The sequence below is a fragment of the Pseudomonas sp. HY13-MNA-CIBAN-0226 genome (genome assembly GCF_040310305.1).
In the GTDB taxonomy this organism is placed as follows: domain Bacteria; phylum Pseudomonadota; class Gammaproteobacteria; order Pseudomonadales; family Pseudomonadaceae; genus Aquipseudomonas; species Aquipseudomonas gregormendelii.
The window spans coordinates 1-57,671 of sequence record NZ_JBEOPS010000016.1; the positions used below are offsets into that span (position 1 = coordinate 1).

Here is a 57,671-nt window from a genome sequence, read left to right on the forward strand (position 1 = left end):
GCGCCGGTTTATGACCAGCTCACAGCACCAACCGATTTTCCTCGTGTGGCTGCTTGCATGAGTTCCGAATCCCGCGGGTCCTGTAACTGTTACACCCAGCAGGGAACGCCGATTGATGTCCCTAAAAGTGCGTGCCTGGTGTTCGTCAGTCATGGCGCCTTTGATCCATGGTTTACCAGTCGTAACCAACGTGCGCAGGAGCAACAGTCGCAATCGAGCGAGCAGCCAACAGCTCAGCCCGTGACCCGAGCAGAAACCAATCTAGGGGCAGGATTCACCGTGGTGGCTGATAACTCACACACGGAGCGGAAAACCGGCATTGCCAAGTAGCCATCAGATATAACTAAACTAAATACCTGTTTAGTCGTGTTAGATCATTCGGTGCTTAAAAGAAGCGTATCACCAGGGCAAAGCGTTAACCAATGGTTACGCATAATGTATATTATGTTAAATTCCATATGCCTTTAGGAAGCCAGTCCTCTGTTCATTTCCACTTATCCCCGGTCGCTTTTCCACAAAACCCCGCTTGCTGAAAAATCAGTAATGTTGGCGCTCCATCCTCACACTTTCCCTTAGGTCGCCCTGTCACGAATCTCCGTTTCCATATCTGACGCTTTGGAGACTGGCTAGCACTCAGTACGTCTGCTAAACGTAATTGATGAGAACGTGTGGAAACGTGAGATCCGATGCGTTACGCAGTTCATTGCAATACTAATGGCGTCTGTTACACACGCGGGAACGGGATTAAGCCGTGCCAAAACTCGAATGCCCAGCAACACACTGAGCAAATGATGCGCCCCCTGCTTCACATCAATCGGTAGACCTGTCTTTTGATTGGCGAAGATCACCCTTCACCAAAATGATGAGTATGGGCGAGTAGCGAATCGGGTATTCCATCGCGAATCAATCCGCCCTCTTCTACCCAGACTTGGGTTGACTGATAAGCACGTTGCAGCAGTTGGTCTGTCTGGTTGAAGTCGAACACTGAAGCGTCCAGTGGGCACAACGGCGGGACGACATGGATGGCTGCGCGGTCGCGGTACAACTCGATGTCACGCACAAGTTGACGCATGCTCATCAAATTGAGCGTGTGCAAGGCTAGCGCAACGAGTCCACTGGGCGGACATGGGCAGGCACAACCGAATCCGGTAGGAAGAACCAGAACCCGTGTTGCCCCCAATGCCACCGCACTGGCAATCGGCGTATTGCTGCTGACTCCGCCATCGACCAGGAACTTTTCTCCGACTCGCACGCTGGGAAACACAAGCGGAATCGCAGCGCTGGCGAGCAAAGCCTGTTCAGCACTCCCACTGGACAGAAGCTCTTCGGCACCGCTGAGCAAATTGGTGGTGACGATATAAAGCGGTAACACGGTGTCTTCGATCAATTTGACCGGCAGTGATCTGCTCACTAAACGATGCAATGCGGATGCGCTCAGCAAGTGCCCACGTCGATTAAGAATGCCCTTGAGGGTATCGAACGCCGAGAACGGAAACACATCTGACTTACGCAGACTGCGCCAGAACTCCGCGAGTTCGCTCACGCCTTTGGCATTCGGTCTGGCTGCGAAGTAGGCACCGTTGATGGCGCCGACCGACGCTCCCACCACCAGGTCGAATACGACGTCAGCCTCAACCAGAGCCTGCAGCATCCCGACCTGAACCGCCCCGAGGCTTCCACCACCAGCAAGCACAAGAGCAGTTTTTAGAGTTGGCATAAACATACCCTCGTCGATAACGCCCTTCTGACGTTACAAGCCTAGCTGGGCTGGCGACATTGGCTACGAGAATGATTTCGACTCTACCCCCGCTAGGACGGCAAACACGTGGCGGCGCGCAGCAGTGAGTTCGGCTACGTGAACTATGAAGTCGAGGAAGTCAGATAGCCGCCACCTGGTTTGATTGTTCGCTAACGTCGAAAGTCACCGCCGCCGCGTTGGGTCTGAACGTGGCGCCGAGTCTGGTCCGCACCTCTCTGTCGATTTTGCCTATCCTGGTTCAACTCACCCATGGATGCTTGGCCATTTGCGCGGTTATAGCCGCTGGCAGGACTCTGTTGAGCACCTGCGCTCGGTCTGTTGGCACTCGATGCAGCCGGTCGCTGTTGTTGAGCGCTCCGAGCCCTCTGCTGCGTGGTTGCCTCATTGACTTCGGTGCGCTGTTGTTGCGTTTTTTTTGCAGGTTGCGCGTTGGTGGCAGAACTGGCCGCCTCGCCTGCGGTAGCGCGTTTTGGTTGCGCGCTTTGTGTTGGCGGTGACGCGTTTTTTGGCGTGGGCTTGTTCACCGAAGACCAGGAGCCATCATCATATTTTTGCCAATTCCCGTTGGTGTTTTTATAGACGTTGCCGTCACGTCCGGCGTACATATCGCCGCTCGCGGTTTTGCCCGCCGCCGCACGGCCATTGATACTGGTGCCGGCAATGGCCTTGCCGCCTGCCGAATTCTGGTACGTCCCCACCGAGCCTCTGGCCGTCGTCTGATGCTGAGTCGCCGCCCACTGGTTACCCTTCGTCACGACGGAGCTACCCCACTGGCCATAAGCATTCGAGCCTTGACGCGTCGCGCCATAGGCCCCGGTGTAAGGATTGTAGGCCTGGCCGACAGCGGCGCTGCCGTATCGCCCCGACACAGCAGCGCCTCGAGCGTAGGTGCCAGTGTTGGGATTGTACGACACACCCCATTGCGCGCCGCCATTGGGCCCGTAAGCGTCTCTTCTGATGCCGCTGGCACCCGTGTAAGGGTTGTATGTGCGATAGGCATAGGGCATCGGACGTGGGTAATACGAAGGATAACGACCGCCCCCGATACCGATGTAGGGCGGATAGTAATACCCGTTCCCTTGCGCGATGATCGCGCCAACGACTGCGCCTGCGATGAACACACCGAGATACCCCGGCGTGTAACTTGCCTGCACCATGCCGGTAGGCATGACTTGCTGCGTGACATACGTGACGTTGTAGACGGGCGAACTCGGTGGGATCGTATAGATGGCGGGCGGCACAGAAGTCGTGGTTTGCCACGGGCCCGCCGGTGTCGACGAGTCGAACCACACGCCCTGAGTGCAGGCATAGTAACGATTGTCGACCTTGATCACTTTGTCCGGCGTGTTCGTTGCGTATGAGAGTGCAGTGCCTTCAATGGGCTCGAACTCAGGTTCGCCGCTGTATGACACCTTGACGGCGCTCGCCGCCGCAGCAGGGTTGACTTCAACGGTTGTCGGGATCTGTGCGAGCAGTACTGCATCCTCGGCCTCTGGTGTGCCGGGCACGGAACTCAGGACCCAGGCAGCCTCGCTGTCACGCGGTATCAGGGCAAAGTCAGGCGGCAGCTGGTTCGTTGCGAACGTCCACGGCCCGCCAGGACCGGGAGCGGAAAACCATCGGCCGGCGGTGAGGTAGTAGAACGTCCGGGTCGGAGAAAAAACGAACACATTGCTCTCAGTGTTCTTGGCGACCACCAATTGGGTGCCGGGTATCGCGGTGTAGACCGGCGGCCCGTCAAAGACAATTAACTCGGCAGGGGGACTGCTGTAGTACACGCCAAGCGCCTCGGCCTTTTGCCCTTTGGGTAGCGGAATAAAGGGCTTCAGATCTGCCCACGTCGGATCCGCCGGCACTTTTGACATCGAGGCGGGAAGCGCTTTCGTTTCGACCCAGCCGCTTTTCAGGTCGGTCGAGGTCATCCATGACTGTCCGGTGAACAGGTAGTACTGGTGGCTGGCCGAGTCTGTGAACAGTGGCCAGTTGGCATTTACCACGAACGAAAGGTCTGAATGCTGGACCGGTGCGAGCGTCGGCTCCCCGTCGACATACAGCAAGATCGCCGGCGCATAGCTCACTAAGATGGCTGGCGGATCGTTCTTGACCTCTGTCACGGGCGGCGATTTTTTGTTTTGTACACTCGCCACCAAGCGATCGACTGACAGGGTCATTGAAGCCTGTGGATTGAGAAACGTGCGCACCAGTTGATCCAGCTTTTGGCTGGTTTGCGGGTCCATACCGGGAAACGCGGTGCTGGCGAATTGCGGATTGGTTAAAAGTGCCGTGCGGTTGTCGAGGTCCACATCGGTATGCGCCTGGAACGCGGCCACGCCGAGCTGTGGTTTGCTACCTCGAGGGGTAATGCTAAATGCCATTCGACCGCTCAGCTCCTTGAAATCTTTCCAGTCGTCGATCTGTGGCTGGTAGTAGATGAGGGTCGCGTCCTCCCGGACAATTTCACGTGGCCAGCCAGGGTCCAGTTGGGCGGCTCGGAGCGGCAGTGCCGCAAACAATACAAACATCAGCATCAATGCACGGACGGGCAATTTTGATGTGGTCATGGTTTGTTCAGAACCTGCTTCAAGAGGAGTTTGCTACGCAGTCAGACCTATGAAGTGTAGGCGATGGCGGTGTCGCCGGGATAACACCACACTGGACGATGGCAGTAAGCGATACAGAGTCGTTGATCTTGTAGAGGGAGGTTCAGCTAGCAAGCATGGTGTGTTTAAAGTCAGGATGGAGGCAACCGCAGTTTGTTCGCTCCTGAATACCGAGCATCGACGCCAGAATGGGGTAAGTCGCGCTTCCGCCAGCTTCTGATCCACTCGTTTCGAAATCCGGCCCTGATAACTATGCGGGATTGAATGCCTATAGAGCAGGCACGGATTCCCGGTCCGATAGGACGCTCTGAAGCCGCTCCAGGTTAACCCGCAGGCACTCCCTCTCCGCTTCTTCCCGGGTCTGATAGGTTGTCTTCAGACGCAGCTTTCCCTCATTGTCGTAGAGGTTGAAGCCTATTGGTGCGGTCTGGCAGTAAAAGCGCACTCCTTTACGCGTTGATCCCGTTTCCGTTGGGATTGCAGGGACAACAACAAATCTCGAAATCATCTTCACGCCCTCTCCAAGCACCTCCTCACTATTAGCGGCTATAGGCCACTATCGCAAGCGACCGCAGTCAGTTTCCGATGAGAAGCACGACCGGGCATGAGTCGATTGGATGCATCGTAAAAAGCTTGGCCGTCGCTTTTAAGCATAAAAGCCCGGGTTCTCGCTAACCAATCCCAGTTCACCAATCGGAACCTCCAAGTCCTGCCCGAAAAGGGTCTATCTAAGAGATTTTCCTATGAAAAACGCAATCTCACTAGCCTCGCGCATGGGCCTTGGATTCGCTAATTGTCAGCCAACAACCATCTATGCATGAAGCAAGCTGAGCGCGGATAGGCAAGTATGAAAGCCCGTAGCGACAAGTCGCACACCGTCGCCAACGACTCGGTTTGTCACAGCGCGACTGCTGGCACCATACTCAATGATCCTGACGCAGGCACGATTAACCGCCTAAACTAGGAAGCTAGGAGCGTCTCTACATCGACTTGACCGATACTACTTCAACATACTTGTACTTCTTCCTGGCAGCCTTCACGGCCTCTTGCTCGGCAAGCAACGAGCTCAACGTATCGGCCTCGTGAATCAACTCGTGCATCTTCCCCTCAAATTCATTACCAACCCGGAGCGTGACCCTAAGCCTAGGCGTAAACGCTTTCGTTACTGCTTTCTTAACTATCTGAGCTTCAACCGGCTTGGTAAGTACAACCTCGGGCACAGGCTCCTGCACCGGAGGAGCAGAAACCTGCACTTCGGGCTCATCCGAACCGAACAGGGCACGACGCATTTCTTCTTCAGTTAATTCAGAGTTCATAGGACATCTCAAAGGAGTGGTACTTAGCTCGACAAATTTTACTAGGATTGTTACTGACTGGTGTCATCGGGGACCTGCATAGACCTCACATCCCCACTTCGATTTCGATCCGAGAGCCCCTTAACGCTCGCGAAAGCCGTTCCTTCGGCAGTCGCGTGATAAGCCCGTCAGCTCAATCACTTGCATGACGTGCTTAAAGCGTGACCGTCTCACGAACGGGCCTTCGATCCCCTGCGACATATCCAGGCGACCCCTGGTCTTTACGGAGTTCTGACGGCATGCGACTCTTTCTTGATTGCGAATTTACCCAGCTCTCGGCGGCAGCGAAGCTTATATCGCTGGCATTGGTGGCATAAGATGGACGCGAATTCTACGCGGAATTGCTCAACACATGGCGAGAAGAAGGCGCAATCAGCAGGCGATTGATGACTTTACGGCTAGGCTGATTATCGAATTGTAATTTTTAAATTTTAATTTCGTTATTTCGCGTAATTAGAAAATATAAGGAAACCCCTATGAGCAGCAAAACTATCTTCGTCCAACCCGGTGGCGGCTATGAAAAGGTTGTGGTTGGCAGCAGCGAAGTCCGAGCCGCAGCACGTGGCGAAATCACCGTACGCCTCCACGCCAACTCGCTCAACTACCACGACTTCGCGGTGGTCAGCGGTATGTGGGGCCCTAGCGAAAAACGCATCCCCATGGCCGATGGTGCCGGTGAAGTCATTGCTATCGGCCCAGATGTCACTGAATTCAAGGTGGGTGACTCGGTCGTCAGCACCTTCTTCCCGGAGTGGATCAACGGTGTGCCACTGGTTGAAGGCTTTGTTAGCGTGCCAGGTGATGGCATTGACGGCTACGCCCGTGAGCAAGTGACGGCCAAAGCCACATCGTTCACTCTCGCGCCTACTGGCTACAGCCATGCTGAAGCGTCGACGCTTACCACCGCCGGCCTTACTGCATGGCGCGCCCTGATGGCCGATGACTCACTCAAGCCGGGCGACACCGTGCTAGTCCAAGGTACTGGTGGCGTTTCAATTTTCGCCCTGCAGTTCGCTAAAATGGCCGGTGCTACCGTCATTGCTACCTCTTCAAGCGACGAAAAACTTGAACGTCTGAAAGCGCTAGGTGCTGATCATGTGATCAATTACCGCAAAGACCTTAACTGGGGCGAAACTGCACGCGCTCTAACGGGTGGCCGCGGTGTTGACCACATCATCGAAGTCGGCGGCCCTGCGACGCTTGAGCAATCGATGATTGCAATTCGGGTTGCTGGTCACATCTCCATCATCGGGATATTGAGTGGCGTAAGCGGTGCAATGAATTTTGTACCGGCACTGATCAAGCAAGTGCGTCTGCAGGGTGTATTGGTGGGTAGCCGCAGCCAGCAGCAAGACATGGTCCGAGCCATCAATGCTAATGGCATGCGCCCGATTATTGATCGTCATTTCCCTTTGAGCGAGATTGTCGAAGCGTTCAAGTATCAGGAAACCAACCAGCATTTCGGCAAAATTTGCCTGGATATCTAAGCACGCATGAATGGGCATGATCCGTATGCCTATTTCATAGATGAGCTGACACGGCGGGCGAAGCAGCGGAGATGGTGGATGGCCAAGCGATTAGTCGGCGCGAATGATCTGCCTGGCACACATTGGCACACAAGAGAGGCCAATGCGGATCCGGTTTAGTTTGAACCTCTGTTGCTTATGCGGACTCCCAACCCTACATCCAGGAGAAACGTATGACCCAGACAGCATTGGTCGTGGGCGCCAGCGGCATCGTTGGCAGCGCCATTAGTCAGTTACTGATCGACAATAAGTGGCAGGTCGCTGCGTTGTCGCGACATCCGTCGCAGGCCCCCGGAATGATCCCTATCGTGGCAGACCTTCAGGATCCGGCGTCGCTGGAACATGCGCTGGCGGATTTGAAACCCACTCATGTATTCATTACCACATGGTCAAGGCAAGCCACGGAGGCCGAGAATATTCGCGTCAATGCCGCCATGGTACGCAACGTACTCGCCGCCATTCGCCCGGCCAGGAGTGTTGAGCATGTAGCACTGGTTACTGGTCTCAAACACTACCTCGGCCCGTTCGAAGCGTATGGCAAAGGAAGCCTTCCTCAAACACCTTTTCGCGAAGAGCAGGGTCGTCTGGACATCGAAAATTTCTACTACGCCCAAGAAGACGAACTCTTCGCCGCCGCTGAAAAGGACGGCTTCACTTGGAGCGTTCATCGCCCCCATACCGTCACCGGGGTTGCCGTAGGGAACGCGATGAATATGGCAACCACCCTCGCCGTCTACGCCTCGATTTGCAAACAAACCAATCGCCCTTTTGTGTTTCCCGGATCAAGAGTGCAGTGGGACAGCCTCACCGATATGACGGATGCCCGGCAGTTGGCGAAACAACAACTGTGGGCGGCCACCACGCCGGCTGCAGCCAACCAGGCATTCAATGTCACTAACGGCGATGTATTTCGTTGGAAATGGATGTGGAGCAGGATCGCCAAATACTTCGACTTGCCTGCTGCCGATTATCCCGCTTCACTCTCACCCCTTGAGAAGCAGATGGCTGACGACCAAGCCGTATGGACGCAAATAGTTGCGGAACACGGTTTGAAAGAACCCGATATTGGGCGTCTGGTCTCCCCATGGCACACCGACGCAGACCTGGGTCGGCCCATCGAAGTTGTCACGGATATGTCAAAGAGCCGGGCCATGGGTTTCACCGCCTACCAGGCGAGCGATCAGGCATTTTTCGATGTGTTCGACAAACTGCGTGATATGAACTTGATCCCTAAGGCCGTTCCAGAACGGATAATCGAGTAGGCGCCATAGAAAGGATCGCTTGAGGCCGAGAATCCTCAACCAACACACAATGCCTATAGGCCGTTTTCAGATGGAGTGTGAATTGAAAGGGAATATGGCTCCCCATCGCTCAGGAAGCGGACGGCTAGTGCCACCAGGCGAAGCAGTCGTTCTATTCGATGGTACCTGCAAACTCTGCAATGGGTGGGCGAGATTCATCATCCGACATGACCGGGCACATCGGATCAAGCTAGCGACGGTGCAGTCTCCTGAGGGGCAGGCCTTGCTCGAGTGGGCCGGCCTACCACAGCATGAGTTCAACACAATCGTATTAATCGCTGATCACCAATTCCACGTTCGCTCCGATGCGATGTTCAGAATTTTTGATCGCTTACCTGCACCATGGCGCTGGTTGAAAGTCGCCCGAATCATCCCTGGCCCGTTCCGCGACTGGATGTACAACAAGATCGCCCTCAACCGTTACCGGCTATTTGGCAAATATGATTCCTGCCAATCGCCTTCTCCCGATCATCGCGGTCGATTTCTGAAGCATGAATGAGTGCACACACATCACTACCATCGTCTTTGGCAGATAGAGGCCCTTTTGTACTCAAACCAAAATCACCTGGTCAGCCATGACTCAACGTTCGCGCAGCCGTGTTCTGCTTTCCATTCTTTCAAGGTCTTGTGATTGCCGCCTTTGGTTTCGACGACTTCGCCTGTGTGAGGGCTTTTATAGAACTTCACTTGGCGAGGCTTACGAGTGCCTGAGTTTCGCCCGGGGGAGCGCGACGACCAGCTTGCGGGTCGAGCAAATTGATTACGTCTTTCAGGCCATCATCGCCTTTCAGCGCTTCGAGTCCATCACGTGTGCTCCTTCAAGAGGATCACGGTCCAGAATCACAGTTACTGAGAGGCCGCCATCGCGAGCAGGCTGAACTGGCCTAATGATTTTGGACACTTCAATCGGGCGCTATCATGGCGGCCAAATCTGAGGTGTTTGGATATGCGTAAATCTTATTCCAGTGAGTTCAAACTCAAGGCCGCCAGCATGGTGCTGGACGAGGGTCAGTCAGTTCCCGATGTTGTGCCAGCCTGGATATTGGCCCTACCGCCTTGCGCCGTTGGGTCGACCAGGTTCGTATAGAACGCTTGGGTTCTACCCCGGAGGGGCCAAGGCGATTACCGCCTCAGCGCAAGATTCCCGTTGGTTAAGGCTCCGCAGAAACCCCGCCCTTTATAGACCAGTCGCTCTGTTTACCCATTAAGTTATGCGGCAGCGTCGGGCCAAAAGTGAACGCTTTGGGGCGTTCCACTGCTGTTAGATTACGCATGCACCAAGCATGCAGGAATGCCTCCAGAGCCTCCTGGTCAACATGATCCTCGGCGGGCACGATGAACGCTTTCAGGCGGTCACCTTCGAGTGCGGACATAAGCCGAACAGCTGCAGCCGCAATCTCGGGAAGACACTGCAAACGCTCGGTGATGCGAGACGGAAACACATTGATCCCAGCCACCTGTACAACCTCATCGCGACGACCTTCAGGCAGAAAATGTGCATGGCCCAGCCACTTCACGTGATCACTCAATTCATACTCAATGCCAGTTTCACACTCGGCAAGGGTGTTGGCATGACTGCCGTGTTGCCATCGCGGAAGTAGCTGGAAGGGTAACCCGGGATCGCTTCGAACCCCGATTCCGGCTGTTTCACTTGAGCCGTAGACCTCGACCATGCGATCCACGCCTTGACTGCTGAGCTCGCTGATTATCGTAGGGTCGCAGGGGCTAGTAGAGGTGATCGCTGTAATCCCGGACGGAAAGCGGCTGCCCTGACGACTTAATTGTCGCCAGATAAACGGAAAGCCAATCATCAGGTCGCCTGCCCGTAGTTTGCGCTGGTGGGCCATTGCCAGTGCTTTAGGCGCGCGCATCACCGGCACGTGCAGTTGTAAGGGCAACAATATGCTGAAAATAAAGCCATATATATGATGGCATGGACTCAGTGCGATGATTCGTTGCGGCGCAAGAGTCGAGTCAGAGCCAAAGTATTTAGCAAAAAAAGTTGTCTCGGCGACTAGGCCATCCCATTGCTGTAAGCATTGCTTAGGTGTACCCGTGCTTCCAGACGTAGCGAACGTAATGTTCTTGGATCCCCGCTGGCGGGCAGTGACAACCAGGTCTGCCCACTCCCCAAGTGTCTGGAAGCGCAGCAGATAGTCTTCAAGACCGCTTTCATAGATGTTGAAGAACATCGCGACACTGGTCGCAAAACTCAGGAGCTCCAGCGAGTCGGCGCCTATGGCGATCCCATCGTGGTCAAGCAAGGATGTTTGCTGTAAGTCCCCTATCAGGGTCGACTCGCTCCAGCGCTCGCTACCTGTCTGGTGTGAAGAGAGGTGGCGCAGGGTTTTCAGTTCATCAGCCAGTACAGAGATTATAACGGCCAGGATACTGGCTTTATCCAGTTCAAGTCGGTTCAAGGTCATCCTTTCTGGCTGATTAATGTAAACGAGGGATCAGAGACGCTTTACGAAAACCCAATAGGCTTCGCCAATGAGGGCCTTCTTCATGTGCACTTTTACTTTCGTGGGCTTCATTTGATAGTCGAAGACATATTCGAACATGGTGTTGAGGCTGCCATTCTTGACACCATCGGCGAAGCGCCCTTGGAACTCGGGTCTATTGGTGCAAGGTGCAATATCACGGAAAAAATTCTTTCCAATTACTTCGCTCGGTTTGCGGCCCGTGATGTCACCTTCCGCAGCGTTGTACTGCAGGATTTTACCGGACGCGTCCAGCTGGATAGCTCCAAATGCAACCTTATCGAGCTGTCCAGCCGACATTTTGGCGAGAGTATTTTCGATGTCATTAGATCCAAAGCTTATCAATTGCATGGGTAACCCCTGCTGCTTGAGCGCAGCGAAAATTTTCGCTATCGTTAAAATCTGTACAGACCGTATCTTATGTACAGGTTTTGTACAACTCTGATTTTAATCGCGCCGCTAGTGAGAACCCTTCTGGAATAAAGTCCTCCGTCCAAGACTGGACTCGAGTGGCGCGGATTCTGATTGCCGCAGCCCGTTTTTCTGCACTCCGTTTTGTGTCAATTTTCAATCAACACTAACAAGCCGGGCCGTCATTAGTCCCCAGCCCGTTGGCATCCGAATCATATAGAGTTTCGAAATGGCCATAAAAACGTTGGGGACGCATCGTTATCATAAGCAACTACGACAGGCTCACCACAATTTACTATCCCTCAGCTCGCTGACCAGGACTGCAGCAATGTAGATAATTCTTCCGCACGTACTGGAGGGCTGAATAGATACCCTTGCACGAATGGGCAATCCATTTCTTTCAATCGTTGGAGCTGAGCGAGCGTCTCAATGCCCTCCGCTGTGATAGCCAAATTCAACGTCCTGCCAAGGGAAAGTATACTTCTGATGATGGCATCACTTCGGTCGAAGGACATCATTCTAGAAACGAAGGAACGGTCGATTTTGATGGCATCGAGCGGGTAGCGATCAATATATCCTAGGGAACTGTAGCCCGTACCGAAGTCATCAAGCGCCACGCGAATACCTAGCTGCCGAACCCCCTCCAGCACGCTTGCGGTCATCTCAGGTTCGTGAAGAAAAACAGATTCCGTAATTTCAATCTGAAGCTCGTGTGCGCAAACTCCCGTGGTCGACAGCACATTGCTGACTTGAGCTACATAACCAGGACGAATGAGCTCAGTACCTGATACGTTCACATTCAAATGCAATCGTAGAGAAGGAAATTCGTGCTTCCAGCGCATTAGTTCTGTGCAAGCTTGTTGCATGACCCAATGGCCCAACTCATGAATGACACCGATATCTTCCGCTACCGGGATGAAGACGTCTGGAGGCACATGCCCCAGCTCTGGATGTAGCCATCTGACCAAAGCTTCGACGCCACTTATTTCACCGGTCTTGACGTTATAAATCGGCTGGTAAACAACTGAAAACTCTTCGCGCGCAATGGCTTGCTTCAGCGCGTTCTGCATCAGGAGTGCATCAATAGCAGCCTTTCGCATTGAGGCATCAAATATCGTCCAGCGGCCACGCCCCTTCTTCTTAGCGGCGTACATCGCTACATCAGCGTCTCTAAGCAAATCTTCAGGTGTTTCGTGTGAGGCGTCAGTTGTGACAATGCCCAGGCTGCAGGACGTGAAAATATCTTGGCCATCAATCGCAACTGGCTGGCTGAGCTGGCTAACGATGCGTTGAGCGAGCTCAATGGCTAGAGGAGCCGTTTCATCCCCAGCCAGTAGAATTGCAAATTCGTCGCCGCCAATGCGGGCAAAGATATCGTCTGCCCGGATACAGCTTTCAAGGCGCCGCGCGACGACTTTCAGGAGATGATCACCTGCGCTGTGGCCAAGGCTATCGTTGACAAATTTAAATCGGTCAAGGTCTAGAAAAAGTACCGTGGCCGCAGGTACATAGTGAGGCTTGCTCGCAGTGAACATACTCAGCAACCTGGACATAAGATAAGCCCGGTTGTGCAACAAGGTCAGATCGTCGTGAAAGGCTGCATATGAAAGCTCCTCTTCAATGCGCTCCCTCTCTAACAGCCGCGTCTCCAACGCGACCTTCGCGTCTCTATCAGCCTGAGCCTGAAGTGCCAGCAACTCGGCTTCCTTGCGTTCGCTGATATCCCTCTGAACGGAAACCCAATGGGTGAACCACCCACGCTCGTCGGCGACAGGAACGATGCTCAGTTGCACCCAGAATTTGCTGCCGTCTTTGCGCGCGTTGATAAGCTCAACCTCAATGGGCTCCCACTTCGACAATGCGGCACGAATTGAATCGAGAGTCGCTCTGCTCGTATCTTCCGAATGGAGAATACGAGGGGTTAGCCCGATCACGTCTGAAGAGCTAAAACCCGTAGCGGTGATGAACGCGGGATTACAGTAAACAATCCTCGGGCCGGGCTGATCTATGGGCTCGGCCTCAGTGATCAGGATTGCGTCTTTCGCATTGACCACCACAGACTCAAGTAGCCTCAAGCGCTCGATCAACGGATCAATAGCCGGGACAGGTTCGGTTCCCTTTGACTCAATAAGCTTACTAAAAAGAGCGCCATGCGTTTGTAAGGCGTATGTTTGCGCGGCACTCAAGCGCTGTTGCGGCTCAGCACTGCTGACCAGCAAAACGCCCAACAAACTGTTGTCCGCCCCACGGACGGCTAGGCCAATCAGAAAGCCTTCTCGGAAATACATAAGCCGGTGAAACAAGATAGGCATGACCTGTCCTGCGGCTTCACTGATTGCGATCAAAGCTTTTTGGGAAACGACCTCACGTAGAAAGCTTTCAGTAGGGGCCTCGACGACCAGGTCTTCTTGCACGCCGTAACTGGCGATAATCGACCACTTCCCTGGCACTCCACCCACAAGCAGTCCCCTGGTGCAGTCTGCCGAGTAGGCAGCAGCCTGCACCAGCAGATTCATAGCGTCTGAGCTTTGGGTGTTGAAGTCATCTTGCATTTGATTGCCTACTTTCAAGCCATTACTGAGGCTGGTGGATACCAAGATATCACTATGCCATCATCTCCGTACGTCACTTTGACGGATGGCTCGCTGCCTAGGCTCGCGATGAAACTCGTAAGGTTGATTCGTCACGCTGAGAACGCCGCAAATGCGGGCCTTCCCACTAAAGCGCCAGACTCAATACCATTGATCGAAAAAGGCCAGCTCTAAGCACGCGCACTCGCTGACCACTTTACGACCCCACCCGCCTCTATCGTCTCATCACCCTTCGAACGAGAAGTCGCAACCGCATTCCATAACCCCACGATGACCGAGACCGTGCGACAAGCGGTGGTGTGAAATGACTTGGTGATCATAAATATCTCAAGGTTCTGGGTATTCAGTGATCGCAATACCTTTGCGCCCTAGCTGTTTTACCCCGTACATAGCTTGATCCGCTGCCTTGAGCAATGCGTCGAGGCTCTGTCCATGCAACGGGCAAATTGAGACGCCGATAGAGCAAGAAAGGGAAAGCTCCCCAACGCTTGTCACGACTGTACCCGCAATGGAGTCGAGCACCCTCGCTGCTCTGGTTTCAGCACTTCCGGGGTTGGATAAATCCTTAATCAGAATCACGAACTCATCTCCTCCGTAGCGGGCGACCGTATCAGTCGAGCGAGTGGCCTGAAGCATGCGACTTGCGACCGTTTGAAGAACCTGGTCTCCGATCTCATGACCGTGCTGATCATTTATCTGTTTGAAATGATCCAGATCGATCAACAGCACCGCAAACGGTTCCGCCCGCTCTTTCCAATCGGAGAAGGCTTGCTGAAAACGATCAGCAAATAGGTAGCGGTTTGGCAGTTCGGTGAGTACGTCATGGGTCGCAAGATAGGCGGATCTTTCGTGCTCAACCTCAGCTCTTTCTATCGCCCTGAAGTGCCGAATCAGTACCCCTGGAATAAGAAAGAGAGCCGCGGCGAGAACCGAAAGGATGATCAGCGCTTGCGCAGTCAAAACGTCTGCAAAACGTAACTGACGCTCAAACAGCAGTGTCATCGGTTGCGAGGTACTTCTGATTTCGACTCGATCAGTCAGGCGCGGCAAAATCAGACGATCAAGAAAGCCAGCATTGTTGGCGTTCGTAGAGAACACGTTACTTTCAGACCCTGCCCCGGCTTTCATGACTGCGCTGATATGAACCAAGGGATCTATGTTCGAATCATTGACCGCATCCAACAGCGAGCCGGTCTGGATCAAAAGCAAAGACACCATGGTGCTTCCGAAAAAATTGGGCCGATTGCTCTCCCTTAGATTTTCGGGCCGACTCACGGACTGCATGAGAATGTAAGCGCTGCCTCCTTCGTACATAGAGAAGACAGGTGATACAACCGGCTTCGGATTATTGTGAGTGCGGGCCAACGCGTAGGAAAGATGCCCAACGGTTTCCAATCTAACGCCATAGATGGAACTGGATTCGGGAAGCGGCGGGTACATAAACAACACAGGCCAAGTCTCACTGAGGTAGGCCTGATGCTGGGCAGGTTGCTGGGTGAGACTCGGGAAGTCTTTGAGCTCAAAGTCCGGACGCCAAGTGCGGCGCATCAGAGCCTCAAATGCAGCCTGCTCCAAGATGGGAACCGCCCTCGCCGCCTCAAGCATGTAAATATGAGGGTATGCGGACAATACGGCTGACGCATAACGGGCTGCGGCTTCCGTGTCGCTCTGATCGACCGCTTGGAGAAAGGCAGAGAACCCCGACAATACCGCTTCATTGGTATCAAGCTTATTTCGCACGATGCTCGAGATGTTCTGCACGTAATCCGAGAAGCGCGTCTCCCTGCGTTGAGTTTCTGACTTAAGCAGTAACAGGGCCGAAAAACCGACCAAGCCGGCAGCCATGAGAATGAAACCCAATAAAGATCTGCGCCTTTTAGTCAACATCATCCTTATATTCCAATGCGCATCATATGTGTGGGACTTCGGTCAACCTCAGGGCTGAGCGGCGTTGCTGCCCCAATCTCATATTAAGTGACCATCGCTAATTCTAGGGCATATCGCCGGTGAGGATCAGCGTGCGCTGGCGCAGACGGACAATCCGCAGCAGGCTTGTCCAGCCGACCAAGGCGGCGAGCTGGCAATTGCTTGAGCATCTCGGCGACCAAGTCAGCATAGCGCGGCAGACGCATCGGCCAGCGGGGCATTTGCGATTTCCCGACCCCGGGCACGTCCAACGTTATGGTCGTGAAGTCCACCAACTCATAGCGCAGGGAGTCGAAGGTACGGATCAAACCACCCTGGCCATTGAGCAATAAAAGCGGCGAGCCTTTACCGTAGATTGACACGTTTACCTGCAAGTCTTTAATGGTTAGTTTGTGCGTTGCCATGGTTTTCCCTTGCTGCACGTAGCTGAGATGGCAGTCGTGAACAAGGACGCCGATCATGTAAGTGAACAGTTTCTGGGGGCTCAGAACAGCACTGCGGCGGCTTCCCCATAAATATCTCGATCGTCTTCGGCCCGATTCCTTCAAATTCGGATAATCGGTTTTCGAATGACTGATGCTCAGGGCTCGCTTCCACAATGTTGCTCGCCCTGCCAGCGTATTCAATGGTGAGCTTGTTTGCCAATGCTAGCAACCGCGACGCGGTGGTCTCGTCGTAACGGACATAGCTCGGCGCCTAACGATTGCACCAAAAGTTCGAGAGTTACGAATTGCATATGACCGAGGCTACTCAAGTCATGGAAGCGTTGTCGGCCAACGAATCAAACCTGAAGCTTCATGAGGGCTGGTCATTGATATCCGTGGTTGTCACGACACATCCTAATGGTCAGCTTCATCCCTGCTACATACTGGGGAAATCGGTGACCGTAGTTAACCATCAAAGCCCCGATGAAATTACGCGGTGCTTAGCGATCTAGCGCATCGAAAGGTGTTGGGAGGAGATTTTGGCTTATCTGGACTGGGTTCAATGGCCCGCGATGCTTGTGACCGTTCTCGCCGCATGGCTAATCGGATCGCAGCGGTCAGGACGGCGGATGATCGGGTTTGTGTGCTTCAGCTTGAGCAACGTGTTGTGGGTGATTTGGGGAGCCTATGCAGAGGCGTTTGCATTGATCGCCTTACAGGTTTGTCTATTCCTGATGAATCTCCGGGGCTTCAGGAAAAACTTCAAAGGGCAGGAAAGGGAGCAGTCTCATGACTGACGGTGGCCATCGAAATTCTTTTTAGAACCTCGGGCATTCATCCCCAAGAGAATGCACTCAAGGAGGATCAGCGCGATCGTAAGGGGGAAACGGTGTCCTGTCTTTCATGGGGCTCGTTCAAGCGGTAACCAGACGCGCACTTCGAAACCCTCTTGTCGACCGGTTGCAGGAGAGATCAATTGCATACGCGCGTTGACCCCCTGCGCAATCGTTTTGGCAATCGCGAGGCCCAGTCCTGAACCGCTGATTTCACGGTGACCTCGCACAAAGCGCTCAGTCAGGTGCTGCAACACCGACTCCGGTACCGCCGGGCCGCCATTGACTACCCGCAGCTGTGCCTGTTCGGTGAGGCTGACTTCCACCGGTTGATCGGTTGCGCCGTACTTCAACGCATTCTCGATCAGGTTGCGCAACAAGATGCCAAAGGCGTCAGGGTCGATGTTCGAGTACACGCTGGCCTGGCCCGGCAGATGCAGCTCAATGCTTTGGCCGCCGCGCTGGCTCCACTCGTCGACCCCATGGGCCAGCAATGGAATCAAGTCCTGAGGCGTTTCGGACAACAGCCCGCCGCCCTCGGCCTTGGCCAGTTGCATGAGCTTTTCCGATAGGCGTGCCAGCTCGCGCAAGGCATTTTCGATCTTCGCCGCACGCACTCGCAACGGCCCTTCGGGCGCCTCGTGGCGTAACCGCTGGATCTGCGCCAGGGTCGCGGCCAGTGGCGTGCGCAGTTCATGGGCGCTGTTGGCGGTAAAGCTGCGCTCGGTTTCAAGGGCCTTGCGCATGCGCTCCAGCAGGTGGTTGACCGCCTCGGCCAACGGGTCGATTTCTGCCGGCAGACGGGCCACCTTGATTGGCGACAAGTCACCCACGCCCCGCGCCTCAACCGCACGACGATACGCCAACACACTGCGCAGGCTGATCCGCACAAATAACCAGGTGCCCAACAGACTCACAGGAATCAGCGCCAACAGCGGCAGCAACAAGGCAAACAAGGCCTCCCGCGCGGCTTCACGGCGGTGATCCAGGGGCTCGGCTATCTCGATAAACAGCGTCTCGCGCAACGCACTGGCGCCGTACAAGCGGTATTTTTCAGAAGTGGTAAACCCCTCAGTCGGCTGTTGATTGAAGATCTTCGGGTTGGCGTCGTGGGACTGCATCAGGATCTTGCCGCTGGCATCGCGCACCAGGTACGTCAGGTATTCCTTGTGCATTTTCAACGTCGCAACGTGCTGCGCTTCACGGGGTTCCTCCCGGTTGCTGATTTCCATCACGGCCAGCGGCAAGATGCGTTGCGCGGTCTCTTCCAGAGCGCTGTCGAACGCCTCGTCCAACTCATGTTGCACCACCAGCCAGGCGCCGACTGTCGCGCCCAGCCACAGCAGGGTCATGCCCAGGGTCAGCCCCAGGCCGAGGCGTTTTTGCAGGCTCGAAGAAGACTTCATACGGCCATCAACCGGTAGCCCATGCCTCGCACGGTTTCAATCAGCTCGCGTCCCAGTTTTTTGCGCAGCCGGCTGATGTAGACCTCGATGGTATTGCTCTCGATTTCGGCACCGAAGGCATACAGCCGCTCTTCGAGCTGCGACTTGGACAACAACGCGCTGGGGCGCTGCACGAACGCTTCGAACAGCGCCCATTCGCGGGCCGTCAAGTCCACGGTGGTGCCGGCACGCTGCACGGTGCGGGCGCTCATGTCGACCTGTAAATCGCCGAGTCTGATCTGCGGATTGGGGTTGCCGCTGTAACGTCGGGCCACCGCCGCCACACGGGCCGAGAGCTCAAACAGGTCAAACGGCTTGACCAGGTAGTCGTCGGCGCCTGCGTTGAGGCCGGCGATGCGATCGGAAATCTGATCCTGGGCTGTCAGGATAATCACCGGGGTCACGTCCCCTGCCGAGCGCTGCTGACGCAAGAAATCCAGCCCGCGACCGTCGGGCAGCATCAGGTCAAGCAGGATCAGGTCGTAAGGCGTGGTGCGCACGCTGTTGCGCGCATGGGCCAGGCGCTGCACCCAATCGACGGCGTGGCCGTCATCGGCGATCTGCTCGCGCACCGCTTCCCCCAACCCTGGCGCGTCCTCGACCAATAAAACCCGCATCTGGCACCTCCTGTGGTGATTGTTGTGCCGCACCTTAATCGCCCTACCTGACGTGAATCTGAAGATTCAGCTGGTTGTCAGGAATGCACCTTAGGGTATGCCACAGACGCCGACCTCGGCAGGAGACAGATCATGAAATCAGGTTTTATTGCCCATGCCGCGCTGTTGAGCCTGATGCTCAGCGGTTACGCCTTGGCCGACGACGACTGCAGCGACCCGGTGAGCGACTGGCAACCGCGCGAAAACCTGCGTGAGCAGGTCGAGCGGCAATACGGCTGGAGCGTGCAACGCATCAAGGTCGACGACGGTTGTTACGAGCTCAAGGGGTTGGACCGCAAGGGCAACGTTATCGAAGCCAACTACTCACCGGCCTCGTTGCGCCTGCGCACCCTCGAGATCCATTTCCGCGACGACGGCGATGCCAGGGATTACCTCGGCAACCCGCTCACCGAATGACGCCTCTCCTGTCGAGTTTTTCCTGCGCTTCAGGTTGCTGTCAGCAAGCAGGTCCAGGCTCTCGACCTAACGATCAAAAGGACACCCTCATGAAAAAGATCATCGCAGCCACCTGCCTCGCCGGCGCCATTGCCCTGCCGGGGTTGGCCCAGGCCCGGGAAGTGACCCTGACCACCCAGCTCAAGGACTACAGCGGCAATGATGCTTACCTGGCGATCTACGTAACCGACGCCAACGGCCAGTACCAGAAAACCCTGTGGGTGGCCGGCAAGAAGGCCAAGTACTACAAGCACCTGGGCGACTGGGCCCGTGGCAGCGGGATGAACCGGAGCGAGTTTGACGGCGTCAGCGGCGCCAGTGTCGGCAGCGGGAGCACGCTCAAGGTCAGCGTCGAGCTGGCAGACACCCTGATCGATGCCGGGTATCAGATCCGCATCGACAGCGCCGTCGAGGACAAACGTGACGCTCGCGCCGATGTCGGCGTGCCGTTGACGTCCAAGGGCGCCGGCAAGCCGGTAACCGGCAGCACCTATGTCGAGTCCTTTACTTACGATTTGTAGCACTTGCCCTTTCTGGAGGCTGAACATGCTTCGCCAGTCCCATTCCCTGCCCGGCCTGATCGCCGCCCTGTTGGTCATGCTGTTGGCCATCAGCGGCGCGATCCTGTCGGTCGACCCGGCGCTGGAACGCTTGCACAACACCGCCACCGCGGCCGGGCAACTTAACGTCGGCCAACTGGCCGGGCGTGTCGCCAGTCACTTTCCGGGCGTGGAGCAGATCCAGCGCACAGCGTCCGGGACGGTCATCGTCTACTACACCCAGAACGGTCAGGCCGGGGCTGAAACGGTTGACCCACTGACCGGAGAAGGCCTCGCGCCTTATGCACCCTCCGCGTTCACGCGTTGGGTGAAAGAGCTGCACCGCTCGATGTTCCTTGGCACGCCAGGCCATGGAGTGTCGGGAGTCGGCGCGTTGTTCATGCTGATGCTGTCAGTGTCCGGCGCGCTGTTGCTGGCCCGGCGCCTGGGTGGCTGGCGCAACCTGCTGCGGCCACTGCACGGCACCTTCAGCCAGCGCTGGCATGCTGAAGTCGGGCGACTGGCCTTGCTCGGGCTGCTGCTGTCGGCATTGAGCGGGCTTTACATGTCCGCCACCACTTTTGGTTTTATCGCCGACGGCAGTCAGAGTGAACCCGCCTTCCCCGTCCACGTCAGCGCCGGCCCGGCCTTGCCGGTGGCGAACCTGCAAGCCTTGCAGGCCACCGACCTGAATGACCTGCGCGAGCTGGTCTACCCCAGCCCCGGTAACCCGAAGGACGTGTTTTCCCTGCGCACGGCCCAGGGCGACGGCTACGTGGATCAGGCCAGCGGCGCTTTGTTGTCCTATCAGGCACACGACTCGATGCACAACCTCTATGAATTGATCTATCAGCTGCACACCGGTGAAGGCCTGTGGTGGTTGGGCCTGCCGCTTGGGCTCTGTGCCCTCTGTGTGCCGTTGATGAGCGTCACCGGCCTCCTGTTATGGTGGCGCCGCCGCAAGGCGATCCCGAACATCGGCCACAACAGCCCTGCCCACTCTGCCGACAGCGTGATTCTGGTGGGCAGTGAAAACAACAGCACCTGGGGCTTTGCCAAGACCTTGCATGACGCCTTGCACCTGGCCGGACACCGAGTGCATAGCGCGGCGATGAATCAATACGCCAACGACTACCGCAGCGCCCAACGCGTGATCATCCTCACCGCGACCCACGGTGACGGCGACGCGCCAGCCTCGGCTTCGCAGTTCCTGGCGCGGTTGGCCAAAACCGGCCTCAAGCCCGGCCAGCCCTTTGCCGTGCTGGGCTTTGGTGACCGCCAGTTTGCGCAGTTCTGTCAGTTCGCCCATCAGGTGCAGGACGCGATGTTGCAGGCCGGTGGCTTGCCGTTACTGGGGCTGGAAACCGTCAACCGCCAATCCTCTCAGGAATTTGCACGTTGGGGCCACGCGCTGGGCGACGTGCTCAAACATGACCTGACACTGGTCCATGCCCCGCAGCGGCCACAGACCCATCCATTGGAGTTGACAGAGCGCATTGTCTACGGCGAACAGGTGAACGCACCGACACACGTGTTGCGCTTCAAGGCACCCGGCGCGCTGCCGGACTTCTTGGCCGGTGACCTGGTCGGGATTGTGCCTCCGGGCAGTCCGATCCCCCGTTTCTACTCGCTGGCCAGTGGTTCGCAGGACGGCGTGCTGGAAATCTGCGTTCGCAAACACAACGCAGGCGTGTGCTCGGAATTCCTTCATGGCCTGGACATTGGTGCGCAGATAGAAGCGTTTATCCAGCCCAACCCGCAATTTCGCCCGGCGTCGGGCACGCACCCGGTGATCCTGATCGGGGCCGGTACCGGCATCGGTCCATTGGCCGGTTTTATCCGCAACAACAAGGCGCGACACCCAATGCACTTGTATTGGGGCGGGCGCAACCCGGACTCGGATTTTCTCTATGAACCGCAGCTCAATCAGTACCTGGCCGACCGACGCCTGACGGCATTGCGCGCCGCCTTTTCTCAGGTTCAGGACCGCTGTTATGTGCAAGATCGGTTGATCGGCGATGCCCTGACCTTGCGCCGGCTGATTGAAAAAGGTGCCCAGGTGCTGGTGTGTGGCAGTCGCGAAATGGCCAAAGGCGTGATGCAAGCCCTCGATGAAGTGTTGGCACCTCTCAATCTGACTGTGCTGACCCTCAAGGCACAAGGACGCTACCGTGAAGACGTTTACTGAGTTGCAACGCTATAGCCTGAACGGCGAAACGATGGGCACGCGCTACATCGCCCTGTTTTATGCCGGGGCCGGGATCGATACCGACGCAATTGGCCATCGCCTGGCGCGCGCCGTGGCCCGGGTGGACCAGCAAATGTCCACCTGGAAACCCGACTCGGACCTCAACCGCCTCAACACCGCCCCCGAGCAGGAATGGGTATCAGTGCCCCAGGAACTGGCAACGGTGTTGTCTGCGGCACTGCGTGTCAGTCAGCAATCCGGCGGCGCCTTCGACATCGGGGTCGGTGATCTGGTTGATGCCTGGGGGTTCGGCCCCGGGGAGCAGACGGTCACAGAGCAGGCGCTCGCGACGATGCCGCCGCGCACCCGGCTGTCAGCCAGCGCAGCGTTGGTGATTGACCCATTACGTCATCAGGTGCGTAAACGCGCACAGCTGCACCTTGACTTGAATGGCATCGCCAAAGGGTTTGGCGTCGATGAACTGGCCCGTTGCCTGGAAGGTTTGGGCATAACCCGCTACCTGGTCGGCATCGACGGCGAAATGCGCGCCCGGGGCGTCAAACCCGATGGCCAGTGCTGGACCGTAGCGGTGGAAAAACCTAACCGGGGCGTGCGTGAAGTCATGGGCGTGATGGAGCTTGGCGATGCCGCGATCGCGACCTCCGGGGACTACCGACGGTGGGTCGACGTGGCCGGTCAAGCCTATGCCCATACCATGAACCCGGCCACTGGCGCGCCGCTGTGCAACCCGCTCGCCGCCGTCACCGTGGTGGCCGCTTCGTGCATGCTCGCCGATGCCTGGGCCACGGCGCTGATGGTGCTGGGTGAAACCGAAGGCCCACGCTTGGCTCAGGAACGCGGGATGGACGCGTTGTTCGTGCTTCGCGACGGCCAACAATTCAAGGAAATATCCATTGTCGGCGGCCAGTTGCAGGCGCAGATTGAAACCCGTCCGATGTGAACCGCCTAATGACAGTGAGTCGCGCTCAACCATGAAATTCATGCACAGACACACCGAGTCCCACCGCAGTGATCGTATCGGCTGGCTGCGCGCCGCCGTCCTTGGGGCCAACGACGGAATTGTCTCCACCGCCAGCCTGCTGATCGGCGTCGCCGCCGCCAACGCCAGCCACGCCACGTTGCTGGTCACGGGCATGGCGGGGCTGATGGCCGGCGCCATGTCCATGGCGGCAGGCGAGTACATCTCCGTGCACTCCCAGGCCGATACCGAGCGCGCCGACTTGTCCCGCGAACGTGCCGAGCTCGCCAGTGACCCGAAAGCCGAACACATCGAGCTCGCCAACATCTACATGCACCGTGGCGTATCACCCGAACTGGCGCATCAGGTGGCCGATCAATTGATGGCCCATGACGCACTGGGCTCTCACGCCCGGGACGAACTGGGTATCAGCGCCACCCTTACCGCCAAACCCTTACAGGCCGCCCTGGCCTCCGCCGCCAGCTTTGTGGTGGGTGCCGCCCTGCCCCTGGCGGTGACGTTTGTCGCGCCGGAGCACAGCGTGGTGCCCTGGATATCGGGCATGTCATTGGTGTTTCTCGGGACACTGGGCGCCATTGCCGCCAGGGCCGGCGGCGCCAAGGTCATCACCGGTGCCTGGCGGGTGACCTTCTGGGGGGCGCTGGCCATGGGGATTACGGCGCTGGTGGGGCACTTGTTTGGCGCCGTGGTCTAGCTCACGTCCGTTCCCGCAAAAAACAAAGGGCGCCCCTTAATGAAAAGGGGCGCCCTTTTTACGCTGCCAACCTATACCACGCCGACGAAATCGCTCGCAGTGAGGGCCACATGCCCGACCAGATCAATCTGGAAGTCGGCGCCATTGCCGCTGTTCACATTGCCCTCCACATAGGTGTGATCGACCCCGCCGACATTGACGAAGTGGTACTTCAATTGCGCCTGGTTGTTGAACTCGTTGCCGGTGCCGTTCCACTCGCCGAGGAAGGTGAAGTCCTGATTACCGGCGGAACCTGCGCCGGAGGTCCGGGCATCCATCAGCGACAGATCGATAAGGTCTTGCCCTTGGGTAAAGTCGGTAATTGCATCTCGGGTAAGGGTTGACGTGCCTGAATCCCCAATGGCCGAGAAGACAAACAGGTCATTGCCCGCTCCACCGGTCAGGGTGTCCCGGTTCGCTCCACCGAACAAAGTATCGTTGCCACCGCCACCGCCGAGCGTGTCATTGCCTCCCAGGCCTGTCAGCACGTTAGCGCCACCGTCACCGGTCAGGATATTGGCACCGCTGCTGCCGATCACATTCTCGATACCCGTCAAGGTGTCATTGCCGGTTTGCGAACTGCTGGCAAGGCCGGTGAGCAGATTGACCGATGCGTTGGCCGAGGTCCCCGACAGGTCGTAGGTATCGGTGTCGCCACCGCCGTCGTAGCTGTCGTTGCCGTCATTGACCGACGCCCGGAAGGTGTCGTTGCCAAGCCCACCGAACAGACTGTCCGCACCTTGCCCGCCAATCAACGTATCGTCGCCGCTGCCACCGTTGATCCAGTCATTACCGCCCTGGCCTTGCAACAGGTTGCTGACGCCATCGCCCTGGATGTGATCGTCACCCGAACTGCCGGTGACGTTCTCGATGCCGGTCAGACTGTCGCTGCCAGTCTGAGTGCTGGTTGACGTACCCGCGATCAAATCGACCGTGGCTGGCGCCGATGTGGCCGACAAATCGTAGGTGTCGACATCCGCACCACCGTCATAGTGGTCGTTGCCATCGTTCAAGGAGGCCAGCAGCGTATCGTTGCCGGCGTCCCCGAACACCGTGTCGTTACCCGTCAAGCCAGTGAGCTGGTTGTTGCCGCTGTTGCCATTGATAACGTTGTCCAGTGCGTTACCGATGCCGTTGATGTTGTTCGACCCCAGCAAGGTCAGGTTTTCGACGTTGGCGCCCAGGGTGTAGCTGACCGACGACATGACCGTGTCGTTGCCTTCGTTAAGGTTCTCCTGAACCACATCGCCATTGGCATCGACCATATAGACGTCGTTGCCGGTATTGCCGCGCATTGTGTCGTTGCCCGTGCCGCCGTCCAGCACGTCGGAGCCCAAGCCACCGTTGAGGATGTCATTGCCCGAGTAGCCCATCAGGATGTCCTGAAAGTTGGTGCCATTGAGCGTGTTGTTGAAGAAGTTGGTGCCCTCGATCAAGCGCCCGACTGCCTCCGACGGGGCCGACGTCAGCTGTTCCACCGTGCCGCTGTCATCGGTGTAGGTGGTGATCACTCGCAATTGCTGGCCGAACTGCGCCGAGGTGGGTGCGAAGGTCGACGCATTGGCCCCGGTTATGCTCAGCCAGGCGGCGCCCACCAGCGCTTGCCACTGATAGGAGAACCCGCTTGGTCCAGGCAAGCCGTCGGCGTCCTGGATGGCCGAGGTGTTGGCCGTCAGCCGGTATTGGGCAGGCACCGGACGACTTGGCGTGGTCGGCGCAGTGGCATAGCCCGACAGCGCCACATTCCCGGTCGGCAGATGATTGGTGATGCTCAGGTTGACCGTGCGGTCGGCGAAGCCCAGTTTCTCCACGCCAACCACAATGTCGCTGCCATCGCGGCCCGCCACGCTGTCGGTGATCTTGAAGGCGGTGATAAGGCCCTGATGTTGAGTCAAAAAGTTGATCCTCTGAATCGTGTATTCCGACCGGTTTCCCGTAAACAACGCCATGTCCGACAGGCCCGCCGTACCACCGTCACCGACCGTGACGCTATCGGCGAGATCGGCAGGATTGGAACTCGCGACCCCATTGCGCCACAAACGGGTGATTTGGCTACCGCCCAGTTCCAGATTCTCGAAAGTGGCCGACTTCAGCATCTCGGTGAAGTGCTTGTCGAAGCCAGGCCCCGCCGCGTCCAGCAGACCGTTAGTGCCGATAAATCCGGCAGCACGGTAGCTGGCGCCATCCTGGTAATTGTCGTAGCCACCGGCGTACGTGCCGATCAGGCTGTCCAGACGGATACCGTCACCCACGATCACGTCGTTGCCAATGCCGCCGACCAGCTTGTCATTGCCGCTGCCGCCAATCAGCCAGTTGGCGCTCGCATCGCCCAGGACAGTGTCATTGTTCTGGCTGGCAATGACCCCTTCAATGCCAACCCACGCCGGAAAAGGTGTGGTCAGGTCGATCGCCACCGCCGGGTTCTGCTGGGTCGAAAAATCGATCGTAAGGCCTTGGGGGGCCTTGGCATGGTCGCTGAAGTCGATCAAGTCGAATCCAATGCCCTTGCCATCGTTGCCCAGGTCGGTCTTGCCGTCACCACCCAGTACTTCGTCCGGCCCACCGCCCATGGCTTGGGAGAAGGCCCCCGGGCGCAGGATATCGTCGCCATCGAGGCCGCCCGAAACATCCTGGTCGTCGCCGCCGATGATCAGGTCGTCGCCGCCGTCGCCCCACAGCAGATCACCACCGGCACCGCCGTCAAGGATGTCGTTGCCATCGCCACCGTGGGTGAAGGGATCGGTATCGCCTTCGCCGAACAGGAAGTCGTCTCCCGACTCCCCCGACAGCTTGTCGATGCCCACTCCGCTGTGGAGGATGTCATTGCCTTCGCCGCCAATAATCTGGTCGATTCCCGCCGCTGCCGTGGCGGATTGTTCGCCGCTCAAGTAGTCGTCACCGGCGCCGCCATCCAGCAGATCGCCGCCATCGCCGCCGTAGATGCGGTCGTTACCATCACCACCGTACAGGCGGTCGATACCGTTGCCGCCGTAGATAATATCGTTACCGCCTTCGCCATAGACCGTATCGTCACCGCCCCAGGCGTAAATCAGGTCGTTACTGTCGCTGGCCACTATTACCTCGTGGGACTCGGCACCGCTGTTCAGCGTGCCGTCGAGATTTACCCCTCCATTGATCGCCGTGGTGCCAGAGGTCGCGGCGCTGTCTTCGACACGGAAGTCACGGATGTACTGCACGCCATTGACGGTCACGATGTCGCCGTTGTTGGTGGTGGCATTGCCCCGAGTGGAATAAATGCCAAGAGACTGATGACCAATCACCGTGATGCCATCGGCGGCGTAGAGGGGATGAGCATCCTCGTAAGCCTTGATCGCATCGGCGTACTTGTGCTCGGTCTTGGCATTGGCGACCTCGTTCTGCGCCAGGTCGTAGTACTTGTCGGCATAGGCGAAAACGCTGCCATTGAGGTGCTCGGCGCCGGTGTTGCGCTCGACGATGTCCTTGAACTGTTCATTGACGATGCCCTCTCCCATCTGCAACTGGTCCAGTCGATAGAGGTAGTAAAAGCGGTCGCCGTTCATCAGTCGGCTGATCTGGTCGACAAACACCGTGTCGAAGGTTTCACCCAGAATGCCCCCGGTGACGTGCACCTCCGCCAGACCGCCCAACCAGGTGTCGATGTGTTGAAAGCCGTCGACGCCATAGCTGCCTGCGTCAGCGGGGCTGTTGAAGGTGTTGTTGAGGAAGTCCAGTGCCTGGTTGTACGTATACCCTTGGGCTTCGATGCTGCCCTCGGCGATCTTGCCGTTTTCCAGACCGATCAGCGCGGCGGCGCGTGCGACGTTGCCGTCGAACGAATAAGCCGCAATGAAATTCACCAGGTTGTCCGGGTGGATCATGTTGGCGCCAAAGTCGGCCCAACTGCTGTATTCGCTCAGGCCAATGGCGGCGCGGAACTCATTGAGTGTGGGGATGCCAACGTCGCGGCCACGGGCGATGTTGATCGCGGCCAGGTCCAGCGGCTGGCCGAGCAGGCCCTGGTTCAGCGCTGGCGTGACGAATTCGTCAACCTCGTTGGCCTGTTGGTGGGTCATGCCCAGGGCGATGGCGGCCGCGCCCTTTTGCGCAAACAGCTCAGGCGTGAGGAATGCTCGCTCGAGTGCAACGCGCATCACACTGCCGGTGATGCCTCCCGACGGGTCGATCAGGTCGATTGATTCGCGCAAGGTGCTGTGGCCGAAGCGGTAGGCCACTTGAGAGAAGTCCAGGCTCACATCGGCTTGTTCGCCGCTGTTGTAGCCCACGAATTCGGCGATGTTGGGTGTGATGGTTCGGGCGAATTGGTCCACCGCCGTATGCTGATACTCCATCTCGACCGTGATTTTGGCTGCATTGAACAGTTTGGTATCGTCCCAGGCGATGGCACCACCGGCGTAAACGTAATTGCCTTGGGCATCTTCGTAGTGATTGCCGATCACGCTCACACCGGCCGCCACGACATCTGTCGCCTGGGTGAGCACCGAGACCTGCCACTCATGCAGCAGGTCATGGTTGTATGTACCCGCTTGATCGAGCCGCTCTTGTCGCAAGTCCTCGACCGCAACGGCATCCTGAATGTTGCGCACCTGGAAGTTGTGCTCTTCGTGCCACACATGGTGTACCGCGGTCAGACCGATGTTCTCGTTCACTCGGCCGTCACCGGCAATGTAGTGATCGCCCACCGCCGCCATCAGCAGCTCGCCGACGGCGGCGTGCACTGCTGGAGTGAGTGCGATCACTGTAGGGCCCACCTGCATCGATGTCTTGATGCTGAAGTCGCTGAAGTTCACCCACAGCGCCAACGCGCTGGCTCCCGTCAGCGTCACCGCCGGTGATCCCGGGCCCATGGCGCCGGCCGGCAGTTTCAGTTCCAGGTGTCCATCATTGGGGCCCGCACCGTCGACATAGGCGAACTCATAACCGGCGCCCAACGCCTGCGCAGCGTCACGAAGGGTCGCAATATTGGCCAGGAAATCAGTCGCAGCCTCGGGGTTCAACGGGTTTTTGAAGTGCGCCTCGTCGAAGCGCGGGTTCATATCAAGAATCAGCGCCTGGCCAGAGTTACCGGCCTCTGCTCCGGTTTCCACGTTGCCAGCCGCATCGCGATTGCGCAGGTCGAGCACATCTTCCCAGGTCAAGTCAGCACGTTGGGTGAGCATCAGGTGCGCACGTAGCTCGTTCAGCGTAGGCAGCGTGGCGTGAGTGGTTTCGCCAAACGCATTCTTCCAGGCGACCGACGTGTTGCCGTCCAGCATTTGGGCGCCGGCGTGGTAAGTGATACCGCCATCGGTGGACACCCACGCTCGCAACAGGTCGGTGACTTCCTGGTCGGAGCCGTAGGTCTGGCTCTGATCAATATAAGGCGATGTGTGGTTGTTCCATTGCGGCGTTCCTTCAGCGGTGAAGCCGCTCACATCCGCGCGGGAAATCACGATCTTGGTGGCAGGCTGGCCGGTGGTGGGGTTGATCACGCCATAGAGCGGATCGTCCGGGGACAAGTTGATCGTGATCTTGGTGCCGTCCGCGCCCTTGCCGATGAAATCGAGGCCGTGATCGAAAAACTGGCCGAACAGGACGAACCAGCCATTGACCGGTGACACACCAGGGTTCTGTGCGCCAATGAAATACTCATCATTTTGCACAGACGAATAGGCTTGAACGTTGGCGCCGGTCAGCGGGTCAGTGACCGGCTCGCCATTGCCATCCAGTTGCCAGACCGGATTGCCGCTGGCATCAAACTGCAAGTCATAGCCGCGTTGGGCGTCTTGCTGGCCGAGGGCTTCCAGCATGCCGTAGTCAGCAACCTGGGTGAAACCATTGACGTCCTTGACGAGGTGAGTGCTATCGGGCTCCGTCTGGAAGGTGACATCTGCCGTGGTGACCAACCGACTGATCATGCGCGGCGTGTAATCCACAACGTCGTGAGCGGGAGACGCCTCGTTGATCGGCGTCCCGAGGTTGTCGCCTTGCTTGGTGTAGTCGGCCGCGGCCGTGTTGGGACTGGTTGTAAACGTGTTGGCGTAGAACGCGTTGGGGTCGCTGCCAAGCCCAGCCATGGGCTTTACGTACTGATCGAACGCCACCGCCATGCGTTGCAGAAAGGGCTGGTCGGCTGATCCCCAACTGGCATTGACCAGGTACAGGTTGTTGTTCAGCCCCGACAGATCGCGCAGGCCCTGAGAGGCCGTCACCGATGCATATGAGTGGCCATACATCGCAAGATTACTGTCAATCTGGGTCTGGCTCAGGGTCGTGCTGCCCGGATCGTAGATTAACCGGTGTTGCGAATCGTATATCGCACTCGACCCGCTCCAATCGATGATCGCATTGCCATCCGCATCGAAGAGTGGACGAAATCCAATTTGACTCCTCATGAAATCCAGATCGGAAAAATTGAATCGAAAAGGCTTCAAAATATAGCGCGTGGCCATGATATTTCACCTGTCAAATTAGGTTTCAAACTTCAGATCTGTCATGACTGGCCTGGCCTTGATCCCAACCTTGAGGGCAGCCCGTAAGCGAGTGAGTCCAAATCGCTTTTTTCGTCACCTAAAGCATCGGGGAGGCCAACGAAAACCGATAGATGCGAAGGTCCAATCAAGAATCGGGACCTTCGTCGCAGGCGCACACTCGACTTTGGTCGCCCCTGAAGAGTGAATCGCCCCAGATTGGACAGGTCGCTACACGCCCTGCAACAGGCCGTCGCCTGTTGCACCGAATGTCCATCTATAGTGAGGCTGTTCGTATAGGCAGTTGGACCATGGCACTCTGCGGTTGATGCACTGTTTTACCACCCACGGCGAGCAATGATTGGGGAATTGAAGCAATGGCGAATGACTCAAACGCCCACTCGGAAAGAGAGACATTTATCGCCGAACAGGGTGAGACGCCGGATGGCCCGATACCGGTCTCCGATAGTGGTCGGCATGCCAACCTGCGCAGCCGACTGATGGATCAGATACGCAAGCTAAGCCGCTCCACGCAGTTCGTGATGGTCGCCGCACTAATCCTGGGGCTTACCATGTTTTTTGTCGGCGAGCTGGTCAGTGAGCGCATAGAAAGGGCCGCCGTACAAAGCGCGGCGGAAGCCGGCGCCCACTACATGGAGGCGTTTCTGGAGCCCTATGTGCAGGAGATGAGTCGCGACAACATCCTCTCGCCGCAAAGCGTCGGCTCCCTGGACCGCTTGATGGACAGCCGTTCGCTGAAACGGCACATCGTCTCCATCAAAATTTGGCGACCGGACGGCACGGTGGTCTATAGCACGGACAAATCCATCACTAATCGCAAGTTTCCGATGGAAGAAATTGCCCATGCACTCAAAGGTAACGTGGTGACCGACCTTGAGGACCTGACGCAGGAAGAGAACGAATTCGAGCGAAACATGAATGTGCCTCTCTATGAGATTTATGCACCGTTGCGCGAGATTTCCACGGGAAAAATCATCGCCGTAGGCGAGTTTTATGAAAAGGCCGACAGCCTGGAACAGGAGATCAAACGCGTCCGCCAGCAAGTATGGATGGTGGTTGGTGCCGCGACCATGGCGATGCTGACGCTGCTGTTCTTCCTGGTGCGAGGCGGTGACAAAATCATTCAACGCCAGCAGGTGGCCTTGCGAATGAGGTTGCAGGAACAAAACCGGTTGCATGATCACAACGCCACGCTCCAGCACAAGATGAGCACCGCGACCCAAGAGTTCTCACGGATTAACGAACTGACACTGCGCCGCATCGGTGCAGACCTGCATGACGGCCCGGCGCAGCTGTTGACCTTGATTCTGATCCGCCTCGATGACCTGGCCGAGACTTGCACGGCGGTCGATCAGGAGACAATGGAAACCATTCGCGGCGCAGCGACCGATGCCCTGCGTGAGGTCAGAGAGCTATCGCGGGGTCTGGCGCTTCCAGAGATAAACAACCTTAGCCTGCAGGATGAATTGCACCTGGTGGCACAGCGACACCAACAACGCACCGGCACCAAAGTCAAAGTCACGCTGGGGGCGTTACCCGAGGACGCGCCGCTGCCCTTCAAACTGTGTCTTTACCGGTTTGTGCAGGAGACCCTCAACAACGCCTACCGTCATGCCCGGGGCCAAGGCCAGGCCATCAGCGCGGACTACATGGACGGCCTGCTTCACATCAGCGTCAAAGATAGCGGGCCGGGTATGTCGGCTGACGCCATGATGGTCGACACAGCCGGCAGAACTCGACTGGGGCTCGCCGGTTTGCGCAACCGCGTTGAATCCTTGGGGGGACTGTTCAGCATCGATTCATCCGCCGACGGCACTGCGGTGAATGCACAGTTCAAGCTTTAGCCATGGGCTACCTTACATATCCATGTGATTACTCACTGCCCCGATGTGCAGGCGACCGACGGCCTCGCGCTCCCAATAGCGCCGCAGGGCTGTGACGGCCTCGACACGGTTGCGCACATGAAGCTTCTGCATCACGCAGGTCATGTAGTACTTCACGGTTTTTTCGCTGATCAAAAGCTTTGAAGCCACTTCCTTATTGGTCAGGCCCATTGATACTTCACGAATGATCTGCTCCTCCCGGTGGGTGAGGTCGATCTTACGGACTTCGGCTTCATGCTTTTTGAAGTTGCTCAGGAGCTTTTGCGCAAAGTCCGGGGTGATGTACGTTTCGCCCCTGGAGATCGAGCGTATCGCAAGAACCAGGTCCGGACCGCTGATCCCTTTCAATACATAACCGCGTGCCCCCGCTTCGAGCGCTGAGTAGGCGTCATCTTCGGACTCGGACACCGTGAGCATCAGGACTTTCACACCCGAAAGCTGAGTGGAGATGTAACGAACGGCAGCAAACACATCGCCCGGCATATTGACGTCCATCAGCATCACGTCCGGTCTCAAGCGCAGTGCGATGTCCTGGGCTTCGTTCGCAGTGCTCCCCTGCTCTACGACTTGCAAATCCGTTCTCTTCCTCAGTGTGTTGGCAACTCCCTCACGCAACATCGGGTGGTCGTCGACAATGCCGATCCGAATGAAAGGGTTCATGACACGCTCCTGAAATGGTCAAGCATTCGTACTCCCATTGATTAATAGCAGGTAACCCCGGCGAACGCTGTGCACTGATCGAATGGGCGAACACCTCGGTGCCACAAATTAGACTTAGGTCGCACGAAATTAGTCCGCCAAGAAGCAACTTTCATCACTATCTACCGAAAGAAAATACGCAACCTGTTGTTCTTAAACACCGTCAAACGCGTCAAAAAAACATTGACGCGTAAAAACCGGGTCGGCGCGTCATCCGACCAACCGTCGTCCCCCTACGCTGAGGTACATACACCGACAGCAATGGACCTTCCGATGGACAAGAAAAACCAGCAGCGATCCGAGTTTGCCGAGGTGTTTTTTCGGCTGCGCCACACGTTCTACTCGCTGGCCGGATTCAGCGGTGTCATCAACGTGCTAATGCTGGCGCCGGCCATCTACATGCTGCAGGTGTATGACCGGGCGCTGGTCAGCAGCAACCTCACCACGCTGCTGATGCTGACCCTGCTGATGATCGGTCTGTACACCTTGCTGGCCATGCTGGAAGTGGTGCGCACTCGCGTAATGATCCGGGTCGGCAACCGACTGGACATGGCCCTGAACCGGCGTGTCTTTACCGCCGCTTTCGAGCGCAACCTGCAGCGTGCTGGCGGCAACCCGGCGCAAGCCCTGCAAGACCTCGCGCAAGTACGCCAGTTTCTTACCGGCAACGGCCTGTTTGCGTTCTTCGATGCGCCGTGGACGCCCATTTACCTATTCGTCGCCTACCTGATCCACCCCTTGCTCGGGATCGTCACCCTGTGCGGCTCGCTGATTCTGGTATCCCTGACCTGGCTCACTGAAATCGCCACCAAAAAGCCGTTGAACGAAGCGAATCTGGCGTCACAGATCTCGGGCACTTTCGCCAACAACAATCTGCGCAACGCCGAAGTCATCGAGGCCATGGGCATGCTGCCGGCGATCACCCGGCGCTGGTTCGGCAGCCACCTGCGGATTCTCGAAATGCAGACCCTGGCGTCCGACCGCGCGGCCTATATCAGCGGCCTCGCGCGTTTCGTGCGGATCACCCTGCAATCGCTGATCCTCGGCACTGGTGCCCTGCTGGCGATCGAAGGTTCAATCACCCCCGGCATGATGATCGCCAGCTCGATCCTCAGCGGCCGCGCGCTGGCACCCGTGGAGCAACTGATCGGCAGCTGGAAGCAATTGCTGACCAGCCGCCGCGCCTGGGCGCGGCTCAAGCAACTGCTGCAAGATTTTCCGCCCCGAGCCGATGCGATGAAGCTGCAACGGCCCCTGGGCATGCTCTCGGTGGAGCACTTGCACGCCGGGGCGCCGGGCATGAGCCAATCGATCCTTCGCGGGCCGCACTTCAACCTGTCGCCGGGTGAATCACTGGGCATCATCGGCCCGTCCGCGTCGGGCAAATCAACCCTGGCACGGCTGCTGGTGGGCATCTGGCCGGCGCAAAGCGGCAAAGTGAGGCTCGACGGTGTGGACGTCTACCTGTGGAACAAGGAAGAGCTCGGCCCCTGGGTCGGTTACCTGCCCCAGGACGTGGAATTGTTCGAAGGCACTATTGCCGACAATATCGCCCGCTTCGGCGCAGTCGACAGTGATGCCGTGATCGTGGCAGCCAAGCGGGCCGGCGTGCACGACATGATCCTGCGCTTTGCCCATGGTTATGACACGCCCCTGGATGTGGACGGCAACCCGCTGTCCGGTGGACAGCGCCAACGCATCGGCCTGGCTCGTGCGCTGTATGGCGAGCCGTCGATCATCGTGCTGGATGAGCCGAACGCCAACCTCGACGACGCCGGGGAAAAAGCCCTGATCGAGGTGCTTGAAGACCTCAAGTCCAGGGGCTGCACCACGGTGCTGATCAGCCACCGCCCGAGCATCCTCGGCACCGTCGATAAAGTCCTGATGCTGCGTGAAGGCAGCACACAATTGTTCGGCCCCCGGGATGAAGTGTTCGCGGCGTTGCGCCAGACCAGCGTGCTGCCGTCGGTGGGCGCTCCAACCCTGTCAGCCGTTCGCGGGAGAGAATAAATGGGCGCCTTGAGTCTTGATCCGCGAGGCCAGGAATTGGTGCGCGCGGCAGCCAGTATCGATGTCGACGACCTTCGCCCCGCACGTTGGGGCGTGCTGCTGGTGATCCTCGGCTTTGGCGGATTTCTGCTCTGGTCCTGGCTGGCCCCGCTGGACGCCGGCATCGTCGCCACCGCCACAGTCAAGGTCACCAGCAACCGCAAAGCCATCCAGCACATCACCGGCGGCAGTGTCGACGCGATTCTAGTGCGTGAAGGCGACAGCGTCAGCAAGGATCAGGAATTGGTGCGGCTCGACGCCACCCAGGCACTCTCGGAACAAGGGGTGGTGAACGCGCAGTACATCGCCACCAAAGCCATGGAAAACCGCCTGGAAGCCGAACGCGATGGCGCCGCCGACGTGGTTTTCGACCCCGCCATGTTGCAGCGCTATGCCGGCAACGATCACCTGAAAGACGCCATCAACCTGCAACGTCATCTGTTTGCCACGCGCCGCACCAGCCTTGAGGGCGAGATCGGCATCTTGCGCGAGTCGCTCAACTCCGCCGAGGCGCAGATCAAGGGTTTGCAGCACATCTTCAGTGCCCGTTCGGCTCAGATAGGGTTTCTCAATCAGGAGCTGGTCGGGGTCCGCCAACTCGCCGCCGAAGGCTACGTGCCCCGCAACCGCATGCTGGAGCTCGAACGCACCGGTTCGGACTTGAACGCCTCGCAGGCCGACAACCTCAACAACATTGCCAGGGCGCGGGGCCAAGTCGCCGACATCAAGCTGCGCATCCTGCAACGCGAGTACGACTACCGCAAGGAAGTGCAGTCGCTACTGGCTGATGTGCAGAAGGAAAACAGTGCCCTCACCGACCGTTTGCAGGCCCTGGATTATCAGGTCCGGCACACGGTAATCCGCTCGCCCATCGACGGCATGGTCCAGGGCCTGAACGTGTCGACCATCGGCGGCGTGATCGCGCCCGGTTTCAAGATCATGGAGATCGTGCCGGCCCACGAACCGTTGCAGATCGACGCGATGGTGCCGGTGCAAGCCATCGACCGGATGACGCCAGGCCTGCCGGTGACCATCTCGTTCCCCGCGTTCAATCACGTGCAGACACCGAACATTCCGGGCCAGGTGCTGACCATTTCCGCCGACCGCCTGGTCAGCGACGACAACAAACAGCCCTACTATTTGGCACAGATCGAAGTGACGCCCGCCGGCATGGCCCTGCTCGGCAGCAATCACATCCGCGCGGGCATGCCCGCGTCAGTCACCATCAAGACCGGTGAGCGCAACATGCTCAGCTACCTGTTGAAGCCGCTGCTGGACCGCGTCAACAGTGCGTTCAAGGAGCAATGACGTGAGCAGCCGGGGTCGGTTCATCGGTTTCGTCGCCCTGTTGGGCCTGGCTCAGTCGGTGGCGGCGCTGGACCTTCGCGAGTCCTGGAACCTGATGCAGTTCCAGGGCCCGACCTATCTTTCTGCCGGTCACGAACGCGATGCGGCGCTGGAAAACCGCACTATCGGTCAATCCGGGCTGCTGCCGAAAATCGGCATCACCGCCTTCGACAACCACATCAACGGCACGCAAAAGCAGCCGGATTTTTTCGGCAATAGCCAGACCAATGACCTGAACTACAACTCCCGGGGCGCGACACTGCAACTGCGCCAACCGCTCTTCAACAAGCAGAAAATGGCCGAGTATCGCCAAGGCGAATATCAGGCCGAGTACGGTGTGGCGGTGTTCGACGGCAAGGCGCAGGATGCGGCCGTTAAGCTGGCCGGGCGCTACTTTGACGTGTTGCTGGCCCACGAGACCGTGGAACTGGCGACGGCCAAACTCAAATCGTTCAATGAACAAGTGGCTTCGACCCAACGGCGCAAGGATCTCGGCGACGGCACCATCACAGACGTCGACGAAGCGGTGGCCCGTCGTGACCTGGCCCAGGCCGAGCTGATCGAAGCCGAAGACAGCGTGACCGTGGCACGGCGACTGTTGCAGGAATACCTCGGGCAGACACCCGATGAAATCGCCACCCTGCAAGACACCTTCCCCACGCCACCGCTGCAACCGGACAATCTGCAGGAATGGATTATTCGCGCGGGGACAAACAGCCCCTCGATCCGGGCCCGCCGCTTGAACGTCAACACCGCCGACGAAGAAGTGGCCAAGGCCAAGGCCGGTCACTGGCCGACCCTGGATCTGGTGCTGGGCTACACCGCCGCCGACAGTGAAACCCTGTCCACTCAAAACCAGCGCAACCGCTACAGCTCGGCTGGCGTGGAGCTGAATATTCCGTTGTACAGCGGCGGCTACGTCAGCGCCCGCGCCCGGCAAAGCGTCGCCACCCGGGATCAGGCCGAAGAGGATCTGAACGCCACCCGCGAGGAAATCATCTCCGGCACCACCCGGGAATTTCGCGGGGTGCAGAGCGGCGAAGCGCGCATCCGCGCCTTGGAAAAAGCCGTCAAATCCAGCGAGCGTTCACTCGACTCCTCGAAAAAGGGCTTCCTCGCTGGCTCCAGCACCAACGTCGACATCCTCAACGCCCAGGAACAGATCTACACCGCCCGGCGCGATCTGTTCGAAGCCAAGCTGCGTTACCTGCTGGCCAAACTGCGGCTGGCGGCGGATGTGGGCGCGTTGGGGGATGACGACATCGCCAGCGCCAATGCCTACCTGGGGCCGAAGTTGGCGTTTTGAACACCGCGGGGCTGTCGGCCGCTTTGTTGATTCACCTCAAGGATTTTTCGTCGTTCAGGCGCCTCAAAGGTGTACGCGCCGTCGCCGAAGGCGACATCAAGCGCAATGCCGAGGTAGAAGCCGACGGGATACACGTCAAGGTCCAGGGCGACGTGGTGATACTCGAAGGCCGGGTCCATTTTTGGCGCCAGCGTCACGTTGCAGAACGGTCCGGCTGGTAGTCTTTGCGGCCCATGTCGCGTAGGAACACACCAAGCCGAACGTCAGTAAAAAGAAAGCCAGATAAGGGGTCACATCTTTCATCCTTTCAGTTCGAGTGATCCGTTGTCGTGGCGAATATATCCGTGCTTTAGCTGGCGATGGGGTTAAGGTGGGTTAAGAAATATTTAATATTCGGCGGGCTCGTTGGTCACTAGGGTACGCCTGCATTGGCTGTCGACGTTGCGTCGGAGTCGCCCGAGTACAGGTAGCAATGGAGGAAGTTATGAGTTGCGCGCTGGTCATAGAGGACGACAAGGTGACGGCGGAGGTCATCATTGCTGAACTCCAACGCCATGGGTTCAGTTCAAGATGGGCCGCTACTGGACGAGACGGCCTTGCCCTGGCGATTGCAGGAGGTTTCGACGCTATTACCCTGGATCGGATGCTTCCCGACTTTGATGGACTGACGATTGTCAGTACGTTGCGTAGTCTGGGTATTCAGACGCCAGTCCTGATGATCAGTGCGCTTTCTGATGTGGATGAACGCGTCCAAGGGCTTCGCGCGGGCGGCGACGACTATCTGACCAAACCCTTTTCTGCTATCGAGATGGTTGCGCGTCTTGACGCGTTGCTAAGGCGCACCAGTACAGATGCAAGCCATCCGCAACTCAGTTGCGGAAACCTGCGACTGGACCTGGTCGAGCACAAACTGACGCGAAATGACGAACACATCCTGCTGCTGCCAACGGAATTCAAGCTGCTCAATTACTTGATGCGCAGTGCCGGCCAACTGGTCACCCGCACCATGCTTTTTGAAGAGGTCTGGGGTTATCGATTCGACCCGGGGACAAACATCATAGATGTTCACATCGGTCGGCTGCGCAAAAAAATTGAAGGCGATGAAGGGACCCCCGCCATTCATACAATACGCGGTGCCGGTTATGTCCTTGCTGCCAAAGACTGAAGAATGGCGCTCGTCCGGTAGTCGATTGATCGGTTTCTACGCCCTGTTTTTTGTGGCCTGGGGTGCACTCTTTACCGGTGTGTTGTACTGGGAAATCTCCCACTATCTGGGAACCGTTGCAGAGCGAACATTACTGCAGCGTGCCCATTACTATCAAAAGATCGATGATAAACAACTGGTGAAGGAACTGGCTGCCAGCGAAGCCTATTCGACACCCGGGATCGATGCTTACGGATTATTCACTCCCGAAGGACGGCACGTTGCCGGGGACCTGCTCAAACTTCGCTCCAGTTTGCCCGATGACGGCAAGGTTCATTATCTTGAGCGCGGACTGAGCATTGCGTTACCCGACAAAGAAACCAGAAGCAGTTATGCGCTGTTAGCACGCCGACCCGACGGGCATATTCTTATTCTGGCGCGTGACGGCGGCTCGATTTCTGCCGTGGGCGGGATTATCGAACAGGCCTTGATGTGGGGATTTTCGTTAACACTGATTCCCGGGCTAATTGGCTGGCGTTTGTTGCGACGCCGACCGTTGCGTCGTGTCAAACGCCTGCAGCTTTGTACGGAAAGTATCGTTTCAGGCAACTTGGCGGAGCGTTTGCCCTTGTCAGCCCGCCGTGATGAACTGGATATGCTGGCAAGCGCCGTGAATACGATGCTCGACCATATCGAGCAACTGATGCATGAGGTCAAGAGCGTCTGCGATGGGGTCGCCCATGACCTACGAACGCCACTGACCCGGTTGCGCGCAAGGCTTTATCAGCTCCAACAATTGCCTCTGGACAGTGATCACCAACACACATTGAATCAGGCCCTTGAAGAAAGCGAATCAATCATGGTGCGCTTTCAAGGACTGCTTCGGGTTGCCGAACTCGACGATATCCGTCGCCGCTCGGCCTTTGCTCCTTTTCCGATCATGGCGCTGTTGCAGCAGGCACATGAGTTTTATGAACCTCTTGCATTGGACCGCTCTCAGACGCTGTCCCTGGAAATCACCAGCGACTTGCCCAGATTGTATGGCGACTCATCGTTGCTGTTCGAAGCGCTGGTCAACTTGCTGGATAACGCCATCAAGTTTACGCCGGTGGGCGGGCATATCAAATTGCGCGGTAGCATAAAGGACTCAACGGTCATCATTGAGGTCGCCGACGATGGGGCCGGGATACCAGAGGCGGACCGTACACATGTCATTCGCAGGCTCTATCGAGGTGAGGCAAGCAGTATGCAACCCGGACACGGCCTTGGCTTATCGTTGGTCGCTGCCATTGTAAAATTGCACGATTACTCGCTGGATATCCAGCCTGCCGCCATCGGTCGTGGTACCCGTGTTTTGATTCACTGCCCGATGGTTTCCGACTGATCTACGTAATCATCGGTGGCCGAACATTAAATTTAACTTAATCCAGCTTAATTTGGGCCCCCCCGGCCCTGAGGGCTAGCTTGTCAGCAACTTCTGCTGACCCAAGGCCTTTTGCTTGTGAAATACCTGTTGTTCCGGCTCCTGTTAACCGTTCTCTGCGTAACAACGCCTTTTGCCTGGGCGAGCCCTGCTCTGGCTGACAATCCCACACGAGGGGCTATGATCCCTGCTGCGCCAAAGCTCGGCGCCAAAGCCTGGATACTCATCGACGCTGCAACGGGTACCGTTATCACCAGCCACAACAGCGATAAGCGTCTACCGCCAGCCAGCCTGACGAAAATGATGACGGCGTTTGTCACCACACGTGAGATCAAGGCCGGGCGTATGAAAGCGGATGCCATGGTCACGGTCAGCGAAAATGCCTGGCGTACCGGCGGCTCACGCATGTTTCTCGACCCCGGCAGTTCTGTTTCGGTTCACGACTTACTCAGCGGTGTGATCATCGACTCTGGTAACGACGCAAGCGTTGCTCTCGCCGAACATGTGGCCGGAAGCGAAGGCGTCTTCGTCCGAATGATGAATACGACTGCCAATACACTGGGAATGAGCAATACGCACTTCATGAACTCCACTGGGCTGCCTGAGCGCGAGCATTATTCATCGGCCCGAGACATGGCCACATTGGCTCGGGCGATCATCAGTGAAGGTGCTTACTCCTACGGGCTGTACGCCAAGAAACACTTCACCTGGAATGGAATACGGCAAGCCAATCGCAACCTTCTGTTATGGCGTGACGCAAGCTTCGACGGATTGAAAACCGGCCATACCGACGCAGCAGGTTATTGCCTGGTCGCTTCCTCTCATCGGAGCGGGCGGCGTTTGATCAGTGTGATACTTGGCGCAAGCAGCACACATAAACGCACTGCAGAAACGGAAAAACTCATGGGTTACGGCTTTCGTTTCTACGATACCCAAACCTACAAAAGAGCCGGGAAAATACTCATGTGGTCTGCGCTCTGGAAAGGTAAAGAACGATCGATCGCCGTGGGGTTGCTGGACGATATGACCCTCACCTTACCCAAGAATAAAAATCGAGAATTAGAGACACGCATGGAAATTGATGGACCGCTCGAAGCGCCTATCGCTATTGGGGCCGTCGTTGGAAGACTGGAACTGTACGACGCTGGGCAAAAGCTCGGAAGCCAACCATTGATAGCACTTGAAAACGGGGAGCCAGGCAACTGGTGGAAACGTTGGTGGGACACAATGCATCTATTTTTTACCAAAACGATCCGCGAGTGGTTCGATGAGACTGATATTGCCTGACTAGAGTCAATACCATACTACGTCGAGGCAAAAAGATCCGGACGGCTCACAGGGCTGGAACAGCTGATGAACTCAGATGATTTACGAAGAGAATTGGCGCTCTCGAAATTCTTTAATGGCGACTCATCACTCAATGACGCTGTCCAGGGACTGAGTCAGGATGAAACAAAACTGTGCATTGAGTCGGCCTTTGAGCAAGAGGCCGCGCGTCTGGGGATAGAGGTGTGGGAACTGACGCTAACGCTGATTTCAGAATCTCCCGAAGAACTGAAATTCCTGACCCTGGAATTCCATCGAGAAGTTGCAGAAATGGTAGAAATGGACTGGAAGGATTATTGCAAACTGAATGGGATAAACGAGTACTCGTCCTAGCCGCATATTCCAATTTCACGCCTCACGGACCGAACTATCGTGAGTGAATGTCTAGATAACGGGTGTTTATCCTCGTTCCGCGGCTAATCACAGCTAGACTGGCTACACGCTTTGGCGGTAACGGTGGGGCTTGCATCTCACAAAAAATCATCCTGATCGATGAGTTGGCGATGAACGCACGGGTTGTCAGGCTAATAACAACGTGGAAATATGAAGAGTGCCTAAGCTACCTTGGCAACAGGATCTGTCTGTTCACTGGCAATTTCTTTCCAACGAAATAATTGTCCTTAATGGAGACATCCGACCATGCTGGACACTATTGCGGCTTTCTTCTGTATCACCGCAGTGCTCGCCTATCTCAATCGCCGCTATGTCGGTCTACCCTCCGCCATCGGGGTAATGGCTATTGCCTTGAGTCTGTCATTGTTAAACATGGCATCGGACTCGCTGGGTTTCCACGCGTTACACACTTTGGAGAAATCGCTAGTTGAGTCCATCGATTTTTCCGAGCTGCTAATGCAAGGCATGTTGTCGCTGCTGCTATTTGCTGGTGCGCTGCACATCGACTTGTCTGAGCTGCGTGCCTACAAATGGCAGATTGCATCCTTAGCAGTGATCGGGACCACTCTATCGACACTGCTCATTGGCTTCGGGCTCTGGGGATTGTTATTCCTGACCAGCCTGGAGTTGCCGCTTTCCTACTGCCTGGTCTTTGGGGCATTGATTTCGCCCACCGATCCAATTGCCGTGATGGGCATTCTAAAGTCAGCCGGCGCACCAAATAGTGTTGAATTGGTAATTTCGGGAGAGTCATTATTCAATGACGGCGTCAGCGTCGTACTGTTTTCGCTAATTCTGGCGATCATCGCAAGCGGGGACGTACCGTCGATCAGCAACGCATCGCAACTCTTATTGACGGAAGCGGGGGGAGGCATTCTTTTAGGCGCCGTCTTCGGGTACATCACCTATCGCATGCTCAAGAGTATCGACAGCTATCAGGAAGAAGTCCTTATTACATTGGCTGCTGTGCTCGGCGGTTATGCCTTGGCGACGCACCTGCATGTTTCCGGACCGCTGGCGATGGTGGTAATGGGATTGATCATAGGTAATCAAGGGCGATCCCACGCGATGTCCGAACAGACCGAAAAAAATCTCGACATGTTCTGGGAGTTGATCGACGAAATTCTGAACGCTGTGTTGTTTGTGCTAATCGGCTTGGAGGTGGTTCTGATTCAGTTTTCCAGTCCACTGCTCGCTACGGGCATGATGGTCATAGCGTTGACTCTACTGTCTCGATTGCTGACGGTCGGAGCTCCGATTGCAGTCTTAGGTCAACGCTTCAGGCTTCCCAAAGGCGCCTGGAGTGTAATGACTTGGGGAGGGCTGCGCGGCGGAATATCAGTGGCACTGGCATTGTCGCTGCCGCGAGGCGAAGCTCGCGATGTTGTGGTGGCCCTGACGTACCAGGTTGTGGCTTTTTCGATTCTGGTCCAGGGAATATCCGTAGGTAAATTGGTAAAAAAGGTGATTCCCTGCGATGTAGCAGAACGCTGATCGAATCTTCAGCCCAATAAAACAGAATTTTTTTTGCGCTCCACTAAATTGGTTGGAATCGCTCGCAATTTGAACCGATGGTCTGACATCTCAGGTATGAAATATATACTCGAAACACATTTGATCTATCTGAAGACAAGACGCATCGTTTTCTCAGCACCGAACCTCACGCAACCTGAGTGTTGTGGCTGTATAGCGCGTCTCCACGGCGCTCACGTCGTCCGGATCCGGCACTGCTTCTCGCGCCCCTTTGACGATCATGTTGACGTGACGCTGGAGACAGTCCGCGTCTTGCGAACAATGCACATGGTCAGCAATCTGGGCGATGGCATCGAGCATGCGAATAGCTACCGCCGGGTTCGACCGCCCGCTTTGCCTGATCTGGTTGAACGCAGTGTCCACGATGCCTGTAAACGTGGATCCTGGCGCGATCACCCGCAGTCGCCCTTCGCTGTCGAATCGTAGGGGGGACGGGATGTCCCGTCGGGCTAATCGACAGAGGGCCGATCCCAGTCGATCCACGCAGGCGACAGCCGTGAATGGGTCATTGATGCCCGGGGACAGCGCTCTCAAAGCAATCTCGACCAACTGCTGGAAGGAGAACTCCACATCCTGTGCAGCAGTTCGCTGGTTACCCAGTACAAAGGCGGCTTGCAGTTTGGCCGCCAAGGTTTCAGTAACATGCTCAGCAGGCCAGACCATTAGCATCGCCCTGCTTTTAATGAGGTAATGCCCAGGCCGGCGCTCAAGCCGAATTAATAGATCTTCCTTGATGGCCAACGCCATCAGGACGTCATCATCGATCAGTTGGAGATAGCCGTCATCAAGGGCGCTCACCACAGCAGCGTCGCCAGCGAACACTGCTGGCAGGTTAGCTTCGATTACGGGGTTTGAGGCTTCAGAACCGGGACTTCCAAAGTCGTCGGGAAACAAACTGTCGATCCCGCCGTCGAGTTCGCGACCGACTCGCGCAACGACTTGATCTGCCTGGATCGAGACCGATATGTGGTGGATAAAATAGATCAGCACTCCAACACTGATAATCGCCAGCAGCACACCAATGCTGACGGAGAGATGAGGTACGAATGCCACCTCGTCGGCACGACGGATGGTTCGCAGGACGAGCAGACAGTACACAAACGTCGCAACAAAGGTGCCAAGCACCACTTGGTTAGCGGTGTCGCGCATGAAGTTGCGCATCAAACGCGGGCCCAACTGGGACGATGCAAGCGACAGCGCCACCAATGTCATCGAGAACACAGTCCCGGCAATGGCGATCATCGACCCCGCAACGGTACTCAGCACTAGACCTGCACCCTCCGCCCCACCCGAATAGCTCCAGCCAACTAGCTGCAACCAATCGTCAGTAACGGTTTTGTCGAGCGCGACGCAGGAGAAAGCCAAAGCTACGGCCAAGCATGCCATGGTTGTTGGTACAAACCAGAAACTCGACCGAAGACGATACCAATACTTCAGCAGCAACGTTTTCAAGGTATTTCTCCAATTCGCCAACCTTAAATGAGTGATGCTGCATCCAACAAAGTTCTTCCTACTTCATCGAGCGAAGAGCCTGTTTTATTTCCATGAGCTTGGCATTGTTCGGCTTGCCCTTGACGCGGGCAAGAATGTTCCCTTGAGTATTCAAAACAAATACGAATGCTTTGGCGCTACTGCTCGGGATGTTCAAAGCGGTCTCGAGGTTTGACTTACTCAAAATCCAGGTTTGGTCCTGATAGCGCGCCGGGATTTTCTCTTTCGCCCGGCCAATGGCATCTTCCTCGCTCATGAAAAACGGAAGGTCGATCGCAAGCACGTCAATAATGCGCACCTCACTCTGGTCAACATTTTTACGCAGCGCCTCGGCCCATAGGCGGGTGTCCGTTGCAGCATCTGTGCTTGGCGTAACGATCAGTATCGTCGGCTGGCCGATCAACTGGGCGGAACTGACTTTTTCGCCTGTCAGCACAGTCGCTGTAAAGTCTGGAATTGCGCTGCTAGAGAGCTGCGACCAAGCGTAAATCGGCGCCTGCAGCAAAAGCGCGATAAAAATCGTGAGAGACGTTTTCATCTGAGAATAACCTAGACATGGCTCAAGAAATTCCGATGTGTGTCTGTGGATATTAGACGTACATGTGCGTTAGTGCGTTCTTTAGGAGCTTATTCATTCACTATTATCAATTGCCAAGCGCCTAATTTTTCAAATCGCGAGATGATGTTGTCGCAAATGGTAGTACTACTGGTCGACTACTGCCCGTCGCGAAGGGCTGAAACCGGCCGTTCTCTGCCCCTGTGTACGCGAAGTGTGCTCATCGAATCTGATGTAAATGATTGGGCAGGCCGAGTGCCATGTATAGGGGAGTCTTACAATTACCCACCAGGGCTCATGTAACCAGAGGCCGAATAGGGCAAACCGGGATCAACTCAGCTCAATGGCCAAGCAGGCCCGTGAATGGACAGCCCCTGTTGCTTGGTTGTAAGCGTCCAGCCATCCCACCTTTACGATCTATTGGACGGCAAGGTCTATGGCAGGAGTGTTGACACACGCCCTACTGCCCCACCCGAGATGCTGCTGTGAATGATCCAGATAACTCAGACGTTTCGACGTCAGGAGGAATAAACTTGCGAGGGTTGTTGCGCTGGTTCCTTATGCCTGAGCGGTTGCTGCCTAGCGAGCTGCGCCTGGACTACAGCGACAGCATCCAGGACTTTCTGCGCCCAGCTCTCATCCTGCGGATGCACGACAACAACGCGAAAACCGTGATCATGCCCTTCAATCCGCACGCCCTCGGAATCATCGACATGCAAGTCGATATCGAATGCCGGCGGAAATTTCGAGGGGGCATTGGACAGGCCATGCGCTGTCAGAGCGCGACTATGCAGCACACTGTTGACCACGCCGTCGACGCGGATGCCGTACAGCAATAGCCAACGCCTGATGTAGGACGGAGTACGACCGGACGAGGTGTAGACCCAGATACTGCAGCCCTGGCGACGTAATTCCTGGGTCAGGGAGCGTGTTCCGATACGCAACGGTTCACCCAGCCAACGATGAACACAGGCAGGCAGCCGGCTGGCCTCGACCGAGCAATGGTGAAGTTGGCAGGCCAGGGTGTCATCGATATCGAACGAAATTCGTATGCGCTGACGCCTGAATAACTGCAACGGGATGGCACACCGGATGGCTTGCCATACCCGGCTGCCGGAAGCTCGGCATTTAGTAGCTAGCATTGGATTCCAGCTCATCAGTGACCCTCCTGGTAGAGGGGCAAGGGCTTGTCTTTAAGAAAAAATTTCATTGGATCAGGCGCCTGTTCTTCCAGGAAGGCTGCATATTTTTTCTTGATCTTGGGCAATTCGTACAACGCCTTGACTCCATGCTTGGCAGAGTTGCGTATGACCGATGACGGGTTGAAGTAGCCCTCGGCGTTTTCCAGCGTCAGCACGAACGGCGGCAAACCTGCACGCATGAGCAAATAGCTGACGATAAGCGACCCGCTGCGGTTGTTACCTTCAATGAACAATTGCGGCTTGCTGAGGATTCGGACATACACACCGGCCGCGCGCTTCCACACGGACTCACTGCGATAGGCGCAATACCAGTTGTACAAATCCTTTATCCCCCCCTCAACATTGTTGAAGAAGTGTTCCTCGGTCGCCGCAAGGTGCTGAGCGTATTCATGCCGGCGCGCCGGGTTTCGGCCGCACAAAACGGTGGCATTGATCTCCAGCATCAGGTTCAGTTGCTGCAGGTCGAACAGGTCCACGCCACGTGCGACATAGTCATCGATCAGCGCATAGCCTTCGAGCACATTCTGCAACACCTCGTCGGTCAAGGGATCACGCGGCTCGGTAAAGTGCCGGCTGAGCTCGGAAAAACGGCCCTGCACCTTACGTAATGCGCGTTCAATCGCGGGTAAATCAAGACGACGCATTGCAGACATTGGCGATCCTGCGAAACGGTAGGTAAGAAAGTAAAACGACCGGATACCAGCCAAAAGCGCTTTCTCGGCGCTGGAGAAGCATGCGGCCTTGATCGGATGTGTGCTGCCTAGCTGAATTTGCCGCTGATGTAATCCTCGGTCATTTGTTCGCGCGGGCTGCCGAAAATCTGGGCGGTCGGGCCCATTTCAACCAGGTAGCCGGTGCGCGTTCCCTGGGAAATATCCACCGAGAAAAAGGCAGTCGTATCAGCCACGCGTATGGCCTGCTGCATGTTGTGGGTCACCAGGGCGATGGTGTAGTCCTTCTTCAACTCGACCATCAACTCTTCAACACGGCGAGTGGCGATCGGATCAAGCGCTGAACAGGGCTCATCCAGCAACAGCACTTCCGGCTCGGTGGCAATGGCGCGGGCGATGCACAGCCGTTGCTGCTGACCGCCAGAGAGTGACAGGCCGCTGACCTTGAGCTTGTCCTTGACCTCATCCCACAACGCGGCGCCCTGCAGCGCATGCTTGACACGGTCGCCCAGATCACCTTTATAGCGATTCAGGCGCAGGCCGAAGGCAACGTTGTCGAAGATGCTCATGGAGAACGGATTCGGCTGCTGAAACACCATGCCGATATAGCGGCGCACGACCACTGGATCAACACCCTTGCCATAAACGTCCTGCCCGAGAAAATGCACATGGCCCTCAAAGCGGAACCCTTTCACCAGGTCGTTCATCCGGTTGAGGCTACGCAGCACGGTGCTTTTACCGCAGCCGGAAGGACCGATGAAGCCGGTGATCTTGTTTTTCTCAATTGGCACATGGCTGTCACGTACCGCCATGAAATTGCCGTAGAAAATCTTGTCGAGCTTGCAGTCCATGACCACCGGTGTCTGGGTAACAAACGGAGCGGCTATTTGCGCAGTTGATACGTTCAAAATTCAGATGCTCCCGTTCTCAGTACTTGGGCTTGCCGAAAATGCGGCTGAAAATATTCACGACCAGCACGATCATCACCAGCACCAGCGAGGCTGCCCATGCGAGCTCCAACTGGTTGTCGAAGGGCATGCCGGAGAAGTTGTAAATCAGCACGGCAAGCGATGCCGTCGGATTCATCACCGCCAGGCTGCCGTCGTGGTAGATCCAGTAGTTGCTGAACAGCGCGGTAAACAACAACGGCGCGGTTTCGCCCGCAGCGCGTGCCACGGCCAGCATCACGCCTGTGAGGATTGCCGGCATGCCGGTCGGCAAGATTATTTTCCAGATCACTTGCGAGCGGGTGCAGCCCATGCCGTAGGCGGCATCCTTCATGATCTTGGGCACCATCCTCATCGACTCTTCAGCCGTCAGCACGACAATGGGCAGCATCAGTACCGCCAGTGCCACGCCACCTGCCGGCGCCGAGTAGGTACCGGTGGTCATCACCACCAGGGCGTAGGCAAACACCCCGGCCAGGATGGAAGGCAGCCCCGTGAGCATCTTGGCGGCAAAGCGCGCGGCATTTGCCAGCTTGCTATCGGGCCCGAGTTCAGCCAGGAAAATGGCGGCCATGATGCCGACCGGAACCGCGATGGCGGCCGCAATACCGACCATCACGAAGGTGCCTGCCATCGCGTTACCGAAGCCACCGCCCGTCTCGAAACCGGTGGGCGGCAATTCGGTGAAGACTTCCAGGCTCAGGCGTGCCCCGCCCCGCATGATCAGCATATAAAGCACGGAAATCAGCGGGACGCTGGCCAGCAACGCACCGGTCCAAACCAGCGTGGTCAACACCAGGCTGCGCAGGGCGCGGCCTTCGAACTTGCGCTGCAGGCTGGGGACTGCGGTTATAGCGGACGTGAGGTCAGTCATCATTTGTTACCCCGCTGGGCGTAGAGCATGATCATGGAACCGAGGACGTTCACCAGCAGCGTGATGAACATCAGCACCAGAGCGGCATACATCAACACCTCAATCTCGTTGGGCCCGGCTTCGGGGAAGTTCAGCGCCAACAAGGCTGCCAGGGTATTAGCTGGAGCAAACAGAGAAAGCGAAATATTGTTCGCGTTGCCCACCAGCATGGCGAGCGCCATGGTTTCACCCAGCGCACGACCCAGGCCGAGGACCAGGGAGCCGAAAATACCGGTCGCCGCGGAGGGCACCATCACTTTAAGAATTGCTTCCCAATGGGTGGTCCCCATGCCGTAGGCGGCCTGTTTGGTTTTCATCGGTACGCCGGTGAGGGCGTCCTGCGAAACCGCAGCGATGGTCGGCAGAATCATGATGGCCAGTACCAACGCCGCAGGCAGCAGCCCCGGCCCACTCAAGGACGTGCCGAAAAAAGGAATCCAACCCAGTTCGCTGTTCAACCACGCCGTAAGAGGGCGGATCGCCGGTATCACCACGTAAATCCCCCACAAGCCATAAACGACGCTGGGGATGGCCGCGAGTAACTCGACGATAGTGCGAAACACGGCCGCCAATTTCGCCGGCAGGAAATCCTGAGTGAGGAAAATCGCCATGCTGACGCCGAAAACGCCTGCGATCAGCAACGCGATCAGGGCGCTGTAGAGCGTGCCCCAAATGGCCGGCAGAATGCCGTACTTGCCTTGGTTAACGTCCCAGACGCTGCCGAAGATGACGTCAAAACCGTGCTTCTCCATGCCTGGAAGGGCCTTGCGTCCCACCTCGAACACCAAGGCGAAGACCAACGCCAGAATCAGAACCACCCCTATTCGCGCAAGCGCACGGAAGGTGCGATCAACCAGGAAATCCTTCGTAGAGGGCGGCTGACAGGCGGAACCCGGGTTAACCGGTACGACAAAAGGTGTGTTCATTGGCTAATTCCGGAACAAGGGGGGAACGCTCCCGGCATGGCTGACAACCCATGCCGAGAGCGACCTGGCGAGCCTTACTGGATGTTGGCGGAAGCTTTGCGAACTTGATCGACAACCGACTGAGGCAATGGGATGTAGCCCATCGAATCGGCGATCTTCTGACCTTCAGTCAGGCTGTACTCAACCATCTCGCGCATGGCCTTGGCTTTAGCCGGGTTGCCGTTGTCCTTGCGGAAGATCATCCAGGTGTAGGAAGTGATCGGGTAGGAATTCGCGCCATCCGGATCCGGCAACCAGGCCACCAGGCTTTCCGGCATTTTCACCGCAGCCAGGGCTTCGGCGCCGCTTTCGGCGTTTGGAACCACGTACTTGCCGGCCTTGTTCTGCAGTTGGGCAAAGTCAACCTTGGCCAGTTTGGCGAAGCCGTACTCAATGTAGCCAATCGCGCCCGGGGTTTGGCGAACTGTGGCGGTCACGCCATCGTTTTTCGGCGATTTGATGAATTTGTCGCTGGCAGGCCAGTTGACGGTGTTGCCTTCGCCCAAGTCTTTCTGGAACTCAGCGTTGATCGCTGCCAAGTGCTTGGTGAATACAGCCGTGGTACCGCTGGAGTCTGCACGCACCACTACGGTGATCGGCATGTCAGGCAGTTTCAGGCCCGGGTTGGCGGCGGCGATCTTCGGATCGTTCCACTTGGTGATCTTGCCCAGGAAGATGTTGGAGTAAACATCGCGAGGCAGCTTGAGCTCTTTAGGATTGCCCGGCAGGTTGAACGCCAGAACAATTTCACCGGCCGTCATCGGCAGCAATTGCACGCCTTCGGCAACCTTGGCGATGTCTTCGCCTTTCATCGCCGAGTCGCTGGCGGCGAAGTCGACGGTCTTGTTCAGGAAGTCCTGTACACCCGCACCGCTCCCCTTGGACTGGTAGTCAACCGTGACGCCTTCGGTTTTCTTGCTGAAATCCTTGAACCAGGTGAGGTAGATCGGGGCAGGGAAACTCGCACCGGAACCAGTCAGGCGGACGCTCTCGGCAGCAAACACCGACGTGGCACTGAGAGAAACCGCAACGGCGAGTGCAGCAGACTTCATCAGACGTTTCATTCAGGAAAATCCTTGTGATTTCGGGCTCGGCAACTCTGCAACAAACTTGTTACGGTTTTATGAAAGTGCAGTGGCAAAACGCCCGTTTGTCCCCCTCTCCTGTCGCAATCACGCCTTCTGGTGTCATTTGTCAGTAACAAAATGCGACTAAGACTTTGCCATCCCCCACCACGCGAGTTCCGCCCATGTCCTCTGTAGAAGACGCCTTGATGCAGCGCATCCACCGTGAATTGCTGGATCACAGCGATGAAGAGCTGGAACTGGAATTATCCGAAGACGGCCATGACCTGAACGCGCTGTTTAATGAGCACGTCGGCGAAAGCAGCGAAAAAGCCGCCCGCAGGATTTACTTCAGCGAACTGTTCCGCTTGCAGGGCGAACTGGTGAAATTGCAAAGCTGGGTGGTCAAGACCGGCCACAAAGTGGTGATCCTGTTCGAAGGACGCGATGCTGCTGGCAAAGGTGGTGTCATCAAGCGCATCACCCAGCGACTCAATCCTCGGGTATGCCGCGTCGCTGCCCTGCCTGCACCCAACGACCGCGAACGTACTCAATGGTACTTCCAGCGTTACGTCTCGCACTTGCCGGCAGCAGGTGAAATTGTGCTGTTCGACCGTAGTTGGTACAACCGCGCCGGGGTCGAAAAGGTCATGGGGTTTTGCAATGACGATCAGTACGAAGAGTTTTTCCGCACAGTGCCAGAGTTTGAGCGGATGCTCGCACGCTCCGGCATTCAGTTGATCAAATACTGGTTCTCCATTTCCGACCAGGAACAGAATTTGCGTTTTCTCAGTCGCATTCATGACCCGCTCAAGCAGTGGAAACTCAGCCCCATGGATCTGGAGTCCCGGCGGCGCTGGGAAGACTACACCAAGGCCAAGGAAATCATGCTCGAACGCACCCACATCGCCGAAGCACCGTGGTGGGTGGTGCAAGCCGACGACAAGAAAAAAGCCCGACTCAACTGCATCCATCATCTGCTTGGGCAAATGCCCTATGAGGAAGTGGAGCTACCTGTGATCGAACTGCCTCAACGCGTGCGGCAGGAGGACTACTCCCGCAACCCGACGCCATCGGAGCTCATTGTGCCTCAGGTCTATTAAGACAGGCCTGGCTGGCAGGCGTGAGGTTGAACTGTGTTTAGCCATCGCTGCAATGTCAAAAAACGTCATCGCTTTGTCACTTTCCAGCAGTAATACTCAGGCTGTTCAACGCCTGCTGTTTTTCCGCTGCCACTCCAGGCAGCTTTTTTTTGCCTGAAAATCCAGGTAACAGCTTCGCCAGATCGGTTAATGGGTCCCAGCTTTTTCAAGCGCGGTTGCAGCGCAGGCTGCCAAACTTTTTCCAGGGGGCGCGGATCAGATTCAACCTTTAGGATATTCGAGAAATCGAAGTCCAAGCATTGGCCCCGAACCGCGGCTGAGACGACAGCTTCAACCACCAACCTTCCTCGTATACTGGAATTGTGACCATGCCTCTGCATATCAATACTCCCCTCATCGAATCCCGACCACTCAGCGCTGTTGCAGAGCGTTCCGTTTGGCTGAAGATGGATGCTTTACAGCCGTGCGGATCTTTCAAGATCCGTGGCGTCGGCCACGCTTGCGAAACGCACCACCGTCATGGGGCCACGCATTTTGTGTCCTCTTCCGGAGGTAACGCTGGTCTTGCAGTCGCTTACGCGGGACGCCAACTAGGTATACCCGTAACAGTGGTGGTTCCCAAAACGACGAGTGAGCGTGCGAAGGAATTGCTGAACCTGGAAGGAGCGGAGGTCATCGTCCACGGAGACTCGTGGCAAGAAGCGAATGAGCTGGCGTTGACGCTGATGTCACCAGAAAAAGCATTCATTCACCCCTTCAATGATCCGCTGCTATGGTCTGGACATGCCTCTCTGATTGATGAAGTGGCGCAAGCTGGCCAGAAACCTGATGTGATAGTCCTTTCAGTCGGTGGTGGCGGCCTGCTGTGCGGCATTGTTGAAGGCTTGCAGCGAAACGGCTGGCATGACGTTCCGGTCATCGCCGTTGAAACTGAAGGAGCCGCGTCGTTCCATGCTGCAGTGGTTGCTGGTAAACCGGTTGAGTTAGAGCGGATCGAATCGATTGCGACATCGTTGGGAGCAAAGCGAATTTGCGATCAGGCCTTCCAATACACCAACACTCATCAAATCGACAGCGTCGTAGTGACCGATCAGGCAGCCCTGGATGCCTGCGAGCGATTTCTGTTTGATCATCGCGTACTCGTCGAGCCTGCCTGCGGCGCTGCGCTGTCCCTAGCCTACAATCACCACTCCTTGGCGCCGTACAGGAAGGTGCTGATTGTTGCTTGCGGGGGTGCGACGGCAACACTGGCACAAATTCGACAATGGATTGTGCAGCCATGATGCAGTGGTGCGACGTGAGTGCAACAACTGAATGCGCCGACGTGCCACCCGCCATACGTCGGTTAATTGTCGATGGTTAACGTCAGAGTCTGAAATTCGCACCAGTACGCAGTGGTCTAAACCTGTCGATATTCGTCTGTGGCCTGACAAAATTCAGACTTTCGCGGACGTTTCAGCAACCTTTGCAAAATCTCTGCTTCGCGCCCGTCTTTGATCGGGCGCGGCAGCGCAACGAAATGCGCTTTCCCTGAAATTATGGTTTAACTAGATAGTTACCTATCCATATAATGCTCACATCATTTCAGCGGGATACTCAACGTGAAGCAGAGTCAACGCCTCTCGGGCATATCAAAATTCATTCTGGTCGGGCTGGGAGTGATCATCGCCCTGCTCGGCTTGGCACTGGCGGCAGGCGGCGTGAAACTGGTCAGCCTTGGAGGTTCCTGGTACTTCCTGGTGGGTGGGCTGGTGATGGCCACTTCCGGTCTGCTGATCGCTCGTTTCAAACTGGCGGGTGCCTGGCTGTTTGCTGCATTTTTGGCGGGTACCGCCATCTGGGCCATCAGCGACGCGGGCCTGGTGTTCTGGCCGGTGTTTTCGCGCCTGTTCATGTTCAGCGCGATCGGTTTGGCCGTGACCTTGGTGTATCCGCTGCTCAAGCGGGCAAACGGTGGCATTCCGGGCCGTGGCGCTTATGGCATCGCTGCGGTACTGGCAGTCGGACTGGCGGTGGCCGCCGGCAATATGTTCGTTGCACATCCGACAGTGGTCGCTACCGGCACAGGCCCGGGACTGACGCCGGTCGAGCCGGATAAAGCGCAAAAGGACTGGGCCCACTACGGCAATACCGAAGGTGGCAGCCGCTTCGCCGCACTGGATCAAATCAATCGCACCAACGTCGACAAGCTGAAAGTGGCGTGGACTTATCACACCGGTGACGTCGCCCAAAGTGATGGCAACGGCGCTGAAGACCAGCTCACCCCGCTGCAGATAGGCAACAAGGTGTTCATCTGCACCCCGCACAACAACCTGATCGCGCTGGACGCCGATACCGGCAAGGAACTCTGGAAAAACCCGATCAACGCGCAGTCAAAAGTCTGGCAGCGTTGCCGTGGCATGGCGTATTTCGATGCCACCAAGGCAATTGCTCAACCAGGCAACTCAAGCATCATCGAAGCCACACCTGCCCCGGCAGCCAATTGCCAGCGGCGTTTGCTGACCAACACCATTGATTCCCGCCTGATCGCGGTCGATGCCGACACCGGTGAGTTCTGCCAGGGTTTCGGCAACAACGGTCAGGTCGATCTGAAGGCAGGCCTGGGTGATGTGCCGGACAGCTACTATCAGCTGTCCTCGGCCCCGTTGATGGCCGGCACCACCGTGGTGGTTGGCGGTCGCGTGGCCGACAACGTGCAAACCGACATGCCCGGTGGCGTGATCCGTGGTTTCGACGTGATGACCGGCGCCATGCGTTGGGCCTTCGACCCGGGCAATCCGCAGGATAAACAGGCACCGGCAGACGGCAGTACCTATGTGCGCAGCACCCCGAACAGTTGGGCGCCAATGTCTTACGACGCGGCAACCAATACCGTATTCCTGCCGATGGGCAGTTCCTCCACCGATATCTATGGCGTGGAGCGTAGCAAGCTCGATCACACCTACGGCGCCTCGATCCTGGCGCTGGACGCCACCAGCGGTGAAGAACGCTGGGTCTACCAGACCGTTCACAACGACCTCTGGGATTTCGACCTGCCGATGCAGCCGAGCCTGATCGACTTCACCAAGGACGGCAAAACCGTACCGGCGCTGGTCATCGGCACCAAGGCCGGGCAGATCTACGTGCTTGATCGCGCCACCGGCAAGCCGTTGACCGACGTTGAAGAAGTACCGGTCAAGGCGGCAAACATCCCTGACGAACCCTACTCGCCAACCCAGCCGAAATCGGTGGGCATGCCGCAGATTGGTGCTCAGCACCTGACCGAATCCGACATGTGGGGTGCGACGCCGTACGACCAGCTATTGTGCCGAATCGATTTCAAATCGATGCGTTATGACGGGCTGTACACCGCGCCAGGTACCGACAAATCGCTGAGTTTCCCAGGTTCGCTGGGTGGCATGAACTGGGGCAGCATCTCCACCGACCCTGTGCACGGCTTCATCTTCGTCAACGACATGCGCCTGGGCCTGTGGATTCAGATGATCCCGTCGCAGAACAAGGCCCAAGCCGCTTCCGGTGGCGAATCGTTGAACACTGGGATGGGCGCCGTGCCGCTCAAGGGCACGCCATATGCCGTGAACAAAAACCGCTTCCTGTCGGTTGCCGGTATTCCTTGTCAGGCTCCGCCGTTCGGCACGCTGACCGCCATCGACATGAAGACGCAGAAAGTTGCCTGGCAGGTTCCGGTCGGCACCGTAGAAGACACCGGTCCCCTGGGTATTCGCATGCACCTGCCGATCAAGATCGGTCTGCCAACCCTGGGCGGCACCCTGTCGACTCAAGGTGGCTTGATCTTCATTGCCGGCACCCAGGACTTCTACCTGCGCGCCTTCAACAGCGCCAACGGTGAAGAGGTGTGGAAAGCCCGCCTGCCAGTCGGCAGTCAGGGCGGCCCGATGACCTACGTTTCCCCTAAGACCGGCAAGCAGTACATCGTCATCACCGCCGGTGGTGCGCGCCAGTCGACCGATCGCGGCGACTACGTGATGGCTTACGCCTTGCCGTAAGCCGCTGTGCCCGCCTCGCTGGCGGGCAATCTCTCTGTGCGCGGCGCCTGCGGGTGCCGCGCCGCTTTACGAAATCATTCAAGATTGCACCAGGAAGTCTCCCATGTTTTTGGCTGTTCGCTTTTCCCATGCAGGCTGGCTCAACGGCTTGCTGCTGGGCCTGACCTGCAGCGCCACCCTGCCCGCCTTCGCCGACACCGATTCTAACCTTCTGACCCGCAATACCCTGACCGGTGATTGGGGTGGTCTGCGCCAACAAATGGATCAGGACGGCATCAAATTCACCGGCGATTACAGCGGCGAAACCGCCTACAACGCCGATGGCGGCCTGCACCGTTCGGCCCGTTACTCGCAGAACATCAAGCTCGGCGCGCAGTTCGACCTGAGCAAACTGTATGGCGTGGATAACGCCGGCAAGATTCAACTGACCATCAACGACCGACGCGGCAATAGCGCCTCCGAGGATCTGGTCGGCAACCGTCTGCCCATCCAGGAAAACTACGGCGGTCTCTACACTCGCCTGACCGAACTGAGTTACGAGCGCAGCCTGTTCACCCCGGCGCTCAACGTGAAACTGGGCTACATGGCCATGGGCAACGACCTCGGGGGCCTGGACAGTGGCATTCTCTGCAACTTCATGAACGCCGGTTTCTGCGGCCATCCGCTGAACATGTCCGGCGGGAGTGGCTGGACCAACTACCCCAACGCCCACTTGGGCGTGCGCGTGAAGTACGACCTGTCGTCGGCCTGGCAGCTGCGCATGGCGGCCTTCAATGTCGATCCTGAAAGCAACGGTAATTCCAGCCGTGCCTGGCATCCGGGCCCGAAACATACGACCGGCACCGTGGTGCCGATCGAACTGGTGTACAAGCATGCGGGTGAGTTGCCCGGCGAGTACAAGGTTGGCTACTACTACGACAGTTCCGATGTGAAACGCATCGGCAGCGATAAA

At 57.1% G+C, this 57,671-nt stretch carries 44 protein-coding genes and 3 pseudogenes (1 of these 47 running past the window's edge); 24 read left to right on the forward strand and 23 right to left on the reverse strand.

Going from position 1 to position 57,671, the window contains the following annotated elements; all coding sequences use genetic code 11:
• A pseudogene (locus AAEZ05_RS18000) lies at window positions 1-330 on the forward strand (zonular occludens toxin domain-containing protein); the annotation flags it as partial.
• Between the two features lie 514 nt (window positions 331-844).
• Here AAEZ05_RS18000 and AAEZ05_RS18005 read toward each other — a convergent pair.
• The 3 genes from AAEZ05_RS18005 to AAEZ05_RS18015 all read right to left on the reverse strand — a co-directional run bounded on the left by AAEZ05_RS18005 (window position 845) and on the right by AAEZ05_RS18015 (window position 5,675).
• The gene (locus tag AAEZ05_RS18005) at window positions 845-1,717 is read right to left on the reverse strand and encodes a patatin-like phospholipase family protein (protein ID WP_350648432.1); all 873 of its coding nucleotides are present in this window, start codon (window positions 1,715-1,717) and stop codon (window positions 845-847) included.
• Window positions 1,718-1,908: 191 nt separating this feature from the next.
• On the reverse strand, window positions 1,909-4,320 hold the full coding sequence (locus tag AAEZ05_RS18010; protein ID WP_350648319.1) for a hypothetical protein: 2,412 nt from the start codon (window positions 4,318-4,320) through the stop codon (window positions 1,909-1,911).
• A 1,019-nt stretch (window positions 4,321-5,339) separates the two neighbouring features.
• Entirely contained in the window at window positions 5,340-5,675 is a 336-nt protein-coding gene (locus AAEZ05_RS18015) for a hypothetical protein (RefSeq protein ID WP_350648321.1), read from the reverse strand.
• Between the two features lie 515 nt (window positions 5,676-6,190).
• Between AAEZ05_RS18015 and AAEZ05_RS18020 the strand changes: the two genes are divergently transcribed.
• From AAEZ05_RS18020 to AAEZ05_RS18030, 3 genes are all read left to right on the forward strand, one after another.
• A complete protein-coding gene (locus AAEZ05_RS18020; protein ID WP_045058414.1) occupies window positions 6,191-7,201 on the forward strand; it encodes a zinc-dependent alcohol dehydrogenase family protein in 1,011 nt (336 codons plus the stop codon).
• Between the two features lie 212 nt (window positions 7,202-7,413).
• Window positions 7,414-8,502, forward strand: a complete 1,089-nt coding sequence (locus AAEZ05_RS18025) for an SDR family oxidoreductase (RefSeq protein ID WP_350648323.1) — start codon at window positions 7,414-7,416, stop codon at window positions 8,500-8,502.
• 94 nt (window positions 8,503-8,596) lie between these two features.
• Window positions 8,597-9,040, forward strand: a complete 444-nt coding sequence (locus tag AAEZ05_RS18030; protein ID WP_350648434.1) for a thiol-disulfide oxidoreductase DCC family protein — start codon at window positions 8,597-8,599, stop codon at window positions 9,038-9,040.
• Window positions 9,041-9,102: 62 nt separating this feature from the next.
• Here the strand turns inward: AAEZ05_RS18030 and AAEZ05_RS18035 are convergent.
• From AAEZ05_RS18035 to AAEZ05_RS18065, 7 genes and pseudogenes are all read right to left on the reverse strand, one after another.
• Window positions 9,103-9,341: pseudogene (locus AAEZ05_RS18035) on the reverse strand (histone-like nucleoid-structuring protein, MvaT/MvaU family); the annotation flags it as partial.
• A 351-nt stretch (window positions 9,342-9,692) separates the two neighbouring features.
• On the reverse strand, window positions 9,693-10,961 hold the full coding sequence (locus AAEZ05_RS18040) for an AMP-binding protein (protein WP_350648325.1): 1,269 nt from the start codon (window positions 10,959-10,961) through the stop codon (window positions 9,693-9,695).
• 36 nt (window positions 10,962-10,997) lie between these two features.
• Complete coding sequence (gene pyp, locus AAEZ05_RS18045; RefSeq protein WP_350600990.1) at window positions 10,998-11,375, reverse strand: photoactive yellow protein; 378 nt, start codon at window positions 11,373-11,375, stop codon at window positions 10,998-11,000.
• Between the two features lie 362 nt (window positions 11,376-11,737).
• Window positions 11,738-13,987 (reverse strand): putative bifunctional diguanylate cyclase/phosphodiesterase, encoded by a 2,250-nt coding sequence (locus AAEZ05_RS18050; protein ID WP_350648327.1) that lies wholly within the window; start codon window positions 13,985-13,987, stop codon window positions 11,738-11,740.
• Window positions 13,988-14,353: 366 nt separating this feature from the next.
• Entirely contained in the window at window positions 14,354-15,913 is a 1,560-nt protein-coding gene (locus tag AAEZ05_RS18055) for a diguanylate cyclase domain-containing protein (protein WP_350648436.1), read from the reverse strand.
• An 83-nt stretch (window positions 15,914-15,996) separates the two neighbouring features.
• A complete protein-coding gene (locus AAEZ05_RS18060; protein ID WP_350648329.1) occupies window positions 15,997-16,413 on the reverse strand; it encodes an alpha/beta fold hydrolase in 417 nt (138 codons plus the stop codon).
• Window positions 16,414-16,436: 23 nt separating this feature from the next.
• Window positions 16,437-16,639 (reverse strand): annotated as a pseudogene (locus AAEZ05_RS18065) (DNA methylase); the annotation flags it as partial.
• Between the two features lie 277 nt (window positions 16,640-16,916).
• Between AAEZ05_RS18065 and AAEZ05_RS18070 the strand changes: the two are divergent.
• On the forward strand, window positions 16,917-17,174 hold the full coding sequence (locus AAEZ05_RS18070; RefSeq protein WP_236695838.1) for a hypothetical protein: 258 nt from the start codon (window positions 16,917-16,919) through the stop codon (window positions 17,172-17,174).
• Window positions 17,175-17,278: 104 nt separating this feature from the next.
• Here the strand turns inward: AAEZ05_RS18070 and AAEZ05_RS18075 are convergent, their stop codons facing one another.
• Together AAEZ05_RS18075 and AAEZ05_RS18080 are read right to left on the reverse strand one after the other, a co-directional pair.
• Window positions 17,279-18,616: a sensor histidine kinase gene (locus AAEZ05_RS18075; protein ID WP_350648331.1), complete on the reverse strand. Its 1,338-nt coding sequence runs from the start codon at window positions 18,614-18,616 to the stop codon at window positions 17,279-17,281.
• Complete coding sequence (locus AAEZ05_RS18080) at window positions 18,613-19,272, reverse strand: response regulator transcription factor (RefSeq protein WP_045058418.1); 660 nt, start codon at window positions 19,270-19,272, stop codon at window positions 18,613-18,615. The genes AAEZ05_RS18075 and AAEZ05_RS18080 overlap by 4 nt, the downstream gene beginning before the upstream one ends.
• Before the next feature lie 132 nt (window positions 19,273-19,404).
• Here AAEZ05_RS18080 and AAEZ05_RS18085 point away from each other — a divergent pair, with 132 nt between their 5' ends.
• The 5 genes from AAEZ05_RS18085 to AAEZ05_RS18105 all read left to right on the forward strand — a co-directional run bounded on the left by AAEZ05_RS18085 (window position 19,405) and on the right by AAEZ05_RS18105 (window position 24,188).
• Window positions 19,405-19,728 (forward strand): PepSY domain-containing protein, encoded by a 324-nt coding sequence (locus AAEZ05_RS18085; protein ID WP_350648333.1) that lies wholly within the window; start codon window positions 19,405-19,407, stop codon window positions 19,726-19,728.
• A gap of 89 nt (window positions 19,729-19,817) precedes the next feature.
• Window positions 19,818-20,288: a DUF2271 domain-containing protein gene (locus AAEZ05_RS18090; protein WP_045058420.1), complete on the forward strand. Its 471-nt coding sequence runs from the start codon at window positions 19,818-19,820 to the stop codon at window positions 20,286-20,288.
• Between the two features lie 25 nt (window positions 20,289-20,313).
• Window positions 20,314-22,494: a PepSY domain-containing protein gene (locus AAEZ05_RS18095; RefSeq protein WP_045058421.1), complete on the forward strand. Its 2,181-nt coding sequence runs from the start codon at window positions 20,314-20,316 to the stop codon at window positions 22,492-22,494.
• The gene (locus AAEZ05_RS18100; RefSeq protein WP_236695839.1) at window positions 22,478-23,455 is read left to right on the forward strand and encodes an FAD:protein FMN transferase; all 978 of its coding nucleotides are present in this window, start codon (window positions 22,478-22,480) and stop codon (window positions 23,453-23,455) included. The genes AAEZ05_RS18095 and AAEZ05_RS18100 overlap by 17 nt, the downstream gene beginning before the upstream one ends.
• Window positions 23,456-23,486: 31 nt before the next feature.
• A complete protein-coding gene (locus tag AAEZ05_RS18105) occupies window positions 23,487-24,188 on the forward strand; it encodes a VIT1/CCC1 transporter family protein (protein ID WP_350601003.1) in 702 nt (233 codons plus the stop codon).
• A gap of 71 nt (window positions 24,189-24,259) precedes the next feature.
• On the opposite strand, the gene AAEZ05_RS18110 is transcribed toward AAEZ05_RS18105, so the two are convergent.
• Window positions 24,260-30,601, reverse strand: coding sequence for a peroxidase family protein (locus AAEZ05_RS18110; protein WP_350648337.1), 6,342 nt, complete (start codon window positions 30,599-30,601; stop codon window positions 24,260-24,262).
• Window positions 30,602-31,053: 452 nt separating this feature from the next.
• Between AAEZ05_RS18110 and AAEZ05_RS18115 the strand changes: the two genes are divergently transcribed.
• Window positions 31,054-32,541, forward strand: coding sequence for a sensor histidine kinase (locus tag AAEZ05_RS18115; protein WP_045058424.1), 1,488 nt, complete (start codon window positions 31,054-31,056; stop codon window positions 32,539-32,541).
• Between the two features lie 12 nt (window positions 32,542-32,553).
• Here the strand turns inward: AAEZ05_RS18115 and AAEZ05_RS18120 are convergent, their stop codons facing one another.
• Window positions 32,554-33,240, reverse strand: a complete 687-nt coding sequence (locus AAEZ05_RS18120; RefSeq protein ID WP_045058425.1) for a response regulator — start codon at window positions 33,238-33,240, stop codon at window positions 32,554-32,556.
• 312 nt (window positions 33,241-33,552) lie between these two features.
• On the opposite strand from AAEZ05_RS18120, the gene AAEZ05_RS18125 reads away from it, so the two are divergent.
• The 9 genes from AAEZ05_RS18125 to AAEZ05_RS18165 all read left to right on the forward strand — a co-directional run bounded on the left by AAEZ05_RS18125 (window position 33,553) and on the right by AAEZ05_RS18165 (window position 43,761).
• A complete protein-coding gene (locus AAEZ05_RS18125; RefSeq protein WP_045058426.1) occupies window positions 33,553-35,289 on the forward strand; it encodes a type I secretion system permease/ATPase in 1,737 nt (578 codons plus the stop codon).
• Window positions 35,290-36,636, forward strand: coding sequence for an HlyD family type I secretion periplasmic adaptor subunit (locus tag AAEZ05_RS18130; RefSeq protein ID WP_045058427.1), 1,347 nt, complete (start codon window positions 35,290-35,292; stop codon window positions 36,634-36,636).
• A gap of 1 nt (window position 36,637) precedes the next feature.
• Window positions 36,638-37,981 (forward strand): TolC family outer membrane protein, encoded by a 1,344-nt coding sequence (locus AAEZ05_RS18135; RefSeq protein WP_236695840.1) that lies wholly within the window; start codon window positions 36,638-36,640, stop codon window positions 37,979-37,981.
• Window positions 37,978-38,202, forward strand: a complete 225-nt coding sequence (locus AAEZ05_RS18140; RefSeq protein WP_045058428.1) for a hypothetical protein — start codon at window positions 37,978-37,980, stop codon at window positions 38,200-38,202. Before AAEZ05_RS18135 ends, AAEZ05_RS18140 begins: the two co-directional genes overlap by 4 nt.
• Before the next feature lie 263 nt (window positions 38,203-38,465).
• A complete protein-coding gene (locus AAEZ05_RS18145; RefSeq protein WP_045058429.1) occupies window positions 38,466-39,146 on the forward strand; it encodes a response regulator transcription factor in 681 nt (226 codons plus the stop codon).
• Window positions 39,124-40,509, forward strand: a complete 1,386-nt coding sequence (locus AAEZ05_RS18150) for a sensor histidine kinase (protein WP_045058430.1) — start codon at window positions 39,124-39,126, stop codon at window positions 40,507-40,509. The genes AAEZ05_RS18145 and AAEZ05_RS18150 overlap by 23 nt, the downstream gene beginning before the upstream one ends.
• A gap of 219 nt (window positions 40,510-40,728) precedes the next feature.
• Entirely contained in the window at window positions 40,729-41,835 is a 1,107-nt protein-coding gene (locus AAEZ05_RS18155; protein ID WP_236695841.1) for a D-alanyl-D-alanine carboxypeptidase family protein, read from the forward strand.
• Between the two features lie 66 nt (window positions 41,836-41,901).
• Entirely contained in the window at window positions 41,902-42,207 is a 306-nt protein-coding gene (locus AAEZ05_RS18160; protein ID WP_045058431.1) for a DUF6388 family protein, read from the forward strand.
• Between the two features lie 306 nt (window positions 42,208-42,513).
• A complete protein-coding gene (locus tag AAEZ05_RS18165; RefSeq protein WP_045058432.1) occupies window positions 42,514-43,761 on the forward strand; it encodes a cation:proton antiporter in 1,248 nt (415 codons plus the stop codon).
• A 153-nt stretch (window positions 43,762-43,914) separates the two neighbouring features.
• On the opposite strand, the gene AAEZ05_RS18170 is transcribed toward AAEZ05_RS18165, so the two are convergent.
• From AAEZ05_RS18170 to pstS, 8 genes are all read right to left on the reverse strand, one after another.
• A complete protein-coding gene (locus tag AAEZ05_RS18170; RefSeq protein ID WP_045058433.1) occupies window positions 43,915-45,252 on the reverse strand; it encodes a DUF2254 domain-containing protein in 1,338 nt (445 codons plus the stop codon).
• 58 nt (window positions 45,253-45,310) lie between these two features.
• Entirely contained in the window at window positions 45,311-45,829 is a 519-nt protein-coding gene (locus AAEZ05_RS18175; RefSeq protein ID WP_052672969.1) for a peroxiredoxin family protein, read from the reverse strand.
• A 536-nt stretch (window positions 45,830-46,365) separates the two neighbouring features.
• Window positions 46,366-47,004 (reverse strand): hypothetical protein, encoded by a 639-nt coding sequence (locus tag AAEZ05_RS18180; protein ID WP_502947778.1) that lies wholly within the window; start codon window positions 47,002-47,004, stop codon window positions 46,366-46,368.
• Window positions 47,004-47,702, reverse strand: a complete 699-nt coding sequence (locus AAEZ05_RS18185) for a hypothetical protein (RefSeq protein WP_045058435.1) — start codon at window positions 47,700-47,702, stop codon at window positions 47,004-47,006. The genes AAEZ05_RS18180 and AAEZ05_RS18185 overlap by 1 nt, the downstream gene beginning before the upstream one ends.
• Before the next feature lie 107 nt (window positions 47,703-47,809).
• Window positions 47,810-48,571, reverse strand: coding sequence for a phosphate ABC transporter ATP-binding protein PstB (pstB, locus tag AAEZ05_RS18190; RefSeq protein WP_218171024.1), 762 nt, complete (start codon window positions 48,569-48,571; stop codon window positions 47,810-47,812).
• 76 nt (window positions 48,572-48,647) lie between these two features.
• Window positions 48,648-49,541, reverse strand: coding sequence for a phosphate ABC transporter permease PstA (pstA, locus tag AAEZ05_RS18195; protein ID WP_045058661.1), 894 nt, complete (start codon window positions 49,539-49,541; stop codon window positions 48,648-48,650).
• Window positions 49,541-50,506 carry a phosphate ABC transporter permease subunit PstC gene (gene pstC, locus AAEZ05_RS18200; RefSeq protein ID WP_045058437.1) on the reverse strand — a complete coding sequence of 322 codons (966 nt, stop codon included), beginning with the start codon at window positions 50,504-50,506 and terminating at the stop codon, window positions 49,541-49,543. The genes pstA and pstC overlap by 1 nt, the downstream gene beginning before the upstream one ends.
• Window positions 50,507-50,580: 74 nt before the next feature.
• Complete coding sequence (pstS, locus tag AAEZ05_RS18205; RefSeq protein ID WP_045058438.1) at window positions 50,581-51,609, reverse strand: phosphate ABC transporter substrate-binding protein PstS; 1,029 nt, start codon at window positions 51,607-51,609, stop codon at window positions 50,581-50,583.
• A 185-nt stretch (window positions 51,610-51,794) separates the two neighbouring features.
• Between pstS and ppk2 the strand changes: the two genes are divergently transcribed.
• Window positions 51,795-52,712, forward strand: a complete 918-nt coding sequence (gene ppk2 / locus AAEZ05_RS18210) for a polyphosphate kinase 2 (protein ID WP_350648344.1) — start codon at window positions 51,795-51,797, stop codon at window positions 52,710-52,712.
• A gap of 65 nt (window positions 52,713-52,777) precedes the next feature.
• Here ppk2 and AAEZ05_RS18215 read toward each other — a convergent pair whose 3' ends face one another.
• Complete coding sequence (locus AAEZ05_RS18215; RefSeq protein WP_350648346.1) at window positions 52,778-53,008, reverse strand: hypothetical protein; 231 nt, start codon at window positions 53,006-53,008, stop codon at window positions 52,778-52,780.
• Between the two features lie 72 nt (window positions 53,009-53,080).
• Between AAEZ05_RS18215 and AAEZ05_RS18220 the strand changes: the two genes are divergently transcribed.
• The 3 genes from AAEZ05_RS18220 to AAEZ05_RS18230 all read left to right on the forward strand — a co-directional run.
• Window positions 53,081-53,995, forward strand: a complete 915-nt coding sequence (locus tag AAEZ05_RS18220; RefSeq protein WP_350648348.1) for a serine/threonine dehydratase family protein — start codon at window positions 53,081-53,083, stop codon at window positions 53,993-53,995.
• Window positions 53,996-54,313: 318 nt separating this feature from the next.
• A complete protein-coding gene (locus AAEZ05_RS18225) occupies window positions 54,314-56,719 on the forward strand; it encodes a glucose/quinate/shikimate family membrane-bound PQQ-dependent dehydrogenase (RefSeq protein ID WP_350648350.1) in 2,406 nt (801 codons plus the stop codon).
• Window positions 56,720-56,822: 103 nt separating this feature from the next.
• Window positions 56,823-57,671, forward strand: the 5' portion of a protein-coding gene (locus AAEZ05_RS18230; protein WP_350648352.1) for a carbohydrate porin. Its footprint extends 450 nt past the window's final position; the window shows 849 of its 1,299 coding nt (coding positions 1-849); its start codon is at window positions 56,823-56,825; the stop codon falls past the right edge of the window.

Excerpts from the sequence above, each read along its gene's own strand:
- pyp (WP_350600990.1), bottom strand. The coding sequence starts at position 11,375 with ATGCAATTGATAAGCTTTGGATCTAATGACATCGAAAATACTCTCGCC.
- AAEZ05_RS18030 (WP_350648434.1), top strand. The coding sequence starts at position 8,597 with ATGGCTCCCCATCGCTCAGGAAGCGGACGGCTAGTGCCACCAGGCGAA.
- pstB (WP_218171024.1), bottom strand. The coding sequence starts at position 48,571 with ATGGACTGCAAGCTCGACAAGATTTTCTACGGCAATTTCATGGCGGTA.
- AAEZ05_RS18050 (WP_350648327.1), bottom strand. The coding sequence starts at position 13,987 with ATGCAAGATGACTTCAACACCCAAAGCTCAGACGCTATGAATCTGCTG.
- AAEZ05_RS18160 (WP_045058431.1), top strand. The coding sequence starts at position 41,902 with ATGAACTCAGATGATTTACGAAGAGAATTGGCGCTCTCGAAATTCTTT.
- pstS (WP_045058438.1), bottom strand. The coding sequence starts at position 51,609 with ATGAAACGTCTGATGAAGTCTGCTGCACTCGCCGTTGCGGTTTCTCTC.
- ppk2 (WP_350648344.1), top strand. The coding sequence starts at position 51,795 with ATGTCCTCTGTAGAAGACGCCTTGATGCAGCGCATCCACCGTGAATTG.
- AAEZ05_RS18110 (WP_350648337.1), bottom strand. The coding sequence starts at position 30,601 with ATGAGGAGTCAAATTGGATTTCGTCCACTCTTCGATGCGGATGGCAAT.
- AAEZ05_RS18175 (WP_052672969.1), bottom strand. The coding sequence starts at position 45,829 with ATGAAAACGTCTCTCACGATTTTTATCGCGCTTTTGCTGCAGGCGCCG.
- AAEZ05_RS18150 (WP_045058430.1), top strand. The coding sequence starts at position 39,124 with ATGTCCTTGCTGCCAAAGACTGAAGAATGGCGCTCGTCCGGTAGTCGA.
- AAEZ05_RS18220 (WP_350648348.1), top strand. The coding sequence starts at position 53,081 with ATGCCTCTGCATATCAATACTCCCCTCATCGAATCCCGACCACTCAGC.
- AAEZ05_RS18125 (WP_045058426.1), top strand. The coding sequence starts at position 33,553 with ATGGACAAGAAAAACCAGCAGCGATCCGAGTTTGCCGAGGTGTTTTTT.
- AAEZ05_RS18120 (WP_045058425.1), bottom strand. The coding sequence starts at position 33,240 with ATGAACCCTTTCATTCGGATCGGCATTGTCGACGACCACCCGATGTTG.
- AAEZ05_RS18015 (WP_350648321.1), bottom strand. The coding sequence starts at position 5,675 with ATGAACTCTGAATTAACTGAAGAAGAAATGCGTCGTGCCCTGTTCGGT.
- AAEZ05_RS18075 (WP_350648331.1), bottom strand. The coding sequence starts at position 18,616 with ATGAAGTCTTCTTCGAGCCTGCAAAAACGCCTCGGCCTGGGGCTGACC.
- AAEZ05_RS18165 (WP_045058432.1), top strand. The coding sequence starts at position 42,514 with ATGCTGGACACTATTGCGGCTTTCTTCTGTATCACCGCAGTGCTCGCC.
- AAEZ05_RS18025 (WP_350648323.1), top strand. The coding sequence starts at position 7,414 with ATGACCCAGACAGCATTGGTCGTGGGCGCCAGCGGCATCGTTGGCAGC.
- AAEZ05_RS18080 (WP_045058418.1), bottom strand. The coding sequence starts at position 19,272 with ATGCGGGTTTTATTGGTCGAGGACGCGCCAGGGTTGGGGGAAGCGGTG.
- AAEZ05_RS18105 (WP_350601003.1), top strand. The coding sequence starts at position 23,487 with ATGAAATTCATGCACAGACACACCGAGTCCCACCGCAGTGATCGTATC.
- AAEZ05_RS18130 (WP_045058427.1), top strand. The coding sequence starts at position 35,290 with ATGGGCGCCTTGAGTCTTGATCCGCGAGGCCAGGAATTGGTGCGCGCG.
- AAEZ05_RS18185 (WP_045058435.1), bottom strand. The coding sequence starts at position 47,702 with ATGTCTGCAATGCGTCGTCTTGATTTACCCGCGATTGAACGCGCATTA.
- AAEZ05_RS18060 (WP_350648329.1), bottom strand. The coding sequence starts at position 16,413 with ATGATCGGCGTCCTTGTTCACGACTGCCATCTCAGCTACGTGCAGCAA.
- AAEZ05_RS18005 (WP_350648432.1), bottom strand. The coding sequence starts at position 1,717 with ATGCCAACTCTAAAAACTGCTCTTGTGCTTGCTGGTGGTGGAAGCCTC.
- AAEZ05_RS18010 (WP_350648319.1), bottom strand. The coding sequence starts at position 4,320 with ATGACCACATCAAAATTGCCCGTCCGTGCATTGATGCTGATGTTTGTA.
- AAEZ05_RS18115 (WP_045058424.1), top strand. The coding sequence starts at position 31,054 with ATGGCGAATGACTCAAACGCCCACTCGGAAAGAGAGACATTTATCGCC.
- pstA (WP_045058661.1), bottom strand. The coding sequence starts at position 49,541 with ATGACTGACCTCACGTCCGCTATAACCGCAGTCCCCAGCCTGCAGCGC.
- AAEZ05_RS18090 (WP_045058420.1), top strand. The coding sequence starts at position 19,818 with ATGAAAAAGATCATCGCAGCCACCTGCCTCGCCGGCGCCATTGCCCTG.
- AAEZ05_RS18020 (WP_045058414.1), top strand. The coding sequence starts at position 6,191 with ATGAGCAGCAAAACTATCTTCGTCCAACCCGGTGGCGGCTATGAAAAG.
- AAEZ05_RS18155 (WP_236695841.1), top strand. The coding sequence starts at position 40,729 with ATGATCCCTGCTGCGCCAAAGCTCGGCGCCAAAGCCTGGATACTCATC.
- AAEZ05_RS18055 (WP_350648436.1), bottom strand. The coding sequence starts at position 15,913 with ATGTTGACTAAAAGGCGCAGATCTTTATTGGGTTTCATTCTCATGGCT.
- AAEZ05_RS18095 (WP_045058421.1), top strand. The coding sequence starts at position 20,314 with ATGCTTCGCCAGTCCCATTCCCTGCCCGGCCTGATCGCCGCCCTGTTG.
- AAEZ05_RS18145 (WP_045058429.1), top strand. The coding sequence starts at position 38,466 with ATGAGTTGCGCGCTGGTCATAGAGGACGACAAGGTGACGGCGGAGGTC.
- AAEZ05_RS18085 (WP_350648333.1), top strand. The coding sequence starts at position 19,405 with ATGAAATCAGGTTTTATTGCCCATGCCGCGCTGTTGAGCCTGATGCTC.
- AAEZ05_RS18180 (WP_502947778.1), bottom strand. The coding sequence starts at position 47,004 with ATGAGCTGGAATCCAATGCTAGCTACTAAATGCCGAGCTTCCGGCAGC.
- pstC (WP_045058437.1), bottom strand. The coding sequence starts at position 50,506 with ATGAACACACCTTTTGTCGTACCGGTTAACCCGGGTTCCGCCTGTCAG.